The organism is Pseudomonas sp. W22_MBD1_FP4, assembly GCF_052113765.1.
GTDB lineage: Bacteria > Pseudomonadota > Gammaproteobacteria > Pseudomonadales > Pseudomonadaceae > Aquipseudomonas > Aquipseudomonas sivasensis.
Genome location: NZ_JBGQOI010000001.1, coordinates 396,917 through 454,587, shown reverse-complemented (window position 1 = coordinate 454,587; position 57,671 = coordinate 396,917). Strand labels below are relative to the sequence as shown.

Annotated in this window: 49 protein-coding genes (2 of these 49 running past the window's edge); 23 read left to right on the top strand and 26 right to left on the bottom strand. The window is 59.6% G+C overall.

Going from position 1 to position 57,671, the window contains the following annotated elements; all coding sequences use genetic code 11:
• Window positions 1-736, bottom strand: partial view of a LysR family transcriptional regulator gene (locus ACEN2T_RS02135; protein WP_442116211.1) — the 5' portion only. It extends 170 nt beyond the left edge of the window; the window shows 736 of its 906 coding nt (coding positions 1-736); its start codon is at window positions 734-736; its stop codon lies off the left edge, out of view.
• Window positions 737-812: 76 nt separating this feature from the next.
• On the opposite strand from ACEN2T_RS02135, the gene ACEN2T_RS02130 reads away from it, so the two are divergent.
• The 7 genes from ACEN2T_RS02130 (at window position 813) to ACEN2T_RS02100 (ending at window position 9,335) form a co-directional block, all read left to right on the top strand.
• On the top strand, window positions 813-1,736 hold the full coding sequence (locus ACEN2T_RS02130; RefSeq protein WP_442116210.1) for a DMT family transporter: 924 nt from the start codon (window positions 813-815) through the stop codon (window positions 1,734-1,736).
• Between the two features lie 247 nt (window positions 1,737-1,983).
• Window positions 1,984-3,060: a 4-hydroxyphenylpyruvate dioxygenase gene (gene hppD, locus ACEN2T_RS02125; RefSeq protein WP_032885693.1), complete on the top strand. Its 1,077-nt coding sequence runs from the start codon at window positions 1,984-1,986 to the stop codon at window positions 3,058-3,060.
• Between the two features lie 233 nt (window positions 3,061-3,293).
• Complete coding sequence (locus ACEN2T_RS02120; RefSeq protein WP_032885692.1) at window positions 3,294-3,857, top strand: fimbrial protein; 564 nt, start codon at window positions 3,294-3,296, stop codon at window positions 3,855-3,857.
• A 93-nt stretch (window positions 3,858-3,950) separates the two neighbouring features.
• The gene (locus tag ACEN2T_RS02115; protein WP_241089474.1) at window positions 3,951-4,742 is read left to right on the top strand and encodes a fimbrial biogenesis chaperone; all 792 of its coding nucleotides are present in this window, start codon (window positions 3,951-3,953) and stop codon (window positions 4,740-4,742) included.
• A 152-nt stretch (window positions 4,743-4,894) separates the two neighbouring features.
• A complete protein-coding gene (locus ACEN2T_RS02110; protein WP_442116209.1) occupies window positions 4,895-7,495 on the top strand; it encodes a fimbria/pilus outer membrane usher protein in 2,601 nt (866 codons plus the stop codon).
• 44 nt (window positions 7,496-7,539) lie between these two features.
• Window positions 7,540-8,589, top strand: coding sequence for a fimbrial protein (locus ACEN2T_RS02105; protein ID WP_122680968.1), 1,050 nt, complete (start codon window positions 7,540-7,542; stop codon window positions 8,587-8,589).
• Window positions 8,586-9,335 (top strand): fimbrial biogenesis chaperone, encoded by a 750-nt coding sequence (locus tag ACEN2T_RS02100; RefSeq protein WP_442116208.1) that lies wholly within the window; start codon window positions 8,586-8,588, stop codon window positions 9,333-9,335. Before ACEN2T_RS02105 ends, ACEN2T_RS02100 begins: the two co-directional genes overlap by 4 nt.
• A gap of 7 nt (window positions 9,336-9,342) precedes the next feature.
• On the opposite strand, the gene rarD is transcribed toward ACEN2T_RS02100, so the two are convergent.
• The 3 genes from rarD to ACEN2T_RS02085 all read right to left on the bottom strand — a co-directional run bounded on the left by rarD (window position 9,343) and on the right by ACEN2T_RS02085 (window position 12,439).
• Window positions 9,343-10,224: an EamA family transporter RarD gene (rarD, locus tag ACEN2T_RS02095; RefSeq protein WP_032885747.1), complete on the bottom strand. Its 882-nt coding sequence runs from the start codon at window positions 10,222-10,224 to the stop codon at window positions 9,343-9,345.
• Window positions 10,225-10,444: 220 nt separating this feature from the next.
• Window positions 10,445-11,455 (bottom strand): aldo/keto reductase, encoded by a 1,011-nt coding sequence (locus ACEN2T_RS02090; RefSeq protein WP_032885691.1) that lies wholly within the window; start codon window positions 11,453-11,455, stop codon window positions 10,445-10,447.
• Window positions 11,456-11,536: 81 nt separating this feature from the next.
• The gene (locus ACEN2T_RS02085; protein ID WP_442116207.1) at window positions 11,537-12,439 is read right to left on the bottom strand and encodes a LysR family transcriptional regulator; all 903 of its coding nucleotides are present in this window, start codon (window positions 12,437-12,439) and stop codon (window positions 11,537-11,539) included.
• A gap of 101 nt (window positions 12,440-12,540) precedes the next feature.
• On the opposite strand from ACEN2T_RS02085, the gene ACEN2T_RS02080 reads away from it, so the two are divergent.
• Window positions 12,541-13,245 (top strand): SDR family oxidoreductase, encoded by a 705-nt coding sequence (locus ACEN2T_RS02080; protein ID WP_442116206.1) that lies wholly within the window; start codon window positions 12,541-12,543, stop codon window positions 13,243-13,245.
• A gap of 48 nt (window positions 13,246-13,293) precedes the next feature.
• Here ACEN2T_RS02080 and ACEN2T_RS02075 read toward each other — a convergent pair whose 3' ends face one another.
• A complete protein-coding gene (locus tag ACEN2T_RS02075) occupies window positions 13,294-14,604 on the bottom strand; it encodes an MFS transporter (RefSeq protein WP_032885688.1) in 1,311 nt (436 codons plus the stop codon).
• Window positions 14,605-14,765: 161 nt separating this feature from the next.
• Here ACEN2T_RS02075 and ACEN2T_RS02070 point away from each other — a divergent pair, with 161 nt between their 5' ends.
• The 4 genes from ACEN2T_RS02070 (at window position 14,766) to ACEN2T_RS02055 (ending at window position 18,803) form a co-directional block, all read left to right on the top strand.
• Window positions 14,766-15,872: a sugar diacid recognition domain-containing protein gene (locus tag ACEN2T_RS02070; RefSeq protein WP_032885687.1), complete on the top strand. Its 1,107-nt coding sequence runs from the start codon at window positions 14,766-14,768 to the stop codon at window positions 15,870-15,872.
• 91 nt (window positions 15,873-15,963) lie between these two features.
• Window positions 15,964-17,103, top strand: coding sequence for a glycerate kinase (locus ACEN2T_RS02065; protein WP_442116205.1), 1,140 nt, complete (start codon window positions 15,964-15,966; stop codon window positions 17,101-17,103).
• A gap of 55 nt (window positions 17,104-17,158) precedes the next feature.
• Complete coding sequence (locus ACEN2T_RS02060) at window positions 17,159-18,229, top strand: DUF1176 domain-containing protein (RefSeq protein WP_442116204.1); 1,071 nt, start codon at window positions 17,159-17,161, stop codon at window positions 18,227-18,229.
• Between the two features lie 61 nt (window positions 18,230-18,290).
• Complete coding sequence (locus tag ACEN2T_RS02055; RefSeq protein ID WP_099602506.1) at window positions 18,291-18,803, top strand: GNAT family N-acetyltransferase; 513 nt, start codon at window positions 18,291-18,293, stop codon at window positions 18,801-18,803.
• Here the strand turns inward: ACEN2T_RS02055 and ACEN2T_RS02050 are convergent.
• Complete coding sequence (locus tag ACEN2T_RS02050; RefSeq protein ID WP_122680975.1) at window positions 18,800-19,489, bottom strand: amino acid racemase; 690 nt, start codon at window positions 19,487-19,489, stop codon at window positions 18,800-18,802. The genes ACEN2T_RS02055 and ACEN2T_RS02050 overlap by 4 nt on opposite strands.
• Before the next feature lie 163 nt (window positions 19,490-19,652).
• On the opposite strand from ACEN2T_RS02050, the gene ACEN2T_RS02045 reads away from it, so the two are divergent.
• Both ACEN2T_RS02045 and ACEN2T_RS02040 read left to right on the top strand, forming a co-directional pair.
• On the top strand, window positions 19,653-20,147 hold the full coding sequence (locus ACEN2T_RS02045; protein WP_032885682.1) for a hypothetical protein: 495 nt from the start codon (window positions 19,653-19,655) through the stop codon (window positions 20,145-20,147).
• A gap of 122 nt (window positions 20,148-20,269) precedes the next feature.
• Entirely contained in the window at window positions 20,270-20,941 is a 672-nt protein-coding gene (locus tag ACEN2T_RS02040) for a DUF3313 domain-containing protein (RefSeq protein ID WP_032885681.1), read from the top strand.
• On the opposite strand, the gene ACEN2T_RS02035 is transcribed toward ACEN2T_RS02040, so the two are convergent.
• The 4 genes from ACEN2T_RS02035 to ACEN2T_RS02020 form a co-directional block, all read right to left on the bottom strand.
• A complete protein-coding gene (locus ACEN2T_RS02035) occupies window positions 20,938-21,921 on the bottom strand; it encodes a DUF3829 domain-containing protein (protein WP_442116203.1) in 984 nt (327 codons plus the stop codon). The two genes, ACEN2T_RS02040 and ACEN2T_RS02035, sit on opposite strands and share 4 nt — an antisense overlap.
• A complete protein-coding gene (locus ACEN2T_RS02030; protein WP_442116202.1) occupies window positions 21,918-23,468 on the bottom strand; it encodes a J domain-containing protein in 1,551 nt (516 codons plus the stop codon). The genes ACEN2T_RS02035 and ACEN2T_RS02030 overlap by 4 nt, the downstream gene beginning before the upstream one ends.
• Window positions 23,469-23,584: 116 nt before the next feature.
• Window positions 23,585-24,985, bottom strand: coding sequence for a DUF1254 domain-containing protein (locus ACEN2T_RS02025; protein WP_442116201.1), 1,401 nt, complete (start codon window positions 24,983-24,985; stop codon window positions 23,585-23,587).
• 220 nt (window positions 24,986-25,205) lie between these two features.
• A complete protein-coding gene (locus tag ACEN2T_RS02020; protein ID WP_122680979.1) occupies window positions 25,206-25,571 on the bottom strand; it encodes a response regulator in 366 nt (121 codons plus the stop codon).
• Between the two features lie 239 nt (window positions 25,572-25,810).
• On the opposite strand from ACEN2T_RS02020, the gene ACEN2T_RS02015 reads away from it, so the two are divergent.
• The 5 genes from ACEN2T_RS02015 (at window position 25,811) to ACEN2T_RS01995 (ending at window position 32,378) form a co-directional block, all read left to right on the top strand.
• The gene (locus ACEN2T_RS02015; RefSeq protein ID WP_095185024.1) at window positions 25,811-29,308 is read left to right on the top strand and encodes a response regulator; all 3,498 of its coding nucleotides are present in this window, start codon (window positions 25,811-25,813) and stop codon (window positions 29,306-29,308) included.
• The gene (locus tag ACEN2T_RS02010; RefSeq protein WP_177326419.1) at window positions 29,309-30,139 is read left to right on the top strand and encodes a CheR family methyltransferase; all 831 of its coding nucleotides are present in this window, start codon (window positions 29,309-29,311) and stop codon (window positions 30,137-30,139) included.
• Complete coding sequence (locus tag ACEN2T_RS02005) at window positions 30,136-30,735, top strand: chemotaxis protein CheB (protein ID WP_099602501.1); 600 nt, start codon at window positions 30,136-30,138, stop codon at window positions 30,733-30,735. Before ACEN2T_RS02010 ends, ACEN2T_RS02005 begins: the two co-directional genes overlap by 4 nt.
• Complete coding sequence (locus ACEN2T_RS02000) at window positions 30,729-31,922, top strand: hybrid sensor histidine kinase/response regulator (protein WP_095184745.1); 1,194 nt, start codon at window positions 30,729-30,731, stop codon at window positions 31,920-31,922. Before ACEN2T_RS02005 ends, ACEN2T_RS02000 begins: the two co-directional genes overlap by 7 nt.
• A gap of 78 nt (window positions 31,923-32,000) precedes the next feature.
• A complete protein-coding gene (locus tag ACEN2T_RS01995) occupies window positions 32,001-32,378 on the top strand; it encodes a response regulator (protein WP_032885674.1) in 378 nt (125 codons plus the stop codon).
• Between the two features lie 34 nt (window positions 32,379-32,412).
• On the opposite strand, the gene ACEN2T_RS01990 is transcribed toward ACEN2T_RS01995, so the two are convergent.
• The 5 genes from ACEN2T_RS01990 to ACEN2T_RS01970 form a co-directional block, all read right to left on the bottom strand.
• Window positions 32,413-37,131: a hypothetical protein gene (locus ACEN2T_RS01990; protein ID WP_442116200.1), complete on the bottom strand. Its 4,719-nt coding sequence runs from the start codon at window positions 37,129-37,131 to the stop codon at window positions 32,413-32,415.
• A gap of 151 nt (window positions 37,132-37,282) precedes the next feature.
• Window positions 37,283-38,953, bottom strand: a complete 1,671-nt coding sequence (locus ACEN2T_RS01985; RefSeq protein ID WP_442116199.1) for an ATP-binding protein — start codon at window positions 38,951-38,953, stop codon at window positions 37,283-37,285.
• A complete protein-coding gene (locus ACEN2T_RS01980; RefSeq protein ID WP_032885743.1) occupies window positions 38,953-40,452 on the bottom strand; it encodes an ATPase domain-containing protein in 1,500 nt (499 codons plus the stop codon). Before ACEN2T_RS01980 ends, ACEN2T_RS01985 begins: the two co-directional genes overlap by 1 nt.
• A gap of 145 nt (window positions 40,453-40,597) precedes the next feature.
• Complete coding sequence (locus tag ACEN2T_RS01975; protein WP_442116198.1) at window positions 40,598-41,656, bottom strand: tetratricopeptide repeat protein; 1,059 nt, start codon at window positions 41,654-41,656, stop codon at window positions 40,598-40,600.
• 77 nt (window positions 41,657-41,733) lie between these two features.
• The gene (locus tag ACEN2T_RS01970; protein ID WP_032885671.1) at window positions 41,734-42,627 is read right to left on the bottom strand and encodes a bestrophin family protein; all 894 of its coding nucleotides are present in this window, start codon (window positions 42,625-42,627) and stop codon (window positions 41,734-41,736) included.
• Window positions 42,628-42,918: 291 nt separating this feature from the next.
• Here ACEN2T_RS01970 and ACEN2T_RS01965 point away from each other — a divergent pair, with 291 nt between their 5' ends.
• Genes ACEN2T_RS01965 through ACEN2T_RS01950 form a run of 4 tightly spaced genes read left to right on the top strand, consistent with a single transcriptional unit; the run spans window position 42,919 to window position 46,805 of the window.
• The gene (locus ACEN2T_RS01965; protein WP_099602498.1) at window positions 42,919-43,686 is read left to right on the top strand and encodes an SDR family NAD(P)-dependent oxidoreductase; all 768 of its coding nucleotides are present in this window, start codon (window positions 42,919-42,921) and stop codon (window positions 43,684-43,686) included.
• 12 nt (window positions 43,687-43,698) lie between these two features.
• Window positions 43,699-44,883, top strand: a complete 1,185-nt coding sequence (locus ACEN2T_RS01960) for an acetyl-CoA C-acyltransferase (RefSeq protein ID WP_099602497.1) — start codon at window positions 43,699-43,701, stop codon at window positions 44,881-44,883.
• A 9-nt stretch (window positions 44,884-44,892) separates the two neighbouring features.
• Entirely contained in the window at window positions 44,893-46,020 is a 1,128-nt protein-coding gene (locus ACEN2T_RS01955; protein ID WP_032885668.1) for an acyl-CoA dehydrogenase, read from the top strand.
• Window positions 46,021-46,031: 11 nt separating this feature from the next.
• Complete coding sequence (locus ACEN2T_RS01950; protein WP_032885667.1) at window positions 46,032-46,805, top strand: enoyl-CoA hydratase; 774 nt, start codon at window positions 46,032-46,034, stop codon at window positions 46,803-46,805.
• Window positions 46,806-46,878: 73 nt separating this feature from the next.
• On the opposite strand, the gene ACEN2T_RS01945 is transcribed toward ACEN2T_RS01950, so the two are convergent.
• The 11 genes from ACEN2T_RS01945 to arnA form a co-directional block, all read right to left on the bottom strand.
• Window positions 46,879-48,030 (bottom strand): acyl-CoA dehydrogenase family protein, encoded by a 1,152-nt coding sequence (locus ACEN2T_RS01945; RefSeq protein WP_122680985.1) that lies wholly within the window; start codon window positions 48,028-48,030, stop codon window positions 46,879-46,881.
• Between the two features lie 3 nt (window positions 48,031-48,033).
• On the bottom strand, window positions 48,034-49,137 hold the full coding sequence (locus ACEN2T_RS01940; protein WP_442116197.1) for an enoyl-CoA hydratase/isomerase family protein: 1,104 nt from the start codon (window positions 49,135-49,137) through the stop codon (window positions 48,034-48,036).
• Between the two features lie 142 nt (window positions 49,138-49,279).
• On the bottom strand, window positions 49,280-49,990 hold the full coding sequence (locus tag ACEN2T_RS01935) for an HPP family protein (protein ID WP_442116196.1): 711 nt from the start codon (window positions 49,988-49,990) through the stop codon (window positions 49,280-49,282).
• 178 nt (window positions 49,991-50,168) lie between these two features.
• Window positions 50,169-50,408 (bottom strand): type VI secretion system contractile sheath small subunit, encoded by a 240-nt coding sequence (locus tag ACEN2T_RS01930; RefSeq protein WP_143499356.1) that lies wholly within the window; start codon window positions 50,406-50,408, stop codon window positions 50,169-50,171.
• Between the two features lie 189 nt (window positions 50,409-50,597).
• A complete protein-coding gene (locus ACEN2T_RS01925) occupies window positions 50,598-52,220 on the bottom strand; it encodes a phospholipid carrier-dependent glycosyltransferase (protein WP_122680989.1) in 1,623 nt (540 codons plus the stop codon).
• 3 nt (window positions 52,221-52,223) lie between these two features.
• The gene (locus tag ACEN2T_RS01920; RefSeq protein ID WP_032885662.1) at window positions 52,224-53,603 is read right to left on the bottom strand and encodes a UDP-glucose dehydrogenase family protein; all 1,380 of its coding nucleotides are present in this window, start codon (window positions 53,601-53,603) and stop codon (window positions 52,224-52,226) included.
• Window positions 53,600-54,013, bottom strand: coding sequence for a 4-amino-4-deoxy-L-arabinose-phosphoundecaprenol flippase subunit ArnF (arnF, locus tag ACEN2T_RS01915; RefSeq protein ID WP_032885661.1), 414 nt, complete (start codon window positions 54,011-54,013; stop codon window positions 53,600-53,602). The genes ACEN2T_RS01920 and arnF overlap by 4 nt, the downstream gene beginning before the upstream one ends.
• A complete protein-coding gene (gene arnE / locus ACEN2T_RS01910) occupies window positions 54,010-54,357 on the bottom strand; it encodes a 4-amino-4-deoxy-L-arabinose-phosphoundecaprenol flippase subunit ArnE (protein ID WP_032885660.1) in 348 nt (115 codons plus the stop codon). The genes arnF and arnE overlap by 4 nt, the downstream gene beginning before the upstream one ends.
• On the bottom strand, window positions 54,354-56,009 hold the full coding sequence (arnT, locus tag ACEN2T_RS01905; protein WP_442116195.1) for a lipid IV(A) 4-amino-4-deoxy-L-arabinosyltransferase: 1,656 nt from the start codon (window positions 56,007-56,009) through the stop codon (window positions 54,354-54,356). Before arnT ends, arnE begins: the two co-directional genes overlap by 4 nt.
• Window positions 56,006-56,890: a 4-deoxy-4-formamido-L-arabinose-phosphoundecaprenol deformylase gene (gene arnD / locus ACEN2T_RS01900; protein WP_032885658.1), complete on the bottom strand. Its 885-nt coding sequence runs from the start codon at window positions 56,888-56,890 to the stop codon at window positions 56,006-56,008. Before arnD ends, arnT begins: the two co-directional genes overlap by 4 nt.
• Window positions 56,890-57,671, bottom strand: the final stretch of a protein-coding gene (arnA, locus tag ACEN2T_RS01895) for a bifunctional UDP-4-amino-4-deoxy-L-arabinose formyltransferase/UDP-glucuronic acid oxidase ArnA (RefSeq protein ID WP_442116194.1). Its footprint extends 1,210 nt past the window's final position; only the last 782 of its 1,992 coding nucleotides appear in the window; its start codon lies off the right edge, out of view; it ends in the stop codon at window positions 56,890-56,892. Before arnA ends, arnD begins: the two co-directional genes overlap by 1 nt.

The window sequence follows — 57,671 nt, the reverse complement described above, 5'->3', positions numbered from 1 at the left end:
CCAGCGGTGGCAACGACGCCTCGGCCACGATGCTCAACCCGTCCCCGCGACTGACGGCTTCCAGAGTGCTCAGCAGTTGGGCGCAGCGATACCGCACCTTGGGCCGTAATTGGGCCGCACCGAACAGTCGGGACACCAGTTCCGACGATCCTGCCTCGGTGAGAATAAAAGGGTCGTCACACAGCTCCTGCAGAGTCAGGGCATCGCGATCGGCCAGTGGGTGCTCCGTAGGCAACAACGCGACCATTTGGTCCTCAAACAAGGCGAAGGTGTCGAAGCGCTCCTGCTCCAAGACCACAAAGCCTACATCGATCCGCCGCTCATCCAGCCACTGCAACACTTGCCGGTCAGGGCCTTCATCCACGTGGACCTCAATGCCCGGGTAGGCTGCACGAAACTGGCCGAGGATACCGGGCAGCAGGCGAATCGACGCAGTTGGCCCAAACGAGCCGACGCGCAGGGTGCCGCGCTTCATGCCACGGGCATCTGCTGCTTCCTGTTGCAGCGTATTGGCCAGGCCGAGCATGGCACGGGCGCGTCCAAGCAATTGCTGGCCGATCTCGCTCGGCTCCACCAGGTTTTGATGGCGCCGGAACAGCTCGACACCGAGCTCTTGCTCCAACGCTTTGATCGCATGGGACACCGCCGACTGGCTGATGCCGAGCCGGTGCGCTGCGCTGGTAAAGCCTTGTAGTTCGGCCACCAGTGAGAAAATTTCCAGTTGGGTCAAGGTCATGAGCGAATACTCATTTTACGATGATTGATCATTAGCAGAAGAATACTCCAGATCTTCTGTCACTTGAGCCAACCCAATGAGCCCCGCTTCGGATCGCCTGACCTATTGCAAACTCGCCGCCGTCACCATGATCTGGGGCGGCACCTTTATCGCTGGTCGTTACCTGGCCGATCAGCTCAATCCGCTGCTGGCCGCGAGCCTGCGATTTATCCTGGCAAGCCTGGCGTTGTTGCTGTTCATGGCCTTCGCACGCATCCCACTGGCTCGCCCGAGTCTTCGGCAACTTGCGCAATTGGCGGCGCTGGGGTTCTTCGGGATTTTCATCTACAACCTGTGCTTCTTTTATGGGCTGCAGTACATCAATGCGTCGCGGGCGTCATTGATCGTAGCGTTAAACCCGGCGGTGATTGGCCTGGCGTCGTGGTTGTTGTTCAAAGAGCACCTGAATCGCACCAAGGTGATGGGGATTGCATTGTGCGTGGCTGGCGCAGTCGCTGTGATTGTCAGTCGCAACCCTCAGCTGATGCAGGCAGGCGCCCATAGTTGGCGGGGTGACTTGCTGATCCTTGGTTGTGTGGCGGCGTGGGGCGTTTATTCGCTGGCTTCCCGCGCGCTGAACGCAAGCCTGGGGCCATTGCAGACCGTGACGTGGTCGGTATTGCTGGGAACCCTGATGTTGACCACAACCACAGCGCTCTCAGGAAACTTCACGGTCAAAGAGGTTGCAAGCCTTGGGCTTTCACAGCTGCTGAGCCTGCTGTATTTGGGTGTGCTCGGCTCGGCGCTGGCTTATATCGGTTACTACGACGGCATCCGGCGGATCGGCACGACACGTTCCGGTGTATTTATCGCGCTTAACCCGCTGACCGCAGTGATCTGCGGCGCCTTATTGCTGGGTGAAGCGTTGACCTTGCCCATGCTGATAGGCGGTGCCTTCATTTTGGCTGGCATTTACCTGTGTAACAAACCCCTTGCACGGGCAAGGGCAATAGGGATTTGATGAAGAGTACGGACAAACATCTTTACGCTGTGTAGAATCGATTTACGCATACAAGAATATGGACTTGCGCTCACGCAAGCCTCAGCCGTCAGAGACTGATGTAACCATGAAGCGACTCGGCTCCCCCCTCATCTTTGGTGACTTCCTCGCCCGCAGCGTGCGAGGCCTGTCCTGCGCGCCTCCCTCCCACCTCATCCTTGCTTGCAAATAACCCATTGCTACCTACAAGAATGATGAGGCACCGACCATGACCGTCCAACACGAAAACCCAATGGGCCTGATGGGCTTTGAATTTATTGAATTCGCATCGCCGACCCCGGGCACCCTGGAGCCGATCTTCGAGATCATGGGCTTCAGCAAAGTCGCGACCCACCGCTCCAAGAACGTGCACCTGTACCGCCAGGGCGAGATCAATCTGATCCTCAACAACGAACCCAACAGCATCGCCTCGTATTTCGCGGCCGAGCATGGCCCGTCAGTCTGCGGCATGGCGTTCCGCGTCAAGGACTCGCAACAAGCCTATACCCGCGCACTGGAGTTGGGCGCTCAACCAATCCATATCGAAACCGGGCCGATGGAGCTGAACCTGCCGGCAATCAAAGGCATCGGCGGCGCGCCGTTGTACTTGATCGACCGGTTTGGTGAAGGCAGCTCGATCTATGACATCGACTTCGTCTACCTCGACGGCGTGGAGCGCAACCCACAAGGCGCAGGCCTGAAGGTCATCGACCATCTGACTCATAACGTCTATCGCGGGCGCATGGCTTACTGGGCGAACTTCTACGAGAAGCTGTTCAACTTCCGTGAGGCGCGTTACTTCGATATCAAGGGCGAATACACCGGCTTGACCTCCAAGGCCATGAGCGCGCCGGACGGCATGATCCGCATCCCACTGAACGAGGAGTCGTCCAAGGGCGCCGGGCAGATCGAAGAGTTCCTGATGCAGTTCAACGGCGAAGGCATCCAGCACGTTGCGTTCCTCACCGACGACTTGGTCAAAACCTGGGACGCGCTGAAGAAGATCGGCATGCGCTTCATGACCGCGCCGCCGGACACCTACTATGAAATGCTCGAAGGCCGCCTGCCGAATCACGGTGAGCCGGTGGATCAGTTGCAGGCTCGTGGCATCCTGCTGGACGGCTCATCCATCGAAGGTGACAAGCGCCTGCTGCTGCAAATCTTCTCGGAAACCCTGATGGGCCCGGTGTTTTTCGAGTTCATCCAGCGCAAAGGCGATGATGGGTTTGGCGAGGGCAACTTCAAGGCGTTGTTTGAGTCGATTGAGCGCGATCAAGTCCGCCGTGGCGTATTGACCGCCGACTAGCCATCCAAAGCCTGCCAGGCTTTTCGGGCAATTCAAGAACACGCTCCGTATCGAAAGGTACGGAGCTTTTTTTTTGCCTGCCAAACACGTCAGAAAGGTTTTGCAACAGACAACTCCTTGGGGCTGTGGAACAAAATTTTACGAGACTCCACCCATGGACGTCGCAAGAGCTGATCCTCTCCTGCGTCATAAGTGTGCGTTTCGCGACCCCTAATTTTAAGGAAAGACTGATTATGACAAAACACACTCTGGCGGCTGCAGTGCTGGCTTTGTGCGGCTTCGCTGCCAGCTCCGCTTATGCAGCAGACGGTACCATCACGATCACCGGCTCGGTCAGTGGCACTACCTGCACCATCAGCGGCGGCACCGGAGCGTCGCCAGGTTCAGGTGCCAACTTCCCGGTCGTTCTTGATCGCGTGCAAACCTCGGCCCTCAAGGCGGCAGGCGATACGGCCGGCAGCAAGCGCTACTTTGTCTATGTGGGCGGCTCGGGCGGATGCCCGAACGGTACCAAGGTCGCCGTACGTTACGAGCCGACCAGCCCTGGCATCAACCCGGCAACCGGCAACCTGCGTAATACCGCCACTGCAACACCCGCCTCGCGGGTGGAGGTACAAATTCTCGATGGCGCTTCCAACACGCCAATGGACTTGCGCGTAGGTAATAACTCAACCGTTGCCACCGTGACCAATGGTCTGGCGACCTTACCGTTCTACGCACGCTACATCGCCAATGGCGGAGCGGCAGGCGCGGGCAATGTCACCAGCAGCGTGCAGTACTCGGTCACCTTTCCTTGATGCAGCCGCGCTGATAACCATTGCGTTTGTTGCCTGAGATCCTCGCTCGACCGTGCGGTCGGGCGCAGGACAACTGTTTTCAAGGATTACCCGATGCAGGATTTAATGATGTTCTTAAGTCATCGCGTGGTGTCCGTCGCGCTGAGTCTGGCCTTGTGCATAGCCTCGCATGCGGCGCACGCGGGGGTAGTTATCGACGGTACGCGACAGATTTACCCCGAGCAGCGACGCGAGGTCACCATACGAGTGACCAATGATGACAAACACGCACCCCGTCTGGTCCAGGCTTGGCTGGACGCAGGTGATGCCGAGGCAGCGCCGACACTGAGCGATGTGCCTTTCGTGCTGTCTCCCCCGGTATTTCGCCTGGACGCCGGCAAAAGCCAGTTCATGCGCTTGTCCTACACCAAGGCACCGCTGCCTGCGGATAGAGAGTCGCTGTTTTGGTTGAACGTACTTGAAGTGCCGGGCGCCACCAATGAGTTTGATCCCACCCTCGAAGACAGCCAGCGGAATCACTTCAAGTTTGCGTTCCGTATCCGCACCAAGGTGTTTTTTCGCCCGGCGCAGTTATCTGGAACGCCCGAGGAGGCGCCAGGGCTGTTGCGCTGGTCCCTGGAGCATGTCGCCCAAGACACCGTGATACAGGTGCACAACCCTTCGGCTTATCACGTCACCTTCAACGACATTTACCTGCTTATGGGCTCCCATCCCGACGCGAAAAAATTGTCACTGCCCGAAGCGATGGTGGAACCGGGAGGCACGTTGAAGTTGCCGGTGCCGAACGCCGCGAAGGTAATACCCGCCGATGCGCGGGTGAATTTCACCTACATCAACGATTTCGGCAGCTTTTCATCGGCGCAGCCTGCTGTATTGCATCGCTGAACGTGCCCCCGGAACGTTGCTGATCGCAAGCAAACGTACATTTCTCAGCGTCCACTGAAGTCATAACTATGCCTAGTCACATCCAAGTACGGGTGCATCGTTGCGCCCCGATTTTGCCATTCCAGCATCGAAAGATGATGTTGGGCGGTTTGATGAGTGCGGCCGTAATCGCAAGCGATTCCGCGCTTGCGTCTGAGTTGAGCTTTGATCTGAACGCATTCTCCAGCGGCCTGGCATCGTCGGTTGACATGTCACGGTTCAATACCGGCAACCAGATGAGTCCTGGCCTATACCGCATAGATATCGTGGTCAACGGCCAGGCTTTGGGGCGCAGGGAGGTAGAGTTCGTCGCGGCCCACGCAAAGACCGGTGCACAGCCGTGTTTGAGTCGCGAAGTATTGGAAAAAATCGGTATCGCGATGGATAAAGTCGATACCGATACCCGTGGGCGCGAGCTCGCGAACCCTGCCGCAGCCGGCCAGTATTGCGGCGACCTGGGGCAGTGGATTCCGATGGCGTCCAGCTCGTTCGATCCGGGCGCCCTTGAGTTAGCCGCCAGCGTGCCGCAGGCCTACATGAACCGGTCCATGCGCGGCTACATTGACCCCGAGTTGTTGGATGAGGGCATTACCGCCGGGCTGCTCAATTACAACTTCAGTACCAATGCGGTCACTGCTGGTGAAGGCGACGGTCGCACTTACCTGGGCCTCAATGCGGGGATTAATCTGGGCGCCTGGCGCTTGCGGCACCAAGGTGCCCAAGCCTGGAGCAACCGCACAGGGTTTGAGACTTATCAGAACACGTCCACTTACGTGCAGCGCAGCATCATCCCCTGGCAATCACAACTCACTATTGGAGACACCTTCAGCAACGGACAGATTGTCGACGGGGTACGCGTGCGAGGCGTAAGCCTGGCAACCGACGACCGCATGCGACCGCAGACGCAGCAAGGTTATGCACCGCAGGTACGCGGTGTCGCCGACAGTAATGCAACGGTCACCGTCAGCCAGAACGGGTACACCATTTATGAGACGACAGTCGCGCCTGGCCCTTTTGTCATCAGTGATTTGCATGCCACGGGTTATGGCGGTGATTTGATCGTCAGCGTGACGGAAGTCGACGGGCGTCGAAACACCTTCGTCGTGCCGTACTCGGTGGCCCCGGAATTACTGCGGGCCGACACGACAAAATACAGCGCCACCTTGGGTGAGGTGCAGCAAAAGGGCATCGATGCCAAGGGCGCAAACGTCTTTCAAGGCACTCTCCAACACGGCTTGACCGATGACTTGACGGTGTATGGCGGCGGCAGTCTTTCCAACGGTTATGAGCAGGGCAAGATCGGTATTGCATTGAATACGTCCATCGGTGCCATCTCGCTGGACGGCGCCACCTCGCATACCAAAGTGGCTGATCATGGACGCCTGTCCGGCCAAAGCCTGGGCGTGGGCTACAACAAAAGTCTGCCCGCCTCGGGTACGCATTTTGCGCTGGGTGCATACCGGTTCTCTACAGAGGGTTACCTGAACCTTCCGGATGCACTGAATGTGCGTGAAATCGCTCGCCAGTCCGGTGATGTCAACGGTTATGCCCGGCAAAAAAGTCGGCTCGACCTGACCATCAGCCAGCAGTTGGGCATAGGCACCTTGAGCCTGTATGGCAGCTCTGTCGATTATTGGGGCGGGCAGGAAGGGCGCCAGGTTTCATTCACCGCCAGTTACGGCTCGACCTGGAACAAGGTCAACTGGAACCTCTCGGCGCAGCGCTCAAGGGTCCAGGACACGCGACAACTGACTCAAAGCGAGCTCAGTGACGATGTGTTTTTCGGGCGTATCGGCCAACCCGGGCGCATCGATAACCGCTACATGCTGACGTTATCGATGCCGCTGGGGAGCGAGCCGAGGTCGCCGACCATCAATACTTCGCTGTCTCGGGACAGTGGCGATACACGGGGCAGCCAGCAGCAAGTGGGCATCAACGGCTTCCTGGGCGAGAACGCCGAGTTCGACTACGGTTTTTCCGCCAGCCGCGCGACCAGTGATCAATCGAGTTCCAGGCAACTTAACACCCACGCAGGGTACCGCACCGGTTCTGCCAGCGTGCGTGCAGGCTATGGTCAGAGCCGCGATAGATCCCAGCTTTCATTTGGCGCCGATGGCGGCATCGTCGCTCACGCTGGCGGCGTGACGTTTTCGCAAAGCCTGGGAGAGGCCTCTGCGCTGGTTCATGTGCCGGATGCCGAAGGCGCAGTGTTGGGCCACGACGGTGTTACACGCATCAATAGCAGCGGGTATGCCGTGGTTCCGTCACTCAGGGCATTCCAAAACAATACGGTGAGTGTTGATCCACAAGGCATGTCCATGGACGTGGAGCTTCAAGAGTCGAGCCTGGATATCGTTCCAACCCTCGGTGCAGTGCAATTGGTGGAGTTCAAGACCGTCAGCGGGCGGGCGGTGATCGTCCAGGCCAAACAGCAGAATGGCACGCCGCTGCCATTTGCGGCTCAGGTTCTGGACCAGCAAGGCCGGGAAGTCGGCGTAGTGGGCCAAGCCAGCAAAGCTTTTGTGCGCGATATCCCGGCTGCCGGCACGTTGATCGTCAAATGGGGTGAAAAAATTTCTGAACGATGCGACGTCCACTACCAGATGGCTGCGCATGCCGCGAACAGCCGCCAGCAAGACGTCGACTATCTCCAAGGGTTGTGCGTACCCAGCTCGGTTCGCCAAGTAGCCGGCAGTATTGAACGGCACCCGTGAATATTCGGTGCCACATCTGTAGGGCACCAGCAGAGGACTTTTGTATGAACTTATCTTGGCTTGCTGCCTCGACGTTGGGCGGCTGGATGCTAGCGATGCAAGCGCATGCTTTTTCAGGTGGGGATTGTTATCCGCAAGGGGCAACGGCGATCAACATTGCCCCCATTATCCCCCCGACCAACCCTCAGGTCGGGCAAGTGATCGGTTTGGCGGGAGGCTATCCCTTCAATGCACCGGCAAGTGTCATGCAGTGCCGTTACGACTTCTGGAGCGATTTCCACTGGGTAACTGCGACGATCAACGCGGTCAACTCCAGCTCCACTGGCAGGACATTCAACGCCAACGGTGTGTCCATGCCAGTGTTCGCCACAGGCGTGCCCGGGGTTGGGTTTGCAATGATGGCCCGCGACCCGAATCATGGCTTCGCCGCTGTCGGTCAATCGGCAGCATCACTGCTCAGGGTGAAGTATCCCAAGCCAGTTGTCTGGGGCCTGCAGGGACGGCTTTACCTGGTGGCCACGGGAGGGGCGATTTCTCCGGGGACTGTGCCCACACGCACTGTCGCGCATTACAGGGTGCAAAATACCAATACCTCAGCCCCTGGGTATCATCCGGTCAATATGCAGGCGCTGGTCATTAGCCCACCGCTAAAGCCGACATGCCGGGTTTCGACGCCCTCCATTGCGATGTCTTTGGGAAGCGTACCGGTTACGGCGTTCCGTGGCGTCGGCAGTCATGCCGGCAGCGTAACCCGCAATATCACGCTCTTGTGCGAAGGCGGCACCGGAGGCACGCGTGATGTATTTATCACCGTCACTGACCATACCACCCGCTCGAATCGCAGCGATGTGCTGTCCCTGACCGCAAGTTCCCAGGCCAAGGGCGTGGCCCTGCAGTTGGTACGCGGCGGCAATATTCTGGTTCGTTACGGTGCGGACTCCTCAAGCGTGGGCAACCCTAATCAATGGCTGGTGGGGACGACGGGCAATGGCACGGTGCAAATTCCGCTGACTGCGCGCTATATCCAGACACAACAGACGATTGCGCCAGGCAGCGCAAATGGCGTGGCAACGTTCACGATGAGTTACCGATGAGCCGGACGTTCCTGCGACGGCTCAACGTGATAGGGCTGCTGATGGCGCTGCAGGCACCTCTGGTCCAAGGCGAAATCGTCATCGACCGTACCCGTGTGATCTATCCGGCTCAAGCCCGCGAAGTAACGGTCAACCTTACCAATGAAACGGATGGCCCGCGGCTGGTCCAGGTATGGATCGACGCCAACGATAGCGAGGCGTCACCTGAAAACAGTGATTTGCCGTTCACTGTCACTCAACCGATTTTCCGCATGGAGGCCGGCAGTGGACGAGCGCTGCGCGTGCTCTATCAATCGTCTTCACACACGAACGAGGACCGGGAATCAGTGTATTGGCTCAACGTGCTTGCGATCAGGCCGACAGGCGAGCCCGCTGTGCAAAATAACCAAGTGAATCTGGCATTTCGTACGCGGGTTAAATTGTTCTTGCGGCCGAACCAACTAGCGGGGACGGCGGCAAGCTCGATTAATGACTTGAAATGGCAACTAGTTACCGGGGATGAGTCGACGCTGCACGTGAATAATCCCGGCGATTACCACGTCACGCTGTCCGGCATCGTTGTGACACGCGAGGGCGTTGAATACCACAGCGAAGACCCGCCGATGATCGCACCACGATCCACCGCCGTCGTGACGATGCCAAGGCTGCCGCACGGCGCGGCGGGCAGCGCAACAGTGCGCTTCACTACACTTGACGATCAAGGTGCAACCCAAACGCATTCGGCGCTGTTGGGCAATTCCAGGTGAAGACGGTTCAAGCCCTGCGCTGGCGTACCAGGTGCTTGAACCCTTCGAACACCAGCACCATGACTGCGATCCAAATCGGGATATAGGTCAGCCACTCGCCCGCCTTGATGCCTTCACCCAGCAGCAAGGCCACGAACAGCAAGAGCACCGGCTCGACATAGCTGAGCAGCCCGAACAGGCTGAACGACAGTAATCGGCTGGCAATGATGTAGCTCACCAACGCAGAGGCGCTGATCAGACCCAGCATGGGAATCAATGCGTAAAGCTTTGGATGCACATCCATGACCGCAAAACCTTGCTCGCCGCTTTGCACGAACCACCAAGCCACCGGCAGCATCAGCGCCATATCCAGCCAGAGCCCACCCAAGTTATCGGTCTTAAGGTATTTGCGCACGATGAAGTAAAGCGGATAGCCAATGATCACCACCAGCGTTGCCCACGAAAACCCACCGGCTTGGTACAACTCGTTGAGTACCCCAAGGCCGGCAAAGAACACTGCGATCTTTTGCAGATAGGACAGCTGCTCACCCCATACCAGCCGTCCGGTGAGCACCATGGTCAATGGCAGCAGAAAGTAACCCACCGAAACATCCAGGCTGCGCCCGTTCAGTGGTGCCCACATGAACAACCACAGCTGCACGCCCAGCAAGGCCGAAGACAACACGACGCCTGCGATCAATCGAGGCTTTGCCGCCAGAACCTGCAGCAATTCCCAAACACGCCGCCATTCCCCGCTGACGATCATGAACACCGTCATGCACGGCACAGTCAGCAGCATGCGCCAGCCGAAAATCTCCAGACCGCTCAACGGCGTGAGCAACGATGTGAAGTAATACATCACGGCAAACAACACCGAGGCCGAGACCGATAACACAACACCTTTAGACACGCTGTCCTCGCGAAAACCGATTTGTACAAGAGAGGCGGGCATTATGGTGCTTGCGGCGTGAAACGGCTGCTCTGTTTCGGGGCGATTGGTGGGAAATTTTCTCACGCCATAAAATTTCTCCTATCCCGGTGGCGAGCGGGCTTGCCCGTGTTGGGCTGCGATGCAGCCCCGCAACCTCTTTCGGTCAACACCCGCTGCCGCTCGCCCCAACAGCACTCGACTACGAGCGAGCGACGCGCCCCGAGACATAGTGGCTAACATCATTGAACCCTGGGGTGGACGAGTGCCCCGATGTAACCAATGAATCGATAAACGCTTCATCCTCAGCCGTGATCTTGACGTCCAGCGCGCCGGTGTAGGCATCCCACTGGGCCTCGGTACGCGGTCCGACAATCGCCGAACTCACCGCTGAGTTGTTCAATACCCAGGCGATGGCAAACTCGACGATCCCCACACCACGTCCCTGGGTATATTGCTGAATTTGCTGGGCAATGCGCAGCGATTCCACGCGCCATTCGGTTTCCAGGATCCGTTTATCCTGGCGTGCGGCGCGGCTGCCCGGTTCTGGCGTGACATCCGGCGCGTATTTACCGCTGAGCACGCCTCGGGCCAGCGGGCTGTAAGGCACCACGCCCAGGCCATAGGCGGCAGCGGCGGTAATCTGCTCCGCTTCAGCCTGACGGTTGACGATGTTGTACAGCGGTTGGCTGATCACCGGCCTGTCCACGCCCAAACGCTCGGCCACGCGGATCACTTCGGCAATGCGCCAACCGCGGTAGTTGGATAAGCCCCAGTAGCGGATCTTGCCCTGGCGGATCAAGTCGCCAATCGCAGAAATCGTGACCTCCAGAGGGGTCGAGTGGTCTTCGCGGTGCAGGTAGTAGATGTCGAGGTAATCGGTGTCGAGTCGGGTCAGGCTGGCGTCGAGCGCATTGAAAATCCGTTTGCGACTCAAGCCACTGCGGTTGGGCAAACCGTCCGGTGGACCGAAACCGACTTTGCTCGCCACCACCCAATCCTGGCGGTGTCGGGCAATGGCTTCGCCGACGAGTTCCTCGGAGCGTCCGCCGGTGTATACGTCGGCCGTGTCGATAAAATTGATGCCCTGATCCCAGGCCTTATCGATGATGCGCAGCGAGTCCTCGGTATTGGTCTGCTCGCCAAACATCATGGTGCCCAGCGTCAAGGCGCTGACCTTCAAACCGGACTGGCCCAATGTGCGGTAAATCATGCAAAGCTCCTTGCGGCTGTGAGACATCATCCATGCAATACCAGACTCAGAGGCTCTGGAACAAGCCCTGAGCGTGTTTCTTCATTCGCTCAGCAACGCATGGCAGCGCACTTGGAGAAACCGATGCAGCACTTTTACCCGCTCCGACACTTGCAGGCGGTGCGGGCACATCAGGTTGAATGGCGTCGGTTCGCCTTGCCAATCCGGCAACAAGTGCACCAGGCGGCCGGCCTTCAGATCCCGGGCGATATCCAGGTTGGCTTTATAAGCGATGCCGTGACCGGCCAAAGCCCAGCGCCGCACAATTTCACCGTCGTCGCTCAGGTAATCGCCTGTCACGTTGACTTCCTGCAGCTCGCTGCCCTGGCGAAAGAACCACGTACTGTTGGCGCGCCCCTGACGCATGTACCGCAGTGTGTTGTGTTGCGCCAACTGCGCGGGCGTCGTGGGTATGCCGTGACGCGCGAGGTACTCGGGGCTGGCACATGCAATGCGCTGGTGACCGGGCACGACCGGCAGTGCCACCAGACTGGAGTCACGGGGTACGCCGAAGCGCAGGGCGATATCGACGGTGTCGCGGAAAAGGTCAGCATTGCTGTCGTTGAGCAGCAATTGCAGGCGGATATTCGGGTGTTCCGCCTTGAATTCGTCCAGCCAGCCCAAGACGACATTGCGTCCAAAATCCGACGGCGCGGCCAATTGCAGCAATCCGGTCAACCCCTGGCTGTGCTGCTTGAGGGCTTGTTCACCTTCGGCCAATGCGGCCAGGGCTTCGCGCACGCTGTCCAGGTAGCGCTTGCCTTCCTCGGTCAGGCGCATGCTGCGGGTAGAGCGCGCGAGCAGGCGGATGCCCAGCCGTGTTTCCAGACGCTTGAGGGCGATGCTGGCAGCAGCAGGCGTCAACCCCAGGCCGCGCGCGGCGGCGGACAAACTGCCCGTGTCGGCGGTGCGCACAAAAACTTCAAGGTCCAGGATTGAGCTCATTTGTAAAAATCCTTTAAAGATCTTGTCGTTTTACCGGGATTTTTCGTCGATTGCCAAGCTGGGAAGATGAACGCTCACTTTCTGACCCAGGACATCTCCCCATGGCATCTTCCCTCAACGGTAAAACGGTCGTCGTGATCGGCGGCAGCAGTGGCATTGGCGCGGCGGTGGCCAAGGCCGCCGCTGCACGCGGTGCTCAGGTGGTTTTGGCGGGGCGGCGCCTATCGTCGGGCCGCGACAACGGCCTACGCAGCGAGCCAGTGGATGTCACCGACCCCGACTCCCTGCAACGTCTGTTCGAAACCGTTGGGCGTTTTGACCATCTGGTGTACACCTCCGGCCCCTCGGTGCGCGCCAAGACCTTGATCGAAACCGATCTGGACGAGGCCCAGGACAACTTCAACGTGAAACTCTGGGGCGCGTTGCGGGCGATCCAGCAGGCGCTGCCTTTCCTAGATGAGCGCGGGAGTATCAGTCTGACCTCCGGGCAACTGGGCCGTAAGTTGGCGCAGGGCCAGTTCATCAAAGTTGGTATCAACGCGGCCACTGAAGCCCTGGGCAAGCAGTTGGCAAAGGAGTTGGCGCCGCGACGCGTCAACGTGGTGAGTCCCGGTGTGATTGATACCCCGGCGTATGCAGGGTTGGCCGAGGACCAGCGCCTGGCGATGTTTGCCAAGGCCGGTGGCGCGTTGCCGGTGGGGCGCGTGGGGCAGGCAGAGGAAGTGGCGGCGGGGTATGTGCTGGCCATGGAAAATGGCTACATGACCGGTGCTGTCATTGATATCGACGGCGGCGGGCTGCTGTAAGCGCGGACGAGATGTGGGAGGGGCTTGCCCCCTCCCACATGGACGCCGTCAAGCCTTGAGGGTGCGCGTCATCCGCAACGCCAACACACTACCGGCCACAATCACCGCCGCCAGTAGGTACAACGCAATATCGGTGGACCCCGTCGCATCCTTCACAAAGCCCACGATGTACGGGCTGAGAAAGCCCGCCATCTGGCCCATGGAGTTGATCAACGCCAAACCACCCGCCGCCGCGCCCGCGCTGAGCATCGCCGTCGGCACTGGCCAGAACATCGGCAGACCGGTGAGGGCACCCATGGTGGCGATCGTCAGGCCCAGAATCGCAATCGCCGGGGTCGTGGCGAAATTCACCGCAATCACCAGACCAATCGCGCCCATCAACATAGGCACCACCAAGTGCCAGCGACGCTCTTTGCGCAAGTCTGCGGAGCGGCCCACCAGCAGCATAAAGACCGCCGCCAGCAAATACGGGATCGCACTGAGCCAGCCGATCACCAAGTTATCGCTGAACCCCAGGTTCTTGATGATCGACGGCAGCCAGAAGTTGATCGCGTACACACCGCTCTGGATGCAAAAGTAGATCAGGCCGAATGCCCAGATCGCTGGGTTTTTGAACACTTCGGCGAGGGAATCGGTGGTGGTTTTCGGCTTGTTGGCCAGGTCCGTCGCCTGGTCGGCTTCCAGTACCGCACGCTCGTGGGGTTTGAGCCACTTGGCGTGGGCAAACGTGTCACTGAGCAGGAAGTAGGCGAGGGCGCCGAGGATTACGGTGGGGATGCCTTGCAGCAGAAACATCCACTGCCAACCCGCCAAACCGCCTTGGCCGGCGGCAAAGTGGTTGAGGATCCAGCCGGAGAACGGGCTGCCGAGTAAGCCGGACACCGGAATCGCCGACATGAACAGCGCCATGATCCGTCCACGTCGGAACGTTGGGAACCACTGCGACAGGTACAGCACCACACCAGGGAAGAAGCCGGCTTCGGCGGCGCCCGTGAACAGGCGCAAGGTGTAGAAATGCGTCGGCGTGGTGACGAACAGCAGGCACGTGGACAAGGTGCCCCACACGATCATCATCAACGCGATCCAGCGCCGTGGACCGAACTTGGTCAGCGCCAGGTTGCTCGGTACGCCGCACAGCACGTAGCCAATGAAGAAAATCCCGGCACCCAGGCCGTACACGGTTTCACTGAATTTCAGCGCATCAAGCATCTGCAACTTGGCAAAGCCAACGTTGACCCGGTCAAGGTAGTTGAACAGATAGCAGATGAAAATGAAGGGGATCAGGCGCAGGGTAATGCGCTTGTAGATGGCGTTTTTATCGTCATCGGTGGCCAGTGTGGCAGCGGCGCTCTGTGACATGGCGTTCTCTCTTTATTATGATTTTTCGCGATGCGAGGGTAACGTTGATCGCTCAACGAGTCTCGGCCACGGGGCGGGGTGCTGTCTTTGTGCTCGCGCACAGTGATGGAAACTTTGCGCTGTGCCGATGAACAACCATGCTTTTTTAGGAATTTAGACTCATGTTCGAGTTGGATCATGACTTGGCACAGGACATCGTCGATCGGACCATGGCGATTTTGCCCTACAACGTCAATGTCATGGACAGCCAGGGCCTGATTCTCGGCAGTGGTGAGTCCGAGCGCATCAACACCCGCCATGAAGGTGCGCAACTGGTGCTGGCCAATGGTCGCGTGGTGGAAATCGACGGCCAGACCGCCAAACACCTCAAGGGCGTACAGCCGGGTATCAACCTGCCGCTGATGCACGATCAGCGTCTGATCGGCGTGCTGGGCATCACCGGCGAACCTGAACTGCTGCGCACCTACGCGGAACTGGTACGTATGACCGCAGAAATGTTGGTCAGCCATCGCCATCAGCAAGCCGAGCAGCAATGGCGACGCCAGCGTTGCGACGATCTATTGGCGTTGCTCCTCGCCGAAACCGGTGATTCGCCGCGCCTAGTCGACGAAGCTCAGCAACTGGGGCTCAAGCCGCAGCTGGCGCGCACGCCGTACCTTTTCGAACTGGGGCCGGGCCAGTCGGCGGAGGCATTAAGCGCATGGCTGACGTCGCGCTATCCGGACAGTTGGTGCGTCAGCTCAGCGCAGTTCTCGTTGTTATGGTGCCGGCCCGCGGCGGTGCAAGTGGATAATCCGCGCCTGCTGGAAAAGCTCGAAGGCCAAGGTTGGAATGTGCTGCGCGTAGCCGTCGGAGGGCAAGCGGAAGGACTGGCCGGGCTGCGCCGTTGCTATCGGCGCGTGGGTGACTTACTGGCCTACGGTCGCGATGTACTGCCGCACTCACGGCTGCTGACCCTCAACCGTTATCGCCTGCCGGTGATGCTCTGGCGCCATCGCAACGACGACGCCCTCGATGAACTGCTCAACCCCCTGCGCAAAGTGCTCGCCAAGGACAACAACGGCCAATTGCTGGCCACGCTGCGCAGTTGGTGCGAGCACGATGGTCAAAGCCAGGCCTGCGCCGACGCGTTGGGTATCCACCGCAACAGTCTGCGTTACCGCATGGAGCGCATCGCTGAACTCAGTGGCGTCGACCCGCTGACCCTGGACGGCATGCTCGCCCTGTACCTGGGCGTCCAGCTGTTGCCCCAGGCTTTGTCGGAATGAACAACAAACCTCACCCGCACTTGTGCATCGGACCGGCGTCATTCCCGGTGCCAACTGGCAGCATGGGCGTCATAAAAACCGGAGAAAGCCCATGAAAATCATCATCGCCCCCGACTCGTTCAAGGACAGCCTGAGTGCCGAAGGCGTTGCCCAGGCCATTGCCCAAGGCTTGGCCGAGGTCTGGCCGGACGCGCAGTTGATCCAGTGCCCGATGGCGGACGGCGGTGAAGGAACGGTGGACTCGGTACTCGCAGCCTGCAACGGCGAGCTGCGCCGCCAGGCGGTTCGCGGACCGTTGGGCGCGACGGTTGACGCGCGCTGGGGCTGGTTGGCCGACAGCCACACGGCGATCATCGAAATGGCCGAAGCCAGCGGCTTGCAATTGGTCCCACCAGGACAGCGCGATGCGTGTATCAGCAGCACTTACGGTACCGGCGAGCTGATCCGCGCCGCCCTGGATGCCGGCGCACAGCGCATCATCCTGGCGATTGGCGGCAGTGCCACCAACGATGGAGGCGCGGGGGCGATGCAGGCGCTTGGCGTGCACTTGTTTGATGCCCACTCCCAAGTGCTGGCGCCGGGCGGTTTGGCCTTAGCTGGCCTGGCCCATATCAGCCTTGAGCGGCTTGATCCGCGCCTGTCTGAGGTGCGCTTTGAAATCGCGGCCGACGTCAACAATCCCCTGTGTGGCCCCCACGGTGCCTCAGCCATTTTTGGCCCGCAGAAAGGTGCCAGTCCCGCACACGTCCAACAGCTGGACGCGGCCCTCAGCCACTTCGCCGATCACTGCGCCAAGGTCTTGCCCAAGGACGTGCGCGACGAACCCGGCAGCGGCGCCGCCGGCGGCCTGGGCTTCGCCGCCAAGGCCTTTCTCGGTGCGCAGTTTCGAGCCGGTGTGGAAGTCGTCGCCGAATTGGTTGGCCTGGACGCCGTCGTACGCGACGCTGACCTGGTCATCACCGGCGAGGGCCGCTTCGACGCCCAGACCCTGCGCGGCAAAACCCCTTTTGGCGTCGCTCGTATCGCCCAGCAGCACGGCGTGCCCGTGATCGTCATCGCAGGCACCCTGGGCGACGGCTACGAGCAAATGTACGCCCACGGCGTCGACGCCGCCTTCGCCTTGCCGAGCGGGCCGATGAGCCTGGAACAGGCATGCAGTGAGGCCCCGCGCTTATTGCGCGAGCGGGCGGCGGACATTGCTCGGGTGTGGCGCGTGGCGGCCAAGCACTGACGCCACCTCCTGAACATGGGACAATCCGCGCCTTTTTTCGACACGGAGAGTCCCCATGCTGCGCCCCGCACTCCTGGCCTTGCTGTTGACCAGCACTGCCACCTTCGCTCAAACCAACACTGAAACCGTTCCCTTGCTCCGGGAAATCAAGAATTGGGTCACGGGTTGCGACAACCTGCGTAATTGCCATGCCCTCAGCGCCCCCAGTGGCGTCGACGAGGAGGACTACAGCTCGCTGACTTTGCATATCTGGCATCAGGCCGGGCCTGAAGGTTACCTGCGTTTGCGCTTCGACCACCGCGGTGAGGCGCTCGACCTGTCGACCCTGCTGTTGGACGGTCAGCCGCTGGGGCTGGAGTTGACGCAGGGTCTGCACGTAGAACTGGATGATCAGGGCGGTGATCCCGAGCTGCAGTCCTATGGCGTGATCGAGGAGGCAGTGGCGCGGCGTTGGTTGCAGCGTTTGCGTAATGGCCAGCGCCTGCAATTGCCGGGGGATGAACAGGCGCATGTGTCGCTGAGTGGGCTGAGCGCTTCACTGCTTTTGATGGATGCGGTGCAGGGGCGGGTGGATAACGTCACGGCCTTGGCCCGCCCAGGTAAGGGCGCGGCCAGCGCCGTGCCTGCACGTTTGCCCACACCGGTGCTGCGCAAATTCCCAGGAGCACCGATGTTGACTGCGCAGGAGCAGGCCGGCCTGATAGCGGCCGCGTTGCACACCGTCACGCCCGAGGACAACGGCACCGGCAGCGCACCCGAGGCGAACGCTGGTGCCCTCACCGCGCAGCAGGCGATGACCGTGGTGCGTTATGACTGCGCGGCCTACAACTGTGAATACGATGTGGTCAGCCGCCAGCGCCAGGCGCCGTATGCCGAAACCCCGATGCAGCTTGAGCCCTTGCCATTAGGGATCGAACCACTGCAAGGCTCTGTGGGATATGACGCAGCTAGTGGCACCTTGAGTTATTTCTACAAGCTCCGGGGAATTGGCGATTGTGGCGCGGGCGCCGTCTGGGTGTTCGACGGCAAGGGTTTCCAGCTCAGTGAATTGCTGTCCATGCCGCGCTGCACTGGGGTGGGTTACGGTGATTGGCCTGCGTTGTGGTCGACGGCGCCAGCGCCCTAGCCATCGGGCGGGCAGGGCCTCTACACTGGCTGGCCACGTGTCTTTCAAAGGATGAAACGCCATGCACACACCTGAACCCCATATCGTGATCCAGCGCTTTACCGAGGCCCATCTTGAGGGCGTCGCAGCGCTCTATAACGAACCGGCGGTGTGTCGACAGGTGCTGCAAATGCCTTACCAATCGGTGGAGGCCTGGCGCAACAAGCTGGTGATGGACAACGAGCGTCGGCTGCAACTGGTGGCGGTGCACGGCGGCGAGGTGATCGGCCAACTGGGCTTGGAACAGTACCTGCGCGTGCGCCAGGCCCATGTGGGTTCGTTCGGCATGGGCGTTGCGCCGGCTTGGCAGGGTAAGGGGGTGGGATCGCGTCTGTTGAAAGCTGCGCTGGACGTGGCTGACAACTGGATGAATCTTCACCGCGTGGAGTTAACGGTGTACGCCGACAACGAAGCCGCGCAACACCTGTACCGTAAATTCGGTTTCGAGGTGGAAGGGCTGCTGCGCGATTACGCCCTGCGTGACGGTGTGTTTGTCGACACCGTCAGCATGGCCCGCCTGCGTCAGCGGGGTTAACCCAGAGCAAACGCCACCGCAGCCTGCGCATGCAGCTCGGTGGTGTCCAGCAGCGGCAGGTCGCTGTGTTCGGGCTTGATCAACAGGCCTATTTCCGTGCAACCAAGAATGATTGCCTGGGCGCCACGGGCGGCCAGGGATTTGATCACCCGTTGATAGATCTGGCGTGAAGTGTCGCTGATCACGCCCACACACAACTCTTCGTAGATGATGCGGTGCACATCCTTACGCTCATCCGTGTCCGGCACCAACACCGTCAAGCCGTGATCGGCCAGGCGGGACTTGAGAAAGTCCTGCTCCATGGTGAATGCGGTGCCCAACAAACCGACCGTCAGCGTGCCGGCCTCCACTGCGGCCAAACCGGCTGCATCGGCGATGTGCAGGAACGGAATCGACACCGCCGCCTCAATACGCGGGGCCACTTTATGCATGGTGTTGGTACACAGCACCACACACTCGGCGCCGCCAGCCTGCAGGCGGCGTGCAGCATCTTCGAGGATCTGCGCGGTGTCATCCCAACGCCCCGCATGCTGGGCCTGTTCCACCGGGCCGAAATCCACGCTGTACATCAACAGTTGCGCCGAGCGTAGCGGGCCCAGCTGGTCGCGCACGCGCTGGTTGATGATGCGGTAATACTCGGCGCTGGACTCCCAGCTCATGCCGCCGATAAGGCCGATGGTGCGCATGTGATGTTCCTGACAAGGGATGTGACTTCACCTTACCCACTGGCCAACCAATAGTCATACGCAGTTGCCTGCCAAATGACCGGTGCAGTTTTAAGGCGTACGGCGAACCGTCGCATCTGCCATGATCAGTCTTCGCAACCTGGCTCACCCAAGGAAATCCGCAATGGACGATGTACAACAACTGGGCGAGATGCTTCGTCATTACGCCGACAGCGAAGCCCACAAAAAACAGCAATTCGACGTGCAGTCAGCCCGCTGGGCGCAAAAGCTCGGCGAGTTGTTCGGGCAGATTGAGCTTTGGCTGGAACCGGTCAAAACCGTCGGGCTGCTGGAAGTCAATCGTGAAGCCTATGTGGCCAGCGGCCCGAGCGTGCCGGTGGAGACGTCCACCTTCAAGACTGAGAAGCTCATTGTGCAGATCACCGGCAAAACCGTGGAGTTCGTGCCGGATGTGATGGGGGCGGGCGGTTCGATTTCCGTCGCGGTGATGGGCTTGACCGCAGCCCGCCACGGCAGCGTCTCGCTGGTGCTGGCGGCCGACAAGAACGACTGGCTGTGGAAGAAAACCAATGGCCTGAAAGACCCCGACACCTTCGGCTTCGACGCCAACTTCCTGGCTTCGCAATTACAAAGCCTGATCCCGCGCGATCGCGCTTGAGCCTTCAGCTTTAAGGCCAGTCGCAGGCCTGGCAAATGCCCGAGGCTAAATAAGGCGTATTCCCCAGGATTGGCTATACCTACAGCTCACTGTTTCGATGATGACCGCCAAGGAGTTCGATGATGAAACTAAGGCTAATGATCGGCGCGCTGTGTATCGCCACGCTGGGGATGACCGGTTGCGCCAGCAAGGTCACGCAACCGGATGAGTATTCGGGCTTTCTGTCCGACTACAGCCAACTCAAACAAGCCCAGTCGCCGTCGGGCGCCGTGGTGATGCGCTGGGTCGATCCCAAGCTGGACCTGAGCCGCTACAACGCGGCGTACATCGAACCGACTCAGTTCTACCCCAAACCCCACGCCACCGCGAAAATCCCCGAGAGCACCCTCAACGGTATCAACGCCTACTACAACCAAGCGCTCAAGCGTGAGCTGGCCAAGTCACTGCCCCTGGCCAGCGCGCCCGGCCCTGGCGTGATCGTGGTGCGCGCGGCAATCACCGCCGTCAGCAGCAAGACCGAGGGCCTGAAACCCTATGAATTCGTCCCGGTGGCCTTGGTGGCAGCGGCGGTGAGTACCGGTACCGGCATCCGTGACCAGGAAACCACTTTGGGGACCGAAGCGCAGTTCCTGGACGGGGCCACTGGCAAGGTGATCGCCCAGGTGGTGCGCAAAGGCACCGGCAAGCCGTTGGACAATGCTGCCCAGGTAATGAAGGCCGATGACGTCAAAAGCGTGATCGATGGCTGGGCGTCGGACCTGCATCAGTCCTATGTAAAGCTCAGAAACCACTAGAACGCATTCCTGGCCAGGCGGTTGTAATAGCTGAGCAGGGCGTCGTAGCGGCGGGTGACGCGGTAATAGTCGTCACTCAACTGCTGCGGCGCGGCGTGTTCCTGCCAGTCCTGGTGCAGGGTGGTCAACGCCTTGAGGTATTCATCGGCAGGCGCTTTGATGTTGTACCAGAGGTAAATCGCCTCATCGTCCAGCCTTCTGCTGGGCATGGCATTGAGAAAGACTCTGCTGTCCTCGGCGGCCTTGCGTACCCCCTCGGTCAAGTCAGCCACGCGCTGCGGGGTCAGGTTGGCGTCGCGCACGCCTTGCTCGATCTGGTTCACCGCCTGGCGCGCCGCGATCATGTAGTTGAGCAAGTGCCACTGCATGTCTCGGCCAAAGCGCGCTTCCAGCAACGCCAGTTGCGCGGGACGCACACTCAGGTCTTCATCCGCCAACTGTTGGCGCAGAGAAGTGGACGCTGCCAGGTATTTTTCGACGACCTGATCATAGGCCCGCAGCAATTGCTTGCCAGCGGCCTCTGACGCTATTTCCTGCGTTGTCGGCGCCAGGCTGCGCGCCTGCACGCGAGTAACCCCATCGGCCAGTGCCGTGACGTTGTACAACGCTTGCGCGTAGGCACCGGCGGCGGCGAGCAAGTTGCTGTCGGGCGCCTGGCGTTCCAGTTTCACCGTGTACTGCTGCGAACACACCGACCGCTGGATAAGGTACGGCTCGGGCTCATTGCGGTCGCCATAGGTATCGAGGGTGGGTTTGTCGGGCTCCACTTCTGGAATGGGGTAATACGCGAGGCGCGTGTCCCGGTCGACGCGGTTTACGCAATCAATGATCGGTGCCAGGGCACTGGCTCTGGCAGTGTAGGGACTGTCGCGCTGGTCCAGCCACAGTTGCACTTTTTGCAACGGTCTGGTGGCGCTGGCCACCCCGAGCAGGCCAAGGCCCAATGCGATGCTTATGGGTAACAACCATTTTGGATTCATGGCTTGCCCTCCTGGCCGTACCACTGCACTTGGGTGGCGGGCGCCTGGCACTCAACCACGCTACGTGGCATGCGGCTGCACAGGCGTTCGGTCCACTGCTGCAGACCTTGGTTGCGGGTAACCAGGTGCTGGTTGTCGAGCATCTTCAACCCGGCATAGAGCGCGACCGCGCCAACAAGACAAAGCGTGCCGCCCAGGACGGCCCAGCGTGGATGCCGGGCGGTCCAAGGGGTGTGGTGATTCATGAACGGCCGCTTGATCAAACCCACCAGCGCCAGTGCGACCGCCAGGGTCAAACTGGCGAACGGGCTGAACACATAACCCAACGCTGCGGCCAGAATGAGACCCGGTACCAGGTCACGTATCGGCAGCAACGGCAAGTGGGTTGGGCTGAGCCAGCGGGGCAAGCGTTGGCTGAGTTGTTCATCCAACACGCGGTAATGGTGGGCCAGCGGTCGCCAGGCCTGCCAGGCTATGCCCGCACACACCACGGCGCCGATCGACCACAGAATGCCCTGGCCCAGGGTCGGTATTACTTTGCCGGCCAAGGCTTCGGCCTTTACCAGCACACCCACCAGGCAACTGAGCACCAGCGCAACGATCCACGGCCAGCTGTCCATGGAGGCCTCCCAGCCCTGCCAGAAATACACCGTGCCACCGGGCATGCTTTCGGCAACGCTGACGTGGTCGGCATAAATATCGGCACTCAACGTCTTGCAGGCCTTCCAGTCGTCTTCGTCGAAGCGCTGGGCAAAGGCGCGGCGCTGGCCAAGGCTCATGGGTGCCAATAGCAAGCGCGCGGCACGCTGTTGCGGGCTGTCGGGCGGTTGTGCGGCCAATGCACGTTGGTGCGCCATAAAAGCAGGACCCTCTTGGCGCTTCAACATCTGCGCCCAGTCTCCAGCGGGGCACCCATGATCTGCGCCACCGTGCCAGTTTTGTCCGGCGCAAACCGCTTCGAATACAGTGCTCGACCAGTAATGATGGTTGGCAAGCAGTCTGGCCAACCATTCGTTGAACCACTCGGCATGGGGATGATTGTTCACCCAGGCATGCGCGTTGGGTGTAGCGGCGTAGGCCGCCAGGAACGCAGCGTCGTCTTGCTGGCCAAGGGCTTGGTGCAAGGGGTTCTGCAATTGGGTCCGTTGCTGGAACTCCAGGGTGCTGATTAACGCGCTGGGCAATTCCAGGCGTTGCCAGGCAGTCAGCCAGTTGAAGGTTTCGAAGGCCCACCGGGTGTCTTCGGCATTCAGATCGCCTTCGATGCAGCGCTGTAACAGGTGGACTTCCAGCAACAGCGCGGTGCCATCGGCCATGGCCGCTTCGTAATGCTGAGCGAGGGTTTGGTCGGGCGTCTCGACCAGCACGTCATCAGCGACCTGCTCGTCCGGGTTCCACGCCAGTGCAGCCTCGTAGGCTTCGCGCAGGCGCTGAAAGCCTTGCGGGTCATCGTCCGGGCGGTTCTGTTTCAGCAAGGCGGCGTATTGGCGCTTGATCGTACGGCTATCGGCATCCGGCGTCAGGCCGAGGACATTCCAGCAAGTCATGTGCGGTACAGCTCCCTAGACAATCGCAGGCGCCATGCCTGTTTTACGGCGTGATATTCCAACGGCATGGGGCAGGGCGCGCCCGGTCCAGCGCTGTTGCGACCGGGCGCGAGGTGTCACTTAAGCGGCGTCAGTGGCGGTAGCTTCCATTGACCGGAACCTACCTCAGGTTTGGGCAGGTAAATGCGCAGCACAGCGAAGAATGGGCCGGGTGGAGCCGGCAACCAGTTGCTCTGTTCGGCTTTCGGTGGCTCATGGTGCTGTAGCGCCAGGGTCACGCCGCCATCGGCGTCGCGCTTGAGATCAGGCAACATGTGCGAGTTGATCAGGTAGCGTTTCTTGTGGTTGGGCACCAGCAACTTGGTCTTTGCGTCGTACAGGGTCAGGGACCAGAACGCATCGGCCGGCGGCAGTTGGTCCTTGGCGAAATGCACGGTGTAACTGTGGCGCGCACCGTTGGCAGGCTTGCCTTCGCTGTCGACGACGTACTCGAGGTAAGCGGCCTCGTCACTGGAGTTGCCGAAGATCCCCAGGTCCGCACCGGCGTAGCGGTACAGGTAGTTGTTTTGCAGATGGTCGCGACTGCCGAACAAATCACCGCTGGGCACTTGATGCGTGTCGATCCTGTCTTTTTTGAACGCTGCAAATTCAGCGCGGGCATCGCTGATGCCATCTTCCAGGGCTTTGCGCTGCTCGGCGGTCAATTGGTTGAGCGTGAAGGGTGCGCCGGGGGCGATGCCGATCCTGGCAAAACGCGCGAGCAGCTCTTTTTCACTGTCCTGAGGGGCGGCGAAGGAGAGCATGAAGTTCAGGTAGCGGAACAGCTGCGGGCCTTCGACCATGGTCGCCGTAGGCTTGGGCCATTCGACCTTCGGCGCCTTGGCCGGCGCGGCTTGTTTCACATAGCTGCTCAGGGACTGGACTTTGTAGCCGCTCTGGATCTGCTTGACCTTGTTCAGGTCTTTTTCATCGAACAGCTGCGTGCGGTACAGGGCGTAGGCGATGTTGCTTTCGCTGTACACCACGCGGTCAACGTCCACCGGCTGCTGACCTTTCCAGTCCGGGCCGGCAATCATGTAGTGGCCGCCGTTGTTGCCGGTGCTGCGGGTGCCCAGGTAGGCGAAGTTCTGTGTGTAAAGATCGATCAACTGCACCGAGTAGTAACGGTTGTCTTCGATCTTCGGCAACGTCAGCACCAGCGGCTCGCTGCGCAGGTCCATCCATACAAACGAGTAGGCCGTGTCGGAACTCGGGGTCACGGACGCCGTGTCTTTGGGCGTAAACACCTGGGCGGTGTTGCCTATCCGGTTGAACGGCGCCTTGAAGTTGGCACCGCCTTTATCAACGGCCTGGGTGTAAAGCGTCTTGTACATCTGCACGACCGGGTAGCCATACAGATACGCTTCCTTGGCGATAGCCCGCGCTTCGCTCGGGGTCGCGGTGAAATCGGCCAAGGCGCCGGTACTCATGAGTATCGAGAGGCTCGCCAACAGCAGGCGCGTCGGTTGTTTGATCATGTTGTTGCGTCTCTTAATGAGCAGGGGGTGATGTCTTCCAGTTTTCAGCTTTTATCGACGTTGGCCTCGGTCGGCGCATACAACCGTAAAAAGCTGAACCCGTGTTTGCCGGACGAAGTTTGCACCCAGTTGCGCTCGAAGTCTTTTGGCGCGTGCGTTGAGGGGCACGATCGCGCTAGCGTCCTATTGAATGAGTAACGGGGCAGGGCGGCGACGAGTGTCAAACGTTGGGCAGCATCGCTTTGACTTTGTCACGCAGTTGATCGATGGAAAACGGCTTGGCAATCACCTGCATGCCGTCAGGCACATCGATGTTTTCGGCATAGCCGCTGGCGAACAGGATGGGCAGGGAGGGGCGCAACTCACGCACTTTGGTTGCCAGTTGCTTGCCGTCCATATCGGGCAAGCCTACGTCGGTCATCATCAGGTCAATCACCTGGTCAGTATCTTTAACCTGTTCCAAGGCCTTTTCAGCGTCGCCTGCTTCAAGCACCTTGAACTCCAACTCCTCCAGCACATCGACGATCAGCATGCGCACGATGGCGTCGTCTTCAACGACAAGGATGGTGGAGATGACTGTGGACATAATATGGAATTCCCAAAAAAGGCGAGGTTTACCGGCTGCCGTTCTGACAGGCCTCTTCCTTGAGTAAGCGCGGCCTGTAGACAAGTTCCCGCAAGCGGTAAAAACAATGCAATACAAAAGGCTAGGGAGAATAGCTTGTTCCGCTGTAGGAATCTGTACAAAACAGCTTTAGAAAAATGGTCTTGCCCGCCAGTTTGGGGCAAACTCCCGGTTTTTCCGTATTTGGCCAAGGCATGCCCATGACTCCTGCGTCGTCCGTCGATGAAAAGAGCTTTCGTAACCTCCTGAGCCGGAACGTGGCATTGCCCCTGGGTGTGGGTGTGCTGAGCGCCGTGTTTTTCGTCTGCCTGATTACCTATTTGCTAACGGTGATCAAGTGGGTTGAGCACACCGATCGGGTAATCAATAACCTTAACGAGTCGTCCAAGCTCACCGTGGACTTGGAAACCGGCATGCGTGGTTTCCTGATTACCGGCGACGAGCATTTCCTCGACCCATACGAAGTGGCTAAGCCGCGCATCATTGCCGACCTGCGCAATTTGCAGGAACTGGTGGCCGATAACCCGCAGCAGGTCGACCGCCTCAAACGCCTTGAGGCCATGCAGGACGAGTGGAATAAATACGCCCAGTCGATGATAGATATGCAGCGCCAAAGCGGTGATTACCGCGGCGCGGTCAAGGCTGGCCGCGGCAAGCGCCTCACCGATGAGATTCGCAAGGAGTACGACGATGCGGTGGCGATGGAGCAACAGCTTCGCCTCACTCGCAATGAGGACGTGACGCGCACCACGGTGATCAGTGTCACCTTGTACCTGGTGTTCGTACTCGGTTTGAGTGGCTTTCTGGCGTATATCGGCCGGAAGAATTTACTTGCTCTATCACAGAGTTACGCCGCAACCCTCGCGTCTCAGCAGAAGATTGCACGGCGCCTCGAACAGCAGGCTTGGTTGCGCAACGGGCAAACCGAGCTGGCCGAACAAGTGCTGGGCCAACTGACCCTGAACATGCTGGGGCGCAATATCCTGCAATTTTTCGCTCAATACATGGGCTCGGCGGTTGCGGCGCTGTATGTACGCGAAGAGCACGGCGGCCTCAAGCGGGTCGCCACTTATGGCTTCTCCCGTGACCAGGAGCAACTGGAACAATCGATCTACAGTGACGAAGGCATCGTTGGGCAGGCTGCCCAGCTGGATCGCCTGATTCGCCTGGACGACGTGCCGGTGGACTACTTTAAAGTCAGTTCCGGCCTTGGCGAAGGCGCCACCCGCAGCGTGTTGGTGATGCCGACCAGCGATGATGACCGCGTCAACGGGGTAGTCGAACTCGGCTTCCTGCGCCCGCTGGAGGACCGTGACGTTGAGTTGCTGGAACTCATCGGCGGCAACATCGGCACCTCCATCGAAGCCGCGCGTTATCGCCAGCGCCTGCAGGAAGTGCTGGCCGAAACCCAGCAGCTCAACGAAGAGCTGCAAGTGCAGCAGGAAGAGCTCAAGACCGCCAACGAAGAGTTGGAAGAGCAGTCACGCATCCTCAAGGAATCCCAGGCCCACCTGGAGACCCAACAAGCAGAGCTGGAGCAGACTAACGAACAATTGGCCGAGCAGGCCCAGACCCTGGCCGAACAGCGCGACGCCATGGACCGCAAGAACATCCAGCTCAATCAGGCTCAGGTAGAACTGGAAGACCGCGCCGAAGAGTTGCAGCGGTCCAGCAAGTACAAGTCCGAATTCCTCGCCAACATGTCCCACGAACTGCGCACGCCGCTGAACAGCTCGTTGATTCTGGCCAAATTGCTGGCGGAAAACCCCCAGGACAACCTCAGTGCCGAACAGGTCAAGTTCGCCGAATCGATCTATTCGGCCGGTAATGACCTGCTCAACCTGATCAACGACATCCTGGATATTTCCAAGGTGGAAGCCGGCAAACTGGAAGTGCGCCCGGAAAACTCCAGCGTGACGCGTCTTGTGGACGGTCTGCGCGGGATGTTCGAGCCGCTGGCCGCCGACCGCAAGTTGGGGTTCCAGGTGGAGATCCAGCCAGGTGCGCCGATCATGCTGTACACCGACCGCCAGCGCCTGGAGCAGATCCTCAAGAACCTGCTGTCTAACGCAGTCAAGTTCACTGAACAGGGCCAGGTCAGCCTGTCGGTATCAAGCGCATCGGAAGGGGGCATTGCCTTTACCGTGCGCGATTCCGGGATCGGCATTGCTCCGGACCAGCAGGAAAGCATCTTCGAAGCCTTCCGCCAGGCCGATGGCACCACCAACCGGCGTTACGGCGGCACCGGCCTGGGCCTGTCGATCTCCCGGGACCTGGCGGCCTTGCTGGGTGGCTACATCAGCGTAACCAGTGAACCGGGCAAGGGCAGCGTTTTCACGCTGGTATTGCCGGAGCAGTACGTGGAGCGCGCCGAAGACGCGCCGCCGATCGAGCAGCCGCGCCAGGCCGTCGTAGTGCCGGCACCAACGCCGATCAAAGTGTCGCCGTTACCGGTGACCGACACTAAACTCATCCCGCGCTTTGCCGACGACCGCGACAAGGCACCGTTCACCACGCGCTGCATCCTGGTGGTAGAAGACGAGCCTAACTTCGCGCGCATCCTGTTCGACCTGGCCCACGAGCTGGGCTACCAATGCCTGGTCGCCCACGGTGCGGATGAGGGTTATAGCCTGGCTGAGGAATACATCCCCGATGCAATCCTGCTGGACATGCGCCTGCCGGACCATTCCGGGTTGACCGTGTTGCAACGCCTCAAGGAGCACGCCAGTACCCGTCATATCCCGGTGCATGTGATATCCGTCGAAGACCGCGTCGAAGCCGCCATGCACATGGGCGCCATCGGGTATGCGGTGAAACCCACCACCCGCGAGGAGCTCAAGGACGTATTTGCGCGCCTGGAAGCCAAGCTGACCCAAAAGGTCAAGCGCGTATTGCTGGTGGAAGACGACGACCTGCAACGCGATAGCATTGCCCGCCTGATCGGCGACGATGACATCGAAATTACCGATGTCGGTTACGCCCAGGCCGCGTTGGAGCTGCTGCGCACCAACGTCTACGATTGCATGATCATCGACCTCAAGCTGCCTGACATGCTCGGCAACGAGCTGCTCAAGCGCATGGCCACCGAGGACATTTGCTCGTTCCCGCCAGTGATTGTCTACACCGGGCGTAACCTCACCCGTGATGAAGAGGCCGAGCTACGCAAGTACTCGCGCTCAATCATCATCAAGGGCGCCCGTTCGCCGGAGCGCCTGCTGGACGAAGTCACACTCTTTCTGCACAAAGTCGAATCCCAGCTGTCCCATGACCGCCAGAAGATGCTCAAGACTGCCCGCAGCCGCGACAAGGTCTTCGAGGGGCGCAAGATCCTGTTGGTGGACGACGATGTGCGCAACATCTTCGCCCTCACCAGCGCCCTGGAGCATAAAGGTGCCGTGGTGGTGATCGGGCGTAACGGCCGTGAAGCCATCGAGAAACTCAATGAAGTCGACGATATCGACCTGGTGCTGATGGACGTGATGATGCCGGAGATGGACGGTTACGAAGCCACCGCCCTGATCCGCCAGGACCCGCGTTGGAAGAAGCTGCCGATTATTGCGGTGACGGCCAAGGCCATGAAGGACGATCAGGAGCGCTGCCTCGCGGCGGGTTCCAACGATTACTTGGCAAAGCCGATCGATCTGGACCGTCTGTTCTCACTGATTCGCGTATGGCTACCCAAGATGGAACGCATTTAAGTGGAGCACGTTTTTTTGGACAAGAGCAGCGACATTGAGCTGCGCCTGCTGATTGAGGCGATATACCTCAAGTACAGCTATGACTTTCGCGACTACTCGGGTGCGTCGGTCAAACGCCGTGTGGCTCACGCCCTACGCCAGTTCGACTGCGCGACCATTTCGGCGTTGCAGGAACGGGTGCTGCATGATCCAGCGGCATTCATGCAATTGCTGCAATTTCTCACGATCCCGGTGAGCGAGATGTTTCGCGACCCGTCGCACTTCCTGGCGATCCGCCAGGAAGTCGTACCGCTGCTCAAAACCTATCCGTCGATCAAGATCTGGATCGCCGGCTGCAGCACAGGGGAGGAGGTGTACTCCATGGCGATCCTGCTGCGCGAAGAAGGGCTGCTGGAGCGCACGATCATCTATGCCACGGACATCAATCCCGCCTCGCTCGATAAAGCCAAGCAGGGCATCTTTTCCCTGGAGAACGTGCGCGCCTACACCGCCAACTATCAGCAGGCGGGTGGGCAGCGTTCATTTGCCGACTACTACACGGCGGCTTACGATTACGCGATCTTCGACAAGACGCTGCGCGAGAACGTGACCTTTGCTGATCACAGCCTGGCGACCGATAGCGTGTTCTCAGAAACTCAATTAATTTCATGCCGTAACGTACTGATATATTTCAATAAAAAGTTGCAAGACAGGGCGTTTGGGTTGTTTCATGAGTCGCTGTGCCATCGCGGCTTCCTGGTGCTGGGCAGTAAGGAAACCCTGGATTTTTCTGCCTACAGCAAGCAGTTCGAAGCCTTGGTCAAGCAAGAGCGGATCTACCGGAAATCATGAACGACGCGCAAGCCAGCCCGATTCGCGGGATTGAAGCCATCGTCGTCGGCGCGTCTGCCGGCGGTGTGGAGGCGTTGCTGCATATTTTTGGCGAGCTGCCTGCGGGCTTTGGATTGCCGATCATTGCCGTGCTGCACCTGCCAGATGAGCGCCGCAGCCAACTGGCCGAGGTATTTGCGCGGCGCTTGCGTATCCCGGTGCTTGAAGCTCGTGACAAAGAAATTATTGCTGCGGGCTCCCTGTATTTCGCCGGTCCCGGCTATCACCTGTCGGTGGAGCATGACCGCAGTCTGTCCCTGAGCCAGGAGGATCGCGTGCATCATTCCCGGCCCGCCATCGATTACCTGTTCGCGTCCGCCGCTGATGTCTATGGCAAAAACTTGCTGGCTATTCTGCTGACCGGCGCCAACCAGGACGGCGCGAAAGGGTTGGCCCATGTCAAGCGCTCGGGGGGGATCACCGTCGTGCAAGACCCCGCCGAGGCGCGTATTTCGGTGATGCCGCTAGCGGCCCTGGCCTTGCATACACCTGACCATATTCTCACGCTGAGCCAAATTGGCTCGTTGCTGGCTTTGCTGGAATCCTCCCCATGTTAAGTACCTTCCAGGCCAAACTGCTGATCGTCGACGATCTGCCGGAGAACCTGCTGGCTCTCGAAGCGCTGATCAAACGCGAGGATCGCCAGGTCTTCAAAGCGTTGAGCGCCGACGAGGCCTTGTCCCTGTTACTGGAACACGAATTCGCCATGGCGATTCTCGACGTGCAGATGCCCGGCATGAACGGTTTTGAATTGGCCGAACTGATGCGAGGCACCGAAAAAACCAAGAACATCCCGATCGTGTTCGTCAGTGCCGCCGGCCGCGAACTCAACTACGCCTTCAAGGGCTACGAGAGCGGCGCGGTGGACTTCCTGCATAAACCGCTGGATATCCACGCGGTGAAGAGCAAGGTCAATGTCTTCGTCGACTTGTACCGCCAAAGCAAGGCCATGAAGCAACAGGTTGAAGCGTTGGAGCGCAGCCGCCGCGAGCAGGAGCAGTTGCTGAACCGCCTGCAGGCCACCCAGGCCGAGTTGGAACAGGCTGTGCGCATGCGTGATGACTTTATGTCGATTGTCGCCCATGAGGTGCGTACGCCCCTTAACGGGCTGATCCTGGAGACACAGCTCCGCAAGATGCACCTGGCCCGGGATAACGCCGCCGCGTTCACCCTGGACAAGATGCACGCGATGGTTGACCGCGATGAGCGGCAGATCAAAAGCTTGATTCGCCTGATTGAAGACATGCTTGATGTGTCGCGCATTCGCACCGGCAAACTGTCGATCCGCCCCGCAAGGTTTGACCTCGCGCAACTGGTCAGCAACCTGGTGGAGAACTTCGCGCCACAAGTGGCAGCCGCCGACTCGTCGATGCAACTGGTTGTGCAAGGGCCCGTCGAAGGGAACTGGGATGAGTTCCGCATTGAGCAGGTAGTCACCAACCTGCTGACCAATGCCTTGCGCTACGGGGCCAAAAGCCCGGTGGAGGTGCAGGTATACAGCGAGCATGGCGAAGCTCGGGTCGAAGTGCGCGACCACGGTATCGGCATCAGTGCAGAGAACCAGAAGCGTATTTTCCAGCAGTTCGAGCGCGTGTCTGCCAGCCAAGTGGCGGCGGGCCTGGGCCTTGGGCTGTTTATTTCCGAGCAGATCGTTGCGGCCCATGGCGGCACCATCGAGGTCGAAAGCCAGATAGGCGAGGGCGCGCTGTTTCGGGTGTGTCTGCCCCTTGAAACGTCAGCGTGAAATCAATCGTCACTTCGACGCAACCTCTGCGTGACCCCATGGTCGTACTTGCAGCAATTGACCGAACGAAGGCTTCCCATGAGTGAAGATGCACAAGATGTCGTACTGATCGTCGAGGACGACGAATCCATTATGTTTGTGCTGGGTGAATACCTGGCAGGCCTGGGTTATCGGGTCCTGAAGGCGATCGACGGCAAGCAAGCGTTCGAGATTCTGGCGACCAAGCCGCACTTGGACCTGATGGTCACCGACTACCGTCTGCCGGGCGGGATTTCCGGGGTACAGATCGCAGAACCGGCGATCCAGTTGCGACCGGAATTGAAGGTCATTTTTATCAGCGGTTACCCGCAGGAAATTCTCGAATGCAACAGCCCGATCACGCGCAATGCGCCGATCCTGGCCAAGCCGTTTGACCTGGATACCCTGCACGAGCATATCCAACGCTTGCTGGCGTGAAAAAGTGGCGCGTGGGCGCCACTCAATTCAATCGTTAACGTTTTAACCTTTGAACATTGGCGTTGAGCGTACTGGCTGGCGTGTACGCGAACTGCCAACCGCGTTTTCCGTCAATACCATTGAGGAAGGCCTGCAGACCTTTGTCGTTGCTCAGTGGATAGACCGTCATACCGCCGCTAATCACCGGGAGGTTGCCATTTTTGATCATGGCCATATCCAGATCCGGACTATTAGTGTTGAAAAGGTACAACTGATTGTCTTTGGTTTTTTGGATGTAGACGGTGTGCGCGAACGCTTCGCCCTCATTGGTATGCTTGAAATTCAATAGCCCGGACTCTGTAATGTCAGCGCTGTTGAACACCGTTTGGAGGCTATCTGTTTTTATCCCCATCAGGTCCAGGTAATGCGGCGAATAGTTTGTGCCGCCGCTGCGGTCTGTAGCCTTTATGACAGCATCGTACACTTCAGATGAAAGGCTTTTTTCAGCCTGCCCCACCCGCATAGACGCCTCGTAACAAACCAGGCCCTGATTACCCGGCGCTTTGTGCAGTATTTCCAAGTTCTGTCTCAACTGAGTGTTAGACAGTTTTTGGGGGCCGGACGGAGTGAGGGGGGCGCTGTACAAGCTGTTGACGTCCAGATTGAAAACGCTGTTTTTTTGCTGCCAGTCATCCGTGTGATCAAAGACCTTGAATTCCAACTTTGTTGGGTCGGTGCTATGGGTTTTATAGGGGGGCTGAAGTTTCTTGTCACGCGTCAGTTTTTCTAAGCCTTTTTGCATCGCCTCTGCGCTTGAGAAGTTGGCGAGACCATGGTTGGGATCATAAAAGTAATACGTTTTATACCCGCCATCGACTTTTACTCCCGCGGCCATCGCATGGCCTGGAGAGTCGATCATTAATGATTTCGAAATCGTCGAATTGGACAGCTCCCTCACCATGTCTTGAATGGAAACCTGACGGGTGGGCTGTCCTGCGTGGAAGGCACTTTGGCCACCCGTTTTGCTTTGGATTTTACTGAGCTTGGCGACGAAATCCCTGGAGGCCGGATCTAACGCAAAGGCCGCGGCGGTGTACATATTCTTGATTAACACTTGCTCCTTGCCTTGCGCCATCGCCGTTGCCATGGCACGTGCGAGAGCCGCGCACTGACCATCAGACAATTGCCCTGTTTGGGTGAGGTAAATGATTTGGGGCATAGGCGTAACGTCGCCGAAGCGCGGCTCAATGTTGCCTATAAATCGCGCCGATGTGTTTTTACCGAACTGATAGGCCATGTCGTCATACTTTTTGACCAACATGCCGACCTGTTCTGATGTCAGGGTTTTACTGGCGCCAAGCTTCATTAAGTCAGCCAATGACATCTTATTGGAGTAGCCATTGATCTTCCGCGGGTCTCCGTAAATATAGCCGCGGTCAAACGCCTCTTTATCTGGCCCTTCTCGATGGGTTCTAACGGATTTCTTCCAGTCGCCGACCACCGCGCCACTTATTCTTTTTGCAGGGTCCGTTGCTGTCGCAAAACTTCCCAAATCATTGCTGTGTACCGAAGGCAGGAAGTCTTTTATGGCAGGGCCGTAGGGTTGCCCGGTTGCCGGGTTGAAGGCGTGCCACTTTCCATCGAGAAGGGTTGCCGGTGCTTCAATGAACTCGTTGTTGACCTTGAATGTTCCCACCGAGGCCGCGTCGAAACGTTTACTGGCTGACACCAGGTCATAACTGCCAGCAGAATGAGTCAGTGTTCTAAAACCCTTTAGTACTGACGTGGAACCAGTTTTCGCGAGGTAAAAGGCCCCCTTGGCGAGGTCCGTTGCGCCGTCGAAGGGATTAAGACTTCCTATGGCTGTACGCCCGACAATCTTAGCGCCGTGGAGCAGCTTGCTGAGTGCGGAAGCGCCGGACATCATTGCTTTGGCGCCCTTTGCCGCCGCACCGGCCCCGACGATAAAACCAAACACATCCAATGTCAGATCCAAAACGCCTTCAGCGTAATCACCGTTTTGAAAGTTGAAAATCGCCGACCTTAACGGGATCAGATTCAACATGAACTCACGCACCTTTTTGTGAAAAGGCTCCTCAGTGTCAAAGGTCGTTTGTTGTTGGGCCTCCATTGTGAGTGCTTTGATATTGATGTGTTTGATAAACGCATCGGCAATATAAGAGGTACGTTCACTGTTAAAGCTATCGGGCGTGGCGGCTGCGCCACTTTTTTCATCCGTGAGGCCTGACGCGGACGGTGTATCGGGAATCACCTGGACAAGTTTTCTATCAGGATGGGTGTGACCGGTTGGGAATCTTCCAGGTCGAAAATCGCCCAGGTCGGTACGTTCGGTAATTTTTGCGTGTTTTAGATCTATCTCGTAGGTATGAATCTGACCCATGCGTTCAGTTTTGACCAACAGGTTGTGATCGTCACGCTCGCGTATTTTCGGCATGAGAGAGAAGGGTGAATAGTCAATGTATTGCTCTTTAACAAGAGTTAATTTTCCGAGTTCAAGATTATTTCGCGTGGAAATGGGTTGTTGCGATATCAAGTGTTTGACTTGCGTGCCCAGGCTTTTTTCCATGCCTGAGCAGTACGCCGAAAACGCACTTTTGAAGGCCGAGGAAAGATGAGGGAGTTGCTTTATCGTTTTCAGAACCTCGCTGATATTGACGCCAGAGGCTGACGAAACAAACCTGCTGGGCGAGTAGGGGGATCCGTCGGTGAAGAGCGCTCTATAAAAAGCATCGGGTTGGGCGGTGGGTGCGCCATGTGCACTTCTTCCATCCATGTACAAATCCAGGACCGAATAAGGTCCGGGCAAATCCGCAACAGAAGGCTCCAGCGTGATGCACTTTTCATCAAACAGTGCCGCAGCCATGTGCGGCAGCGCCTTCTGTAACTCTTCCCGCGCCATGTCCCTGGCTATCGGCATCGGTGCACGTTGCGCGTCGCTGGCAGTTTTCAATTCAGCGATCCGAACATGAAACGCGTTGCGCACTTCGTTCATCTGCGTTTCGTTTTCAGGGTAAGGCAAGCCATTGGCACGCCCCCAGTCCTTGAGCGCTTCCAGCTGGACAAGGAACTCAGTACGACGCTCCTCTTCAGAGATCGGTGCGATCGCCGCTTGCAGCATCACCTCGCCGTAGGTCATCACCGCCGTTGATCCCGCTGCCTTCGCCTCAAGGCGCCCGACGGCGGTGACAAAACTGACCCAACTGTGAGAGCCGAAGGTCAGGCTTTCGGGGATGTCCTTGACCAGCAACTCCGGCGTACGACTTGCCAACAGCAGGTGGGCTTGCAGCGCGGCTTTCTCGGGCGACGATGCTTGGCCTGAGGACACCAGGTAGTCGTTCAGGTCCTTGACGATGCCCGCTACAGGCTTCCCGTAAACATTAGGGCCCAAGGTAGAAATGCCCGCTACGTAGCCTCTGGGAGCGCCTGGTTGAACCTTACGGTCAATACTCAGCGCAGCCAGCAGCCAGTCGTTGGGACTGCCTTTCACAGACTTTGCATCGAAACTGCTCTGCAGTGCTTGGCCAAGTGCCTGCCCCCTGGGCGACTGGATCAACCTGTCGAGGACCCGTTGAGGATGACGTAACTCGGAAGGCTCGAATGTCGCGTCTTGCGCCAGGTACTCCAGCACGCTCTTGAAAGGCTTCAGGTCAATGTCGCCGATCTTGCCGTGACGTAGGTTTGCCCTCAGTTGCCACTGGCTGCGGGTGTCGAGTGGTATCGGCCATGCCAGTGCACCGCCATAGTTGCCATGGGGCGGGTGTTGGGGTTCTGGTCTGAGCAGGGCCGCGGCGAGATTCTCCGCTTCCTGGTGATTGGTGGGAATATCCCAACCGTTTGCCTGCAGGTAGTGCTCAAGTGTGGCTTCGCCCCATGTGTTCCTGGCAGCTTCCGGATAGCTGCTGTCGGGGGCGATCTGGACGTTGTTTTTCTGCAGGTGATCGAGAATCAGCTCGGAGGGAAGATCGCCGCGCTTTAAAAGCGTGGCGAGATGCGTGAACGCAAACGCGGCATCACGGCGGGTATTCTTATCTCCCAGGGCCTTCTTTTGCCCTGTGAGTGCCTCCTCACTGCGCGCCTCTTGAAGGCCGGCGGGTAGCTGCGCAAAGGATTTATCCTGCGCCAATTGCGCCGCTCTGTCCTGGCGCTCTGCGACTGACGATTTTTCGGGCTCCCGATAGAAGCGCTTCACCAGCCATAACGGCGCGCTGTTGCTGTGTTCGGACAACGGCGGGGAGAAAGTGGAAAGTCCGTTGCCCGCCGCTATGACCTTCGCCGCCTCAACGACAGGGCCGCTTACCCCGGACCACTGCTTGTCTTCCTGGCCATGCGTCTGTGTCACTGGTGATGCGGTGATATAGCGCTGAACTTTGAAAGATACTTGACCCGATTCGGGCGTGATTTTCACTGTGCGGCTATCCACCCCGATGTGTCTCATCCACTCCTTGACATCATCGGACTGCATCGCTCGCCCTAATTGCGCCCACCACTGACCGAATGTGGAGTTGGGAGGAATGTTTTCTATCATCACCTCCCGATCCTGACTTTCAACATCAGTCAAGCGAAGGAGTGCCTTGCCATAAATCTCGGCCAGAAGGCTGTCGCCCTCGGAACGGGCGGTGTCATGGGAGGGGACGGGACCTTCAGTCCTGAGCCCAGGCTTATTGAACTGGGGTTGATCTACGGACGCCAGTGGCGCGTTGACGTTCATCGGGAGGTGATGACTGAGCACTACATCATTACGGGATGGGATCATTGGCTAGCTCGTCAGGTCGGCAGGGAGGAACACCCTAGGTGTCACTCTCAGTACCCAAAACCGTTCTGGCGATTCCGCTTATCCCGACGCCAATGATTTCCGAACTTTTCCCTCTTGACCTGGCTGTGCTGCAAGCAATACATGCATCACATCACGCCCGGATCATCTCCTGCACCTTCGCCGTCAACAAATCAAAGGTAAATGGCTTGGTAATCAACTGCATGCCAGGGTCGAGAAAACCACCGCGCACGGCGGCATGTTCGGCATAGCCGGTAATGAACAATACCTTCAGATCCGGCCGCATCTGCCGGCCGATCTCTGCCATTTGTCTGCCGTTCATGCCGGGCAAGCCGACATCGCTGATCAACAGGTCGATCCGCTGTTCAGATTCAATGATCGGCAATGCCGTATTGGCGTCCTCTGCCTCAACAAACCCATAACCCAGCTCTTTAAGTACTGCGCTGACCAGCACGCGTACGGCGGGGTCGTCCTCGACGATCAGCACGGTCTCCCCGGAATTGGCAAATGGCAGCAACGCAGGGTCGACGGGTGCGGGCACGACGGTCTCACCCAGAAAACGTGGCAGGAACAGGCTGACGGTCGTCCCAAGGCCCACCTCGCTGTGCAGGGTGACGTGTCCGCGGGACTGACGGGCGAAGCCGTAGATCATCGATAAACCAAGGCCGGTGCCTTGCCCGATCGGCTTGGTGGTAAAGAAGGGATCGAACACACGGCCAATCACGCTTTGCGGGATGCCGCAGCCGTTATCACTGATGCTCAGCTCAACGTAATCGCCTGGAGGCAGGGTGCCAAAAGCAGCGGTGAAAACGCTGTCCAGGTGCCGATTCGACGTTTCCACCGTCAGCTTGCCGCCGTTGGGCATTGCATCGCGGGCATTGAGCACCAGGTTGAGCAGGGCGCTTTCCAGCTGATTGGGGTCGGCTTCAGCTGTCCAAGGCTGGTCGGCGAGTTGCATCTCAAGGGTAATGCTTTCATTGATGCTGCGTTCCAGCAGTTCACCCATGGAGCTGACCAGTTCATTGATATTGACCGGTTTGGAGTCCAAGGATTGCCGGCGGGAAAACGCTAGCAACCGATGGGTCAATCCGGCTGCGCGGTTAGCTGACGTGACGCCCAGGTCGATGAGGCTATCGAGGTCGTCCAACTTGCCACGGGACACGCGCCTGCGCAGTAACTCGAGGCTGCCGATAATCCCGGTGAGCATATTGTTGAAGTCGTGGGCGATACCGCCCGTCAATTGGCCGACGGCTTCCATTTTCTGTGATTGGCGCAGCGCCTCTTCGTTGTGGCGCAGTTGCGCGGTGCGCTCTTCGACTTGTTGTTCAAGGGTTTCAAGTGTGCGTTGCAGGCGCAGTTCGCTTTCGCTCAAGTCGATCAGGCGGTCACGCGCCTCGTACTGGCGACGACGGCCGCGCAGAGCAGCGCTGACCAGGCTGATCAGGGTCACCGGGTGGAAGGGCCGCTCCAGGAAGGTCACATTGCCGAGCAGGCCACTGAGGTGGGACGAACCGTTCTGTTCGCTGCCGCCGTGATGGGTCATCAGCACGATGGGCATATCCGACCAAGCGGGCTGCTGGTGCAGTTTTTCCAGCAGCGGCTCCAGCTCGATACCGCGCAAGGCTTCGGCGGCAATGATCAACAGACCTGCACCTTCTTCCATCGCGTCGCACAGCATCGGCAGGTGGGTCGCGACGATGCCGGAGTAACCGGCTTCGTTGAGCATCATCAACGCCAGTGAACTGTCGCGCCCCACTGGCGCCAGAATGATCGCGCGTTCGGAAACGCCAAGTAGATTCGGCACTATTGCTCATCCTTGAGCAAAGGGGAGCCTGCGCCCATGTAGGTCGGGATGCCGCGCAATACGCCCTGGAAGTTGTCCAAGGGCTCGCCGACGGTCAAGCCACGGTTGCTGATGCGGTATTCACGAATGGTCGACTCGTGGGCGCCGGTACGTTTCTTGATGATCGAAATCGCCCGGCGGACTTTGCCCAGCGCTTCGAAGTAACGCAGCAGAATCACTGTGTCGGCCAGGTAGGTGATGTCGACCGGTGCTTGCATGTCACCCACCAACCCGTGTTGAGCGACGGTCATGAAGGTCGCCGCACCGCGACGGTTGAGGTACAGCAGTAACTCGTGCATGTGCAGGATCAGCGCATTTTCTTCAGGCATCGCCGCCTGGTAACCGTTGATGCTGTCGATCACCACGGTTTTGATACCCCCTTCGTCGATAGCGCGGCGCACCCGGTGGGAGAACTCGCCAGGGGACAGTTCGGCAGCGTCCACTTGTTCGATCATCAAGTTGCCGGTGGCCTGCAGCGCTTCAAGGTCGATACCCATGTTTTTCATGCGCTCAAACAACAACCCCAGCTCTTCGTCGAATATAAACAGCGCTGCCTTTTCGCCGCGTAACACGGCGGCGGCAGCGAAGATCATCGAGATCAACGATTTGCCGGTACCGGCCGGGCCGAGAATCAGGCTGCTGGAGCCCGTCTCGATACCGCCTCCCAACAATGAGTCCATCTCGCTGATGCCGCTGGTGAGCGTCTGGCGGTTGTAACCACCGCGGTGTTCGGCGGCCACCAGGCGAGGGAATACATGCACCCCGTCCTGCATGATGGTGAAGTCGTGGAAACCGCCGCGATACTTCTGTCCACGGTACTTCACCACGCGAACGCGGCGGCGTTCGGCACCGTAGTTCGGCGTCAATTCTTCCAGACGGATCACGCCGTGGGCCACGCTGTGCACGGTTTTATCCAGGGATTCAGTGGTCAGGTCGTCCAACAGCAGTACGGTGGCGTCATAACGCACGAAGTAGTGCTTGATGGCGAGAATCTGCCGGCGATAACGCAACGAACTCTGCGCCAGCAGGCGGATCTCAGAGAGGCTGTCGACGACCACGCGGGTTGGCTTGACCCGTTCCACCACCTCAAAGATCTGCCGCGTGGCTTCACCCAGCTCAAGGTCAGAGGAATACAGCAGGCTCTGTTGGTGCTCGGCATTGAGCAAGCTTTCCGGTGGGGTCAGCTCAAAAATATGGATGTTGTCATCCAGGTCCCAACCGTGGGACTTGGCGCCCTGGCGCAACTCGCGCTCAGTCTCCGACAAGGTGATGTACAAGGATCGCTCGCCGTTTTTTGCCCCGGCCTGAAGGAAATGCAGGGCCACGGTGGTTTTACCGGTACCAGGTTCACCTTCAAGCAAAAACAGGTGGCTGCGCGATAGCCCCCCGGCAAGAATGTCATCAAGACCTTCGATGCCGGTGGCCGCCTTTTCACTGAACAGCTCTTTGGATGTAGACAAGAAGTGCCCTCGGGTCACGTACAAGTGGAAGGGCATGTTCGTCACAACACGCCATGTTCACTTGACCGTGGCACTATGCAACCGTTCAACAAACGGCTCAATTTATCGGTACAGGCGAGCCGTCCGCGAGGTGTCGTGGCGTGTCTTAGAGCCCTTGCTGCAAGGCCGGATCGTCCGGATTCTGTTGCTCAAGCTGAGCCAGCAGCACTTGGACATTCTGCAACTGCCCACTCTCTTTCCAGTAGTTGACCAGCAGCACCCGAGACTTGCGATTGGCCGGGTGGCGCTGGACGATTTCTTCCAATTGGCGCTGCGCTGCCTCCAGCTCCTGCTGGTCGTGCAGGGTGGTGGCCAGGTCGTAGCGGTAATCCTGATTATCCGGCTCAAGCTCTACCGCTTTGGACAGGCCGAGGAGGGCATAAGGCCGCTCGCCATGGTGCAGCAGCCACATGCCGAGGGCGTGTTGCAAGTAGGCGGACTCGGGGTGAGACGCCAACTGCCGCGCCAGCAATTGGCGGGACTCGTCGGTCTTGCCTTGCTTATCCAACAGCTCGATCTGCGCGACCACTGCTTGCAGGTTGTCCGGTTGCAAACGCATCGCCTGTTCCAGGGCCTGTTGCGCCTCCGGCAACAGCGCGCTGTGGATGTAGAGGCGTGCCAGCTGAATCCACCCCTCGGCGGTTTCGGGCTGGGCCTTGAGGTATTTCACGAATTCGTCCAACACCTGCTGCAGCGGCCCGAAATACAGGCCAAGTGTATCCGGCGACAGGCCGAGCAAAGCATTGGCGGCGGCAAAGCGCACGCTTTGCTCGGGGTCATCCAGCGCCGGGCCCAGCAGCAGGGTGCGCTGGCCCGTGGGCACAAGGCCGACAATGCTGTGGATCGCCGCTTCACGCACCACCGGCGATTCATTGATCAGGTCTTTATCCGCCAGCTTCAGGGCCTGGGGGCTTGGATAGTTGTGCAGTTCGGCATGCAGGGCGGCGCGGCGCTCATCGGTCAGGTCCGGGCGGCCCAATTGCTGATACAGCACTCGGGCGGCGCCAGGCTCGCCGTTACGCGCCTGTTTCAACGCTTTGGCGTAGCCATGGGCAATCGCGGGAGCCACAGCCACCGGGGCGGAGCGGGAGAAATACCAAGTGAGCAGCACAATGAAGAACAGGGCGCACAGGCCGACGATGGCGTAACGGCGTGACTTTGACATGCAGGCGTCCGAAAGCTTGAGTAGCTATTACAAAGGCCGTCAGCTTCGGTCAGACCAGGGCAGGTGTCAAACCGGCGTCAGGTGAGCACGTACTCCACTGGCTCCAAGGGCGCTGGCAGTTCGGTTTCGCCCAGCGCCGCGAGAATCTCACGCTCCAAGGTGCGTAGGAGCGCATTGCAGGGCAGGTCGTTTTCATCAAAGCCGAACGGGTCTTCCAGGTCATCGCCGATTTCATCCAGGCCAAAAAAGGTGTAGCTGACAATGGCGGTGAACACCGGTGTCAGCCAGCCCAGAGGTTCGGCCATGGCGAAGGGCAGCAGAATACAGAACAGGTAGATGGTGCGGTGCAAAAGCAGCGTGTAAGGGAAGGGCAGTGGCGTGGTCTTTATCCGCTCGCACGAGGCCTGAACCTGACTCAGGCTGACCAAGCGGGTTTCCAGCTGGGTGTAGCGCCATTCGCTGATGACGCCCTGCTGAGCCAGTACCGAAAACCGCCCGCCGAGCTGTTGCAGCACACGGTCCGGCAGGTTGGGATGGTCCGCTTCCACGCTGGCCCAGGGCTGTATCGCCTGGGCTTCATTTTCATGGCGCAGTCGTGCGATCAACCCATGGGCAAAGCCGCCCAGCCCGCGCAACACGCGCGCACGTTCAGCGGCATCGGCGAGTACTTGGGTTTCACGGATCAGCGAGCGCACCTCGATGATCATCTGCCCCAACTGCTTGCGACCCTCCCACCAACGGTCATAGCAGGCATTGTTGCGAAAGCTCATGAAGATCGACAACGAGAGCCCGAGCAAGGTGAAGGGCGTGGCGTTGACCTTGGAGAAGTACGCGGGGTGCAGGGTTTCCACGAGCACGATCACTGACGCCAGCAACGTGACCAGTAGGCTGCGCAGGGCGATGCGTTTGGCAATCGAACCTTTTAGGGAAAACAGGATACCCAGGAGATTGGGTTTAGGACGCACGATCATGGGGGGGCTTCTTTGGTGGCGCAGTCCATCAGGTTAGAAGCTGATAGGGAGGGCGTCCAATCGCTTGGGCCTACCGGCTGATCGGTGGGGTCTATGATCGGAGGTGCGCCAGCTTCTGTGTCAAGCAGGCCTCTGTGGTGGGCGGAGCAAGTCCGCTCACCACCAGTGCCTTGCCCCCTTGGCCAAACCAGTCAGCCATGTTGAAAGCTTTGACCATTGTCGCTGTGCAGCACCCAAGCGACTATCAGGGCCCTACGCTCGTTACCCGGTCCATCGTTCAAGGAAACAATGATGCAGATTGAAAACAAGGTTTTTCTGGTCAGCGGCGGCGCTTCGGGCCTCGGCGCGGCCACCGCTGAGATGCTGATCGCCGCTGGTGCCAAGGTGATGCTGGTGGATTTGAACGCCGAAGCGGTCGCCGCCAAGGCCAAGCAATTGGGTGAAAACGCCCGCAGTGCGGTGGCCGACATCAGCCAGGAAGCTGCCGCTGAAGCCGCCGTGCAAGCCACGGTTTCGGCCTTTGGCGGCTTGCACGGGTTGGTCAATTGCGCAGGCGTGGTGCGCGGCGAGAAAATTCTCGGCAAGAACGGCCCTCACGTGCTGGCGAACTTCGCCCAGGTGATCAACGTCAACCTGATCGGCAGCTTCAACCTGTTACGCCTGGCCGCTGCGGCCATTGCGGAAACCGAAGCGAATGCCGACGGTGAACGCGGCGTGATCATCAATACCGCTTCCGTGGCCGCCTTCGATGGGCAAATCGGTCAGGCTGCGTATGCGGCCTCCAAAGGTGCCATCGCCAGCCTCACACTGCCCGCGGCTCGTGAATTGGCGCGTTTCGGTATTCGCGTAATGACCATCGCTCCCGGTATCTTCGAGACGCCCATGATGGCCGGCATGACGCCGCAAGTGCGCGACTCCCTGGCCGCCGGCGTGCCATTCCCGCCACGCCTGGGCAAGCCTGCCGAATACGCCGCACTGGTGCGGCACATCATTGAAAACAGCATGCTCAATGGCGAGGTGATCCGTCTTGACGGCGCCTTGCGCATGGCAGCCAAGTAAGGAGAGTGACCCATGACTGATCCCATCGTGATTGTCAGCGCCGTGCGCACGCCCATGGGCGGGTTCCAGGGTGACCTCAAGGGACTGACCGCGCCTCAACTCGGTGCCGCCGCTATTCGTGCAGCGGTTGAGCGCGCCGGTATCGCCACCGACGCCGTGGATGAAGTGCTGTTTGGCTGCGTACTCCCTGCTGGCCTGGGCCAGGCGCCAGCGCGGCAAGCGGCATTGGGCGCCGGGTTGGACAAGTCCACCCGTTGCACCACCCTCAACAAGATGTGCGGCTCAGGTATGGAAGCCGCCATCCTGGCCCATGATTCACTGCTGGCGGGCAGTGTCGATGTGGTGATTGCTGGCGGTATGGAGAGCATGTCCAACGCGCCGTATTTGCTGGACCGCGCCCGCAGTGGCTACCGCATGGGTCATGGCCGCGTCCTCGACCACATGTTCCTCGACGGCCTGGAAGACGCTTACGACAAGGGCCGCCTGATGGGCACCTTCGCCGAAGACTGCGCCCTGCATAACGGCTTTACCCGTGAAGCCCAGGATGCCTTCGCCATTGCCTCCCTGGCCCGAGCTCAGGAGGCGATTAGCCACGGCAACTTCGCTGCCGAAATCGTCCCGGTACAGGTCACTGTCGGCAAAGAGCAAAAAACCATTCTGCACGATGAGCAGCCCCCCAAAGCCAAGCTGGACAAGATTGCCAGCCTCAAACCGGCGTTCCGCGAAGGCGGCACGGTGACAGCGGCCAACTCCAGCTCGATTTCCGACGGTGCTGCGGCGCTGCTGCTGATGCGCGAGTCCGAGGCGCACAAACGTGGGCTCAAGCCGTTGGCGGTGATCCATGGGCATGCTGCATTTGCCGATGAGCCGGGGCTGTTTCCCGTGGCGCCGGTGGGTGCGATTCGCAAATTGATGAGCAAGACCGGCTGGAACCTTGATGAAGTGGATCTGTTCGAGATCAACGAAGCCTTCGCGGTGGTCAGCCTAGTGACCATGAGCAAGCTGCAAATCCCCCATTCCAAGGTCAACGTGCACGGCGGTGCCTGCGCCCTCGGCCACCCGATTGGTGCCTCGGGTGCCCGCATCCTGGTGACCTTGCTCTCGGCCCTGCGCCAGAAGGGCCTCAAGCGTGGCGTTGCCGCGATCTGCATCGGCGGTGGTGAAGCCACAGCCATGGCCGTCGAATGCCTGTATTAAGGAACCACGATGCTGCCCAATGACGAACAACTGCAAATCAGCGACGCGGCCCGGCAATTTGCCCAGGAACGTCTCAAACCTTTCGCCGCCGAATGGGATCGCGAGCACCGCTTTCCCAAGGAGGCCATCGGCGAGATGGCCGAACTGGGGTTTTTCGGCATGCTGGTGCCGGAGCAATGGGGCGGTTGCGATACCGGCTACCTGGCTTACGCCATGGCCCTGGAAGAAATTGCCGCCGGTGATGGAGCCTGCTCCACCATCATGAGCGTGCACAACTCGGTGGGGTGCGTGCCCATCCTCAAGTTCGGCAACGACCAGCAAAAAACGCAGTTCCTCACGCCTCTGGCCAGCGGCGCCATGCTGGGGGCCTTTGCCCTGACCGAACCGCAGGCCGGTTCCGACGCCAGCAGCCTGAAAACCCGCGCGCGTCTGGACGGTGACCACTACGTGCTCAACGGTTGTAAACAGTTCATCACCTCCGGGCAAAACGCTGGGGTGGTGATTGTGTTTGCCGTTACCGACCCAGCGGCAGGCAAACGCGGGATCAGTGCGTTTATCGTGCCCACCGATTCGCCGGGCTACAGCGTCGCGCGGGTCGAGGACAAGTTGGGGCAGCATGCGTCCGACACGTGCCAGATTCTGTTTGAAGACGTGAAGGTCCCGGTGGCCAACCGTTTGGGTGAGGAGGGTGAAGGCTACAAGATCGCCCTGGCCAACCTCGAAGGCGGCCGCGTGGGCATCGCCTCGCAAGCAGTGGGCATGGCCCGTGCCGCGTTTGAAGCGGCGCGCGACTACGCCCGCGAGCGCGAGAGTTTCGGCAAACCGCTGATCGAACACCAGGCGGTAGCCTTCCGACTCGCCGACATGGCCACGCAAATCGCCGTGGCACGGCAGATGGTGCATTACGCCGCCGCCTTGCGCGACAGTGGCAAGCCGGCGCTGGTGGAAGCGTCGATGGCCAAGCTGTTTGCCTCGGAAATGGCCGAAAAAGTCTGTTCGGCCGCCTTGCAAACCTTGGGCGGTTACGGTTACCTGAGCGACTTTCCCCTGGAGCGGATCTACCGCGATGTGCGGGTCTGCCAGATCTACGAAGGCACCAGCGATATTCAACGCATGGTCATCTCACGCAATCTCTAAGGAGCCGATACATGAGTTACGAAACCATTTTGCTCGACGTCCAGGGCCGCGTCGGGCTGATTACCCTGAATCGTCCGCAAGCCCTGAATGCGCTGAATGCGCAGTTGGTCAGTGAGTTGAACCATGCACTGGATGATCTGGAAGCCAATCCGCACATCGGCTGCATCGTGCTGACCGGTTCGAAGAAAGCCTTTGCGGCCGGCGCCGATATCAAGGAAATGGCCGAGCTGACCTACCCGCAGATTTACCTCGATGACCTGTTCAGCGACAGCGACCGCGTGGCCAACCGCCGCAAGCCGATCATCGCCGCCGTCAACGGTTTTGCTTTGGGCGGCGGCTGCGAACTGGCGCTGATGTGCGACTTCATCCTGGCGGGTGATGGCGCCAAATTCGGCCAGCCAGAGATCAACCTCGGCGTCCTGCCCGGCATGGGCGGCACCCAGCGCCTGACCCGCGCGGTAGGCAAGGCCAAGGCCATGGAAATGTGCCTGACCGGGCGCTTTATCGATGCGGTGGAAGCTGAGCGTTGCGGGATTGTCGCGCGCATCGTGCCGGCCGATGAGCTGCTGGATGAAGCGCTGAAGGTCGCCACGCTGATTGCTGGCAAGTCGGTGCCAATCAGCATGATGGTCAAGGAAAGCGTAAACCGTGCGTTTGAAGTGAGCCTGTCCGAAGGCGTGCGCTTTGAGCGCCGCGTGTTCCATGCGGCGTTTGCGACGCTGGATCAGAAGGAAGGTATGGCGGCGTTTGTGGCCAAGCGCGCGCCAGAGTTCAAGGATAAGTAAGCCAATCTTCATGTACTGAAGTGCAAATGTGGGAGGGGGCTTGCCTCCTCCCACAGTAGTTCGTTGGTGTCTGTCAGAGCTGGTAGTTCTTGAGTTCCCTGGCAATCACCATCCGCTGGATCTCGCTGGTCCCTTCGTAAATCTGCGTGATCCGCGCATCCCGGTAGTAACGCTCCACCGGGTAATCCTCCAGGTAGCCGTAGCCGCCATGTATCTGCATCGCTGACGAGCAGACCTTCTCCGCCATTTCAGAGGCAAACAGTTTGGCTTGTGACGCTTCCGACAGGCACGGCTTGCCGGCACTGCGCAGGCGCGCTGCGTGCAGGATCAGCAGGCGGGCCGCGTTCAAGCGGGTCTGCATGTCCGCCAGCAAATTAGCCACGCTCTGATGCTCGATGATCGCCTTGTCGAACTGCACCCGGTCTCGGGCGTAGGCCAGCGCCGCTTCAAACGCTGCTCGCGCGATACCCAGGGCCTGGGCGGCGATACCGATGCGGCCACCTTCCAGGTTCGACAGCGCAATCGCCAGGCCTTTGCCGCGTTCGCCCAGTAAGTTGGCTTCGGGAACTGTGCATTGGTTGAGGGTGACGGCACAGGTGTCAGAAGCGCGTATGCCCATCTTGTGTTCGGTGCGGTCCACCACAAAGCCAGGGGTGTCGGTAGGCACTAGGAAAGCGGAAATGCCTTTCTTGCCCAAGTTCGGATCAGTCACGGCAAACACGATAGCCAACTTGGCGCGCTTGCCGTTGCTGACGAATTGCTTGGCGCCGTTGATCACCCACTGGCCGTCACGCAGCTCAGCGCGAGTGCGCAGATTGTGGGCTTCGGAACCGGCCTGGGGTTCGGTCAGGCAGAAGCAGCCAATCGCCTGGCCACTGGCAAGTTCTGCCAACCAGGTTTCTTTCTGCGCCGTTGTGCCGTAGTTGAGGATCGGCCCGCAACCCACTGAATTGTGGATACTCATCAGTGCGCCGGTGGCGCCATCGCCGGCAGAAATCTCCTCCACCGCCAGGGCATAAGCCACGTAGTCGACGTAGGTGCCGCCCCATTCTTCCGGGACCACCATGCCCAGCAGGCCGAGTTCGCCCATCTTGGCTACCAGGTTGTCGTCAATCCAGCCGGCTTTTTCCCAGGCTTGGGCGAATGGGGCGATTTCACGTCGGGCGAAGTCACGCGCCATGTCGCGGATCATCACTTGTTCTTCAGTGTATTCAATGTCTTGCATGGCTTATCTCGCAATTTGCTCGAACTGTTGGAAGAAGCTTTCGACGTGGGCAACTGATAGCCCATGCAACGTTGGCGGGTTCCAGCGCGGGGTTTTGTCCTTGTCGATGATCAGGGCGCGCACGCCTTCGATCAGGTCGCCGCGCTTGAACCATTGCCGGTCCAAGTGCAGTTCCAGGGCGAAACACTGTTCCAACGACAGGCGGCGGCCTTTGCGCAACATTTGCAAAGTCACGGCCATGGCCAGGGGCGAGCGGGTCTGCATCAGGTGGGCCGTGTTGAGCGCCCATTCATGGCTGTCGGCAACGGTGACGGCCTGTAATTGCTCAACGATGCTCGGCACATCCGGCAACCCGAAGAAATGGTCGATCGCCGGGCGCAAGGCTGCCAGCGGCGCATCGGGAAGCTGCTGCACCGCAAGCTTTGCCAGCACACCTTGCAAGTCTTTGAGCGCAGAGTCGTGCCATTGCAGGTGGTCGAGTTTCTGGTCCAGGTCGGCGAGCTTGTCGCTGTCGAGGTACCAGTCCGCCAAACCGCAATACAGTGCATCGGCGGCGCGGATCTGCACGCCGGTGACGCCGAGGTAAATCCCCAGTTCGCCCGGAATGCGCGGCAGGAAATAGCTGCCACCCACGTCTGGAAAATAACCAATGGCCACTTCCGGCATGCCCAGGCGGCTGCGCTCGGTAACGACGCGTAAATCGGCACCTTGCACCAGGCCCATGCCACCGCCGAGGACAAACCCGTCCATCAACGCCAGTACGGGCTTACGGTAGTGGTGGATGGCGAGGTCGAGGGCGTATTCCTCGACGAAGAAATCTTCGTGAAGGGTGTCGCCATTCTTGAAACTGTCGTACAGGGAACGGATATCGCCGCCGGCACAGAAGGCTTTGTCGCCGGTGCCGCGCAGGACCACGGCGTAGACCGATGGATCGTCGGACCAGGCCTCCAGGTGCCGGGTCAGGCTGCGAACCATGTCGAGGGTGATGGCGTTTAAACCCGCAGGGCGGTTAAGGGTGAGGTGGCCGATATGGTTGCGGACGTCGGCCAGTACCTCTTCCTGAGGCGAATCGGCGCGGCTTGCTTCGGATGAAACCTGAGCAGTCATCTCTAACTCCCTGCTTTTATTGTTCTTTATCAAGATGTTCGGGGACGAACCATCTCGCGATCGTACCAGTGCAAATTTGCGCAGTACAACCCGGAATCATGCAGGTGGTTGTTGCATTTATGCAGGGCGCCCGGGCCTCTGCTCAGGGCACGCGCTTGGCCAGTACTTCGCCGATGCTGCGACGGCGCGCGTGGGTTTCGGCCGCGTGAATCAGTTGTTCAAGCTCTGCGGGCGCCACGTCGTAGAACTGCTCCATCTCGGCAAGCGCCAGCTTCAAATCGGCGGCGGTCACGGCAGGGTTTCGCGCTGCATCGGGGGTATTCAATACGGCCGAAGGGGACTCGACAGCACCCTTGGGATAACGCGTGCGAGTGGCGTTGTTGTAGGCCAGCGCACATGCCAGCAGGGCGCTGGCGCCGAGCAGCACAGCGCCCAACTCATGCCAGCCCAGTGCGGCGGAAGCCGGGTCGGCCAGCACCAGGGTCATGGCCAGGCCACCTGCGGGTGGGTGCAGGCAACGCAGCCAGCACATCAACACCACTGCCATGCCGGCCGCCAGGCAAGCGCCGCCCAAGGTGCGTCCGAGAACCCGCGCGACCAGCAATGCTACGACACCGGCGCACAGGTAGCTGCCGATGATCGACCAGGGTTGCGCCAGCGCACCGGAGGAGACGGCAAACAACAACACCGCCGAGGCCCCTAGCGGGCCGAGCAGGTGCAGCGCCACCTCCATGCCAAATACCTGGGCACAGAGCCAGACACTGAACAATGTACCCAGTGCCATGCCAATGGCGGCCCGGCTCCATTCGGTAGGACGAGTATTGATTGCAGCGGGAAACCAGCGAGCGAGCATTGAAAAGAAATCCATAAACGGCGGGCAAAAAAAAGGCTTGTCTGGTTTCCCGGAAAAGCCCTTTGAACGTTCCTGCATTTGGGGGAGGAACCTGCCCAGTGTGCCGCGCCTCGATTATCGGCGCCAATGCATATTAATGAGGTTTTAATGCATAAATATTGAATTAAAACCCATTTCACTAGAGGGGAATGTACGCGGTGTTCAGTTTGCCCAATACGCGGATATCGGTTTCTTCGTTGAACATATGCTTTTGCAGGTTTTCCAGGAGCCCTGGCTCGCCAGAGAGGGGACCTTTGAGTGCCACCAGAGCGTTGCGTAGCGACATCAGTCGATCCAACGGCGGAATGGGCAGGTAGCCGATATGCACTTCATCCCGGTTCAAGGCAGCAGGAGTATCAGGTAAACGATCATTTGGCACGGCATTGTCCTCTCGCGAAGTGAGCCGCAGTGATGGCTGCCGCTCTTAACGTCCTTGTTGTGTTCCATGGCCTGTGGCGGTAAAGACCTACCCCACATGGCCATCGAGTTTACAGTTGGGTTTCAACCCCCGGAAAGTGAAATGACACCAGCCATTACGCATAGCTGCGTAGGATTCTTCCGGGTCGGCTCAAGGCTGTGGGGGTTTGGCCAGGTACAGCAGGACAAAGGTGTTGCGATCGAACTCGCCCGTTAAGGTCGGCGTGAGCGTGGCAAAGCGCGGATCTTTAAGCGCGCGGAAATCCTCTTCGCTCATCACCAGCCAGGCTGGCCCTTGCAGCGGCGTCAGGTCAGCAGCTTGCTGGGTAAACAATGGCACCTGATCGCAGTCGAGGTTGACCATGTATTTGATGGCCTTGGCGTCTTTGCCCAAACCGTGCAAGACCACGGGGGCACGCTGCTGCATCACCTGCTCATGAACGTTCAAGGTAAATGTGCGGGTGTCATAGACACTGCGCTCCAGCGGTTCCACCACCAGGATATAGGTAGCCCACACCGCCAACACCGCAGTGAAGGCCGGCCCGACCGGCCGTAGACGAGAGACGAACAACGACAACAGCGCCAATGCCTGCAGCGCACCAAGCACACCCAGCACCAAGCCCAGATGGCTCAGGTGTTCCGGATAACGTGGGCGCACGAACAGCAGCCCGGCGATCAGCAGCGTAGGCAGCAGCGTCCATAAACCCAGCATCAGGCCGCGCAGCCAGGCGAAAAGCCGCCCGCGTGCACCGTAAAAGGGATACGCCGCAATAATCGCCGCCATGGGCAGCATCGGCAGTACATAGCGCGCCTTTTTCGCCTGGGGAATCGACAGGCCAACCATCACCAGCAAGCCGGCAGCGGCGCAGTACAGCACCAATTGCAAGGCCGGCTCCGGCGTGCGCCGCCCACCGGTTGCCACTGCCAGCAGCACTAGCAACGCCAGGGGATAGGCCAAGGCGTAATTACCCAGGGAGCTGGTGAAGTAATACAGCACACCGCTGCTGCCTTCGCTGCCATCCATGCGCCCGAGGAACTGCATGCGGATCACGTCCTGCATGAAACGCTCACCGCCACTGAGTTTGGCCATCAGCAACAGCAGGCCGACACAGGCCAGCAGCAGCGCCAGCGCCAGGAGGCCGAAGCTGAGCAGTTGGCGCCATTGCCGGTTGATCAGGTAATAGCTGCACAGCACACCGGTGGGCACGACCAGGCCAATTGGCCCGCGTATCGCAAACCCCAGGATCAAGAGCAGAAACAGCCAGTGCAGACGTTTACCCGCAGAGAAATGATCATGGGCGTAACCCAGATAAAACACCGTCAAGGTGATCGCGGCGAGCATCTGGTCCAGGGACACGGCGCGGGTTTCGCTGATAAAGGTGGTGCTCAACAGCAGCACCGCAATGCTCAACAAGCCCCAGCGCTGGGAGTAGGGCGCCGTGAGGCGATACACCAGGATGACGATCAGTGCCGAGGCCATCGAAGTGGGCAGCCAGGCCGTGAGGCTGGTGACCTGGCCCAGGGGCAGCGACAACAGCCAGGTCATCAGGGTCGAGGTGGCCAGATAATCAGCATACGGCTGGCCGTAAGTGGTGGGAAAAAAGCCCGGCCCATGGCGCAGCATTTCCTGGGCGAACAGCACGAAGCGTGAGTCGAAACCGATAATCGCCTGGTGCCAACTGCCGGCAATAAACAGCAACAGCGCCAGCAATCCCAGGCAGAGGGATTGGCGGCGGATCGTGGCACTCAGCAAAGGCGGTCGGGCTGTGTTCACGTATCAGGCTTCCACGACCTGTGGCACCCACTGCTGCTGCGGAATCGGCAACTGACATGAGTCGCCTCGCCCTATCGGGAAGTATTGGAAGCCCTTGCGCGACAGGCGCTCGCCGTCATACAGGTTGCGGCCATCGAAGATCACCGGGGTTTTCAGGCGCTGGTGGATCAGGTCGAAATCGGGGGCTTTGAACTGCTGCCACTCGGTGCACACGATCAGCGCATCGGCGCCAACCAGAGTGGACTCCGGCGTGCCCATCAGCATCAGCCGTTCTTCGTCGCCGTAGAGGCGCTGGGTTTCCTGCATGGCTTCCGGGTCGAACGCGCGCACGTTGGCGCCGGCAGCCCACAGCGCTTCCATCAGCACGCGGCTGGGTGCATCGCGCATGTCGTCGGTGTTGGGCTTGAACGCCAGGCCCCACAGGGCGAAGGTCTTGCCGCGCAGATTGCCTTGGAAGAACGCATTGACGCGCTCGAACAGCTTGCTCTTCTGGCGTTGGTTGATCGCTTCTACGGCTTCCAACAGGTCGCTGGAGCAGTTGGCCTGTTTGGCGCTGTGGATCAAGGCGCGCATGTCTTTGGGAAAACATGAACCGCCGTAACCGCAACCGGGGTAGATAAAGTGATAGCCGATGCGCGAGTCGGCACCGATGCCCAGGCGCACGGCTTCGATATCCGCCCCCAGGTGCTCGGCCAGCTCGGCGATCTGGTTGATAAAGCTGATCTTGGTGGCCAGCATGCAGTTGGCGGCGTACTTGGTCAGCTCGGCGCTGCGCAGGTCCATGAAGATGATGCGGTCGTGGTTGCGGTTGAACGGCGCGTACAGATCGCGCATCACCTCGCGCACTTCTTCGCGCTCACAGCCGATGATGATGCGATCCGGACGGCGACAGTCGGCAACCGCCGAGCCTTCCTTGAGGAATTCCGGGTTGGAGACGATATCGAACTCCAGGTGCCGGCCAGCGACGTGCAGGGCTTTTTCGATATGGGCGCGCAGGGTGTCGCCGGTGCCCACGGGTACCGTGGACTTTTCCACCAGGATTACCGGGGCCACTCGATGACGGGCCACGGCGTCGCCCACCGACAGCACGTACTTCAAGTCGGCCGAGCCATCTTCATCCGACGGCGTGCCGACGGCGATGAACAGCACTTCACCGTGTTCGACGGCGAGCTTCTCATCGAAAGTGAAATTCAGGCGGCCGCTTTCCAGGTTCTCCTTGACCATGGCGGCCAGTCCCGGTTCGAAGATACTCACATGGCCTTGCTGCAGCAGCTTGACCTTGTTTTGATCGACGTCCATGCAGATCACATCGTGACCGACTTCGGCTAATACGGTGGCCTGTACCAGGCCGACGTAACCACTACCAAATACACTGATTTTCATGGGGCATTCCTGGGACGAGTAGCACTGGCACGACGAGAGTTGATGATCAGCACACCGAGGATGACAAGCGCCACCCCCAGGGTTTTTGAAACGGAAAAATGTTCGTTGAACACCGGCAAGCTGGCGGCCAACAGGTACACCAGCGCATAGCTGATGCTGAGCAATGAATAGGCGCGGCCAAGGGGCAGGTGCTTGAGCGCGCCGAGCCAGCAGAGCATCGACAGCGCGTAGGCGAAGATCGCCAGGCTCACCACGCCCAACGCAGCGAAGTCGATGGCGTTGCTGTTCAACGCCGCCAGCCATTCGGTGGGCAAGGGCAGGCGCGTCATGCTCCAGCGCATGCCCAATTGGGCGGCGCTGACCAGGCCAACGCTGCCCAGGGCCAGGGCAAAACCACGCACGCGGCTCATACCTGGCGCCCCAACAGCACCACACCGGCAATCACCAGCACGACACCCAGCCAATGCCGTGTGTCGATGTGTTCCTTGAACACAAAGCGCGCCACCAGCGTGACCAGGACAAAATTGAGGCTGAGCATCGGGTAGGCGATACCGACTTCCAGGCGCTGCAACACCAGCAACCACACCAGCAAACCAAAACCCAGGCACAGCAGGGCCGACCACAGCCACGGCGAGCGCAGCTTCAGCGCCCAACCGTCGGGCTGGTCGCGCCAGCTTTCCACGGCGAATTTTTGCGAAACCTGGCCCATGCATGTCAGCAGGCAGGCGGCCAATAACAGGCATAGCGTGATCATGGCGCAACCTGCGGGAACACCAGGATCACGATATTGCCTTGCTCGTAGCGCTTGCCGTCTTTGGGCAGCAAGTCCACCTCGGCGATTTCGTCGTCACCCTTCACACGCATGACCACCCCGACGGCGCCGTGTTTACGTGCGTCGCTCATCCACTGCTGGACCTGTGTGGTGTCGACCTTGTGATGGGCCGCATCGTCGAAGGCCAAGCCATATTTCACTTCGCCGACGGTGTTATAGAGGGTCACGTCCGGGCGCTTGACGCGCCAAGCCAAGGCGGAGGCTGCGCCCAGGTCATTGCTCAGCAACGCGCTGGTCTGGCTCAGCTCCTGGAGGTGATCGATGATGAACTGGTCCGGAGTCTTGTTGTAAACCACCGAATGGGGCAGTGCGGCCGGTACCAACGCCACCAGCAACCAACTGCCGACTACCGGCGCTGCCCACAGGCGCAGCGGGCGTGACGCTTGCAGCAGGTTGGCGATGATCCAGCCGAACAGGAAGACAAACACCAGCACCAGGCTGAGGGTTTCCTGACCGTGTTCGTAGACGGGCTTCTTCAGTTGAAACCACGTCAGCGCCAGTAACGCCGCGACGCCAATCACCAGGTTCAGCCAACCGTTGATACGCACGACACGGCCGCGGCCTGCGGCGAGTTTGTCCGCCAGTGTCGAGCCCATCAGCAGCGCCAGCGGCAACAGGCACGGCATGATGTAGGAGGGCAACTTGCCCTTGGCCAGGCTGAAAAACGCCAGCGGCATCAGCAGCCACAGCAGCAGGAAGGCAGTTTTCGCTGCACGTTTTTCCTGCCACGCCTGTTTCAGGGTGGACGGCAGCAGTGCGACCCACGGCAGGCTGAACGCGACCAGCAGCGGTAGGTAATACCAGAAAGGCTCGGCGTGCTGGGCATCCTCGCCGGCAAAACGCTGGATATGCTCGTGCCAGAAGAAGAAATTCCAATAGTCCGGTTCTTGCAGATGCACGGCCAGTGCCCACGGCAGGCTCACTGCAATGGCGACAACCACGGCCACCAGCCCATAACCAAGCAGTTCGCGAAAGCGCTTCTGCCAGATCGCGTAGGGCAGGGCGATCAACACCGGCAACAGCCACGCCAGGAATCCCTTGGTCATAAAGCCCATGCCACAGGCGAAACCCAGCATCGCCCAGGATCCCAGGCGGCCGTTGCGGGTGGTGCTGTCGAAGCAGAACCACAGGGCAACGCCGGTCAGGTTGACCCAGAAGGTGAACTGCGGATCGAGGTTGGCATAACCGCCCAAGGCCGCGACGCTGACAAAGCTCATGTACAGCACGGTGCTGACCAGGCTCTTTTGCGGGTCATTCCACAGCCGGCGTGACACCAGGTACACCAGCAGGATGCTCAAACCGGTGCTCAACGCCGAGGCGAAGCGCACACCAAACAGGTTTTGCCCGAAGATCGCCTGGCCGAGCGCGATCATCCAGTAACCGGCAGCCGGCTTTTCGAAATAGCGAATCCCCATGAAGTGCGGCGAAGCCCACTTGCCGGTCAGCAGCATTTCCTGGCTGATCTGTGCGTAGCGGGTTTCATCAGGAATCCACAGGCCATGGGTGGCCAGCGGCAGCAGGTAAAACACGCCAAACGCTAACAGGAGCAGGGGCAAGGCCCAACGCCGAATCATGCCTGCTGCACTCCAAGCCAACCCTCACGGCCGCTCAATGCGCCGCGCACCAACTGTTGCTGGGGCAGGGTGGTCAGGTCCGCAGGCAACAAGTCACCCAGCGGTTTGAAATCGATGCCGCGCTGCCCTGCCTGGGCAAGCAACTGGCGAAAATCGTTGGCCATCAGAATCCCTTCTACTTCTGCGTGGATCGTGTAGACGTTGAGCTTCGACTCGGCAAACCGGTCAAGAATGAAGCTATTGAAGTCTTTGGCGGCCACCACCGGCCCGACGACTTCGTCGAAGGTCGGCAGGTCCACCGGAATTTGTGGCGTACCTGCGCTGCCATCGGCCAATGTCGGCCGAAACAGGCTGGTACCCCGGCAATCGCTGTTGTAGCGAAAGTTGAAACCTTGCTTGGCTTGCACCACACGCTCGTCGGCACGCCAACCGGCGGCCGCCGAACAGTCGATACGTTCGCCCAGGATGTCGCTCAGGGTCTCCACGCCGCGTCGAATTTGCTCGACCAGTTGTGCATCGCTCCACCGTCCGGTGTTGGCCTGCCAGCCATGGTGATCCCAGGCGTGCAGGCCGACTTCGTGACCGGCGGCCTTGGCCTGGCGCATCAAGTGCCCCAAGTCACGGCCGATCGGCTTGCCCGGCCAGGCAGTGCCGGCGAGCAGGATGTCCCAGCCGTACAGGCCGGCAGCGTTGGAACGCAGCATCTTCCACAGGAATTGCGGGCGGATCAGGCGCCACAAGTGGCGCCCCATGTTGTCCGGCCCGACACTGAAGAAGAACGTCGCTTTTACCCCGGCCTCGTCCAGGGATTCGAGCAACCGTGGCACACCTTCACGGGTGCCCCGATAGGTATCGACGTCAATGCGAAGACCTGCCTGCATTAGCGCTTATCCGCGATTTCGAGCATGGCCTCGCGCAGGAAGAAGTCCAGCGTGTTGCCGATGGTTTCGCTCATCTCCACGGTTGGCTCCCAGTTCAGCAGGCGCTTGGCGTTTTCGATGCTTGGCTTGCGGTGTGCCACGTCTTGGTAACCGGTGCCGTAGAACGCCTTGCTCTCCACATCGCGGAAACCGGCGAACGGCGGGAAGTTGCTGCGCAGCGGGTGCGCTTCGAACTGACGCAGCAGCTCTTCGCCCAACTGGCGGATGCTGGCTTCGTTTTCCGGGTTACCGATGTTGATGATCTGGCCGTTGCAGGCATCGTTGTCGTTATCAATGATGCGGGCCAGGGCTTCGATACCGTCGGCGATGTCGGTGAAGCAGCGTTTCTGCTCGCCACCATCGAACAGGCGGATCGGCGTGCCTTCCACCAGGTTCAGGATCAGTTGGGTGATCGCACGGGAGCTGCCGATACGGGCCGAATCCAGGCGGTCGAGGCGTGGGCCCATCCAGTTGAACGGACGGAACAGCGTGAAGTTCAGGCCCTTGGCGCCGTAGGCCCAGATCACGCGGTCCAGCAGTTGCTTGGAGACCGAGTAGATCCAGCGCTGTTTGTTGACCGGGCCAACCACCAGGTCGGAAGTGTCTTCGTCGAAATACTGGTCCTGGCACATGCCATAGACTTCAGAGGTCGACGGGAAGATCACGCGCTTGTTGTACTTGACGCAGTAGCGCACCAGCTTGAGGTTTTCTTCGAAGTCCAACTCGAACACGCGCAGTGGGT

Coding starts and splice junctions, on each gene's coding strand:
- ACEN2T_RS01945 (WP_122680985.1), bottom strand. CDS start 48,030: ATGCAAGACATTGAATACACTGAAGAACAAGTGATGATCCGCGACATG.
- ACEN2T_RS02100 (WP_442116208.1), top strand. CDS start 8,586: ATGAGCCGGACGTTCCTGCGACGGCTCAACGTGATAGGGCTGCTGATG.
- ACEN2T_RS01965 (WP_099602498.1), top strand. CDS start 42,919: ATGCAGATTGAAAACAAGGTTTTTCTGGTCAGCGGCGGCGCTTCGGGC.
- ACEN2T_RS02110 (WP_442116209.1), top strand. CDS start 4,895: ATGAGTGCGGCCGTAATCGCAAGCGATTCCGCGCTTGCGTCTGAGTTG.
- ACEN2T_RS02035 (WP_442116203.1), bottom strand. CDS start 21,921: ATGAATCCAAAATGGTTGTTACCCATAAGCATCGCATTGGGCCTTGGC.
- ACEN2T_RS02115 (WP_241089474.1), top strand. CDS start 3,951: ATGCAGGATTTAATGATGTTCTTAAGTCATCGCGTGGTGTCCGTCGCG.
- ACEN2T_RS02000 (WP_095184745.1), top strand. CDS start 30,729: ATGTTAAGTACCTTCCAGGCCAAACTGCTGATCGTCGACGATCTGCCG.
- ACEN2T_RS01935 (WP_442116196.1), bottom strand. CDS start 49,990: ATGCTCGCTCGCTGGTTTCCCGCTGCAATCAATACTCGTCCTACCGAA.
- hppD (WP_032885693.1), top strand. CDS start 1,984: ATGACCGTCCAACACGAAAACCCAATGGGCCTGATGGGCTTTGAATTT.
- ACEN2T_RS01990 (WP_442116200.1), bottom strand. CDS start 37,131: ATGATCCCATCCCGTAATGATGTAGTGCTCAGTCATCACCTCCCGATG.
- ACEN2T_RS02105 (WP_122680968.1), top strand. CDS start 7,540: ATGAACTTATCTTGGCTTGCTGCCTCGACGTTGGGCGGCTGGATGCTA.
- ACEN2T_RS02005 (WP_099602501.1), top strand. CDS start 30,136: ATGAACGACGCGCAAGCCAGCCCGATTCGCGGGATTGAAGCCATCGTC.
- ACEN2T_RS02085 (WP_442116207.1), bottom strand. CDS start 12,439: ATGAGCTCAATCCTGGACCTTGAAGTTTTTGTGCGCACCGCCGACACG.
- ACEN2T_RS01920 (WP_032885662.1), bottom strand. CDS start 53,603: ATGAAAATCAGTGTATTTGGTAGTGGTTACGTCGGCCTGGTACAGGCC.
- ACEN2T_RS02065 (WP_442116205.1), top strand. CDS start 15,964: ATGAAAATCATCATCGCCCCCGACTCGTTCAAGGACAGCCTGAGTGCC.
- ACEN2T_RS02080 (WP_442116206.1), top strand. CDS start 12,541: ATGGCATCTTCCCTCAACGGTAAAACGGTCGTCGTGATCGGCGGCAGC.
- ACEN2T_RS02090 (WP_032885691.1), bottom strand. CDS start 11,455: ATGATTTACCGCACATTGGGCCAGTCCGGTTTGAAGGTCAGCGCCTTG.
- ACEN2T_RS02120 (WP_032885692.1), top strand. CDS start 3,294: ATGACAAAACACACTCTGGCGGCTGCAGTGCTGGCTTTGTGCGGCTTC.
- ACEN2T_RS02075 (WP_032885688.1), bottom strand. CDS start 14,604: ATGTCACAGAGCGCCGCTGCCACACTGGCCACCGATGACGATAAAAAC.
- ACEN2T_RS01950 (WP_032885667.1), top strand. CDS start 46,032: ATGAGTTACGAAACCATTTTGCTCGACGTCCAGGGCCGCGTCGGGCTG.
- ACEN2T_RS02130 (WP_442116210.1), top strand. CDS start 813: ATGAGCCCCGCTTCGGATCGCCTGACCTATTGCAAACTCGCCGCCGTC.
- ACEN2T_RS02025 (WP_442116201.1), bottom strand. CDS start 24,985: ATGATCAAACAACCGACGCGCCTGCTGTTGGCGAGCCTCTCGATACTC.
- arnE (WP_032885660.1), bottom strand. CDS start 54,357: ATGATCACGCTATGCCTGTTATTGGCCGCCTGCCTGCTGACATGCATG.
- ACEN2T_RS01960 (WP_099602497.1), top strand. CDS start 43,699: ATGACTGATCCCATCGTGATTGTCAGCGCCGTGCGCACGCCCATGGGC.
- ACEN2T_RS02045 (WP_032885682.1), top strand. CDS start 19,653: ATGGACGATGTACAACAACTGGGCGAGATGCTTCGTCATTACGCCGAC.
- ACEN2T_RS02055 (WP_099602506.1), top strand. CDS start 18,291: ATGCACACACCTGAACCCCATATCGTGATCCAGCGCTTTACCGAGGCC.
- ACEN2T_RS02020 (WP_122680979.1), bottom strand. CDS start 25,571: ATGTCCACAGTCATCTCCACCATCCTTGTCGTTGAAGACGACGCCATC.
- ACEN2T_RS01970 (WP_032885671.1), bottom strand. CDS start 42,627: ATGATCGTGCGTCCTAAACCCAATCTCCTGGGTATCCTGTTTTCCCTA.
- ACEN2T_RS02050 (WP_122680975.1), bottom strand. CDS start 19,489: ATGCGCACCATCGGCCTTATCGGCGGCATGAGCTGGGAGTCCAGCGCC.
- arnT (WP_442116195.1), bottom strand. CDS start 56,009: ATGATTCGGCGTTGGGCCTTGCCCCTGCTCCTGTTAGCGTTTGGCGTG.
- ACEN2T_RS01955 (WP_032885668.1), top strand. CDS start 44,893: ATGCTGCCCAATGACGAACAACTGCAAATCAGCGACGCGGCCCGGCAA.
- ACEN2T_RS02040 (WP_032885681.1), top strand. CDS start 20,270: ATGAAACTAAGGCTAATGATCGGCGCGCTGTGTATCGCCACGCTGGGG.
- ACEN2T_RS01995 (WP_032885674.1), top strand. CDS start 32,001: ATGAGTGAAGATGCACAAGATGTCGTACTGATCGTCGAGGACGACGAA.
- ACEN2T_RS02060 (WP_442116204.1), top strand. CDS start 17,159: ATGCTGCGCCCCGCACTCCTGGCCTTGCTGTTGACCAGCACTGCCACC.
- ACEN2T_RS01975 (WP_442116198.1), bottom strand. CDS start 41,656: ATGTCAAAGTCACGCCGTTACGCCATCGTCGGCCTGTGCGCCCTGTTC.
- ACEN2T_RS01940 (WP_442116197.1), bottom strand. CDS start 49,137: ATGACTGCTCAGGTTTCATCCGAAGCAAGCCGCGCCGATTCGCCTCAG.
- ACEN2T_RS02030 (WP_442116202.1), bottom strand. CDS start 23,468: ATGACTTGCTGGAATGTCCTCGGCCTGACGCCGGATGCCGATAGCCGT.
- arnD (WP_032885658.1), bottom strand. CDS start 56,890: ATGCAGGCAGGTCTTCGCATTGACGTCGATACCTATCGGGGCACCCGT.
- ACEN2T_RS02015 (WP_095185024.1), top strand. CDS start 25,811: ATGACTCCTGCGTCGTCCGTCGATGAAAAGAGCTTTCGTAACCTCCTG.
- arnF (WP_032885661.1), bottom strand. CDS start 54,013: ATGAGCCGCGTGCGTGGTTTTGCCCTGGCCCTGGGCAGCGTTGGCCTG.
- ACEN2T_RS02070 (WP_032885687.1), top strand. CDS start 14,766: ATGTTCGAGTTGGATCATGACTTGGCACAGGACATCGTCGATCGGACC.